Below are 55,311 nucleotides of genomic sequence, written 5' to 3'. Positions count from 1 at the left end.
TACCGGCGTCTGGCCGCGGCGCTCGCGCTGTCGGTGCTCGCCGAGGGGCTCTGGACGCTGTCGGTCGTCTGGCAGGTGATCGAGCTCGGCGGCGGGCCGGGCGCGCTCTCGCTGGTCTCGGGCGCGCTCGCGCTGGGCGTGATCGTCACGGCGCTGCTCGGCGGCGTGCTCGCCGACCGGATCCCGCAGAAGCGGATCCTCGTCGGCGTCATGTCGGTGCTCGCGGTGTCGATCGGCCTCGTCGCCGCGCTCTCGGCCACCGGCGCGCTGTCGATCCCGCTGCTCGTGGTCGTCGCCGCGGCGATCGGCCTGTCGATGGGTCTGTTCTTCCCCGCGTACTCGGCGCTCGTGCCGGCGATGGTCGACGACGACGAGCTGCTCGCCGTCAACGGCCTCGAGGGCGTGGTGCGCCCGGTGCTCCTGCAGGGCGCGGGCCCGGCGCTCGCCGGCGCGCTGGTCGCGGCGTACTCGCCGGCGGCGGCGCTCGCGGCCACGGCCGTCGCGTGCGTGGCGGGGCTCGTCGCGGCGCTGGCGCTGCCCCGGCGGGCGCTGCGCCGCGACCTCGACGAGGGGAGCAGCGGCGTGGGCGCCGTCGTGCGCGACCTGGTCGAGGGCTTCCGCTACATGGTCGCGACGCGCTGGCTGCTCGTGACGCTGGTGTTCGCGTCGGCGATGGTGCTGCTGGTGCTCGGGCCGCTCGAGGTGCTCGTGCCGTTCGCGATCATCGAGAACGCGGGCGGCGGGCCGGGCGGGCACTCCCTCGTGCTCCTCGCGCACGGGGCCGGCGGGGCGATCGCGTCGATCCTCGTCGCCTCGCTGCGCCTCCCGCGGCGGTACCTCACGGTCATGATCGCCATGTGGACGGCGGGCTGCGTCCCGATGGTCGTGTTCGGCCTCGTCGACACGCTCTGGCCGATGATCGTCGCCGGGTTCGTCGTCGGCGGTCTGTTCAGCGCCCCGCAGGTCATCTGGGGGACGCTGCTGCAGCGCCGCGTCCCGCCGGCCCTGCTCGGGCGCGTGACGAGCCTCGACTTCTTCGTCTCGCTCGCCTTCATGCCCGTGTCGATGACGCTCGCGGGGCCGGTCAGCGAGGTCGTCGGGCTGACGCCGGTGTTCCTCGCCGCAGGCCTCGCGCCGCTCGTGTTCGGAGTGCTGGCGCTGGTGCTGGGGCGCCTGGGTCCCGACGAGATCGCCCACCCCCTCGACGTCGCCGTACCGGACGACGACACCACGAGCGGGGAGCCGCGCGCGGCGTGATCGGGAGCGCGTGGTGCACGTCGCCCGGCCTCTGAGGGCGCCTACTGGCTGGTATGTCTCGCTGAGCGAGACATACCAGCCAGTAACCGTCGTGACGGTGCCTAGCTCGCGGGCTGGGTGAGGTCGTAGACCGTGGTGCCGCCGACCGTCGTCGCCGTGTAGTGCGCCGCGACCCAGTTGCTGATCTGCGTGCCGACGCTGTCCTCGCCGCCGCCCGGGCCATCGCCCTGGCCGCCCGACGCCACGAACCAACCGATGTCGCCGGCGGCGACGTAGGCCTGGAACTGGGCGAGGCTCGGGGCGGCGTCGGAGCCGGTGAACCCGCCGATGGCCATCACCGCGGTGCCGCTGGAGAGCTCGAGGCCCGAGGCGCCCTGCGCGGACACGGTGGCCGCCGACCAGCGCGTCCCGGCCGACGTGAGCAGCGCGGTGAGCTCGGCCGAGGTGCTCGCCTCACCGGGGCCGCCACTCTGGCCACCACCGCCACCACGCTGACCCCCGTCCGGCGGCGCCTGCCCCGCCGGCCTCTGACCGCCGCCGGGAGGACCGCCCTGACCCCCGCCCTGTCCACCACCGGGACCGCCGCCCATCTCGGACCCGGTCGACGGGCCGGCGCTGACGATCGAGCCCTGGTGCGCGGTGGCGGCGGTCTGCACCGCGTAGGCCGTTGCGCCACCGGCACCGGCGAGCAGCGCCCCGAGCAGCACGACCGGGAGGACCCGGCCCCCGAGGCGTCGCCATGCCGACCGCGGCACCACGAGACCGACCGCGGCCACGATCCCGGCGATCGCGACGACCCAGCGCAGCCAGGGCAGGAACTCCGGCGTGCGGCGCAGGAGCACGACGCTCCAGCCGGCGGTCAGCGTGACCGTGAGGCCGAGCGTCAGGTCGGCGGCGAGGTGCCCGCGTCGTCGCCACACCTCGCGGCCGCCGACCACCAGCGTGCCGACGAGACCGGGCGCCAGCGCGACGGCGTAGTAGGCGTGGATGGTGCCGCTCATGAAGCTGAACACCAGGCCGGTGACCAGCAGCCAGCCGCCCCAGAGCACGAGCGCGGCGCGGGTGCGGTCGGTGCGCGGAGCCCGGCGGGTCAGCCAGAGCCCGGCGACGAGCGCGACGAGCGCGGCCGGGAGCAGCCAGCTGATCTGGCCACCGAAGGCCTCGTTGAACATCCGCGTGATGCCGGTGGACCCGCCGAACCCGGTGCCACCGCCGCCACCTCCGCCGGCGCCCCCGTTGCCCTCGCCGCCGAGGAGGCGGCCGAGGCCGTTGTAGCCGAGCACGAGGTCGAGCAGCGTGTTGTCGGTCGAGCCGCCGATGTAGGGGCGCGCGTCCGTGGGCCACAGGTCGACGAGCAGCACGTACCAGCCCACCGACACGACGAGCGCCAGCGCGCCCGCCCCGAGCTGGACCAGCCGCCGACGCAGCGGCGCCGCCGAGGCGAGCAGGAGCACCGCGGCGAACGCGGGCAGCACCAGGAACGCCTGCATCATCTTGGTGAGGAAGCCGAACCCGATCAGCGCGCCCGCCGCGACCGTCCACCACGTGCCGGCCCGGGTCGCGGCGGCGTCCACCGCCCGCACGACCTCGTACGCGGCGGCCACCAGGCACAGCACGAGCAGCGCGTCGGGGTTGTTGAACCGGAACATCAGCACCGCCACCGGCGTCAGCGCGAGCGCCGCCCCGGCGAGCAGCCCCGCGCCGGGCCCCGACCACCGCCGCACGGCGAGGTAGAGCAGCCCGACCGCCGCGACGCCCATCAGTGCCTGCGGCGCGAGCATCGACCAGCTCGAGAACCCGAAGAGTCGCCCGGAGAGCCCCATCACCCAGAGCGAGGCCGGCGGCTTGTCGACGGTGATGAAGTTCGACGAGTCCATCGACCCGAAGAGCCACGCCTTCCACGACTGCGTGCCGGCCTGCACCGCCGCCGCGTAGTACGTGTTCGCGAAGCCCGAGGCGCCGAGGTTTTCCAGGTAGAGCACCGCGGTGCCGACCAGCAGGACGATCAGCGACGGGCGCACCCAGCGGGGGTCGTCCGGCCGTCCGACCAGCAGGGCCGGGGACCGGCGCGCCGGGGCGCGGTGAGCAGGAGGGGCGGGGGCGCGCCGGGGCACCCGCAGCTCGGTCGTCAGACCGTCGTGGACCGTCATGGAAGCGAGGGTGCGGGCGGTTCGTGTCCGGACGGTGGGGCGGTGTTGTGCGTCCGCTGTGAACGGCTCCCGAGATCTCACGCACGCCGCACGGCCGACTGCGGAGACGGCACGGAAAGCCCCGGACGGGTAACGATCACTGAGATGCCCTGCACGTGGAGGTGACGCGGGCCGGAGAACCGGGAACGCTGTGAGGGTGATCGGTCCCGTGCTGCGCTCGCGGCGTCTGCGCTTCGTGGCGCGCCTCGCCGTGAGCGTGGTGTCGGTGGGGATCCTGGCGCTCTCCGCGGTGGGCTGGACCCAGCTGCGCGCACTGGATCGATCCACGCCCGCGGCGGCCGTCATCGACAGCCCGGAGCCCGCCCCGACCGGTGAGCAGAACATCCTGCTGGTCGGGCTCGACAACCGCACCGACGCGCAGGGCAACCCGCTGCCCGAGAACGTCCTCGCCGCGCTCAACGCCGGCGACGGCGAGTCCGGCGGCGGAACGGCCGACTCGCTGACCGTCGTGCACGTCCCCGCCGGCGGCGGCCGCGCGACCGCGATCTCGGTGCCGCGCGACTCCTACGTCGACCTGGGGCAGGGCCTGGGCCGTCACAAGATCAATTCGGCGTGGTCGCGGGCGGCGGCCCAGGCCACCGACGCCATGACCGGTTCCGGGCCCACGGGCACCACGAGCCTCTTCGCCGCCGAGTCGCCCGGCGCGCCGTCGCCGAACGATCCCGCCGTCGTGCGCGCCGCCGGCGCCGCGGGGGCCCGGGCCACGATCGGCGCGGTCCAGCAGCTCACCGGGCTGCCGATCTCGCACTTCGCCGCGGTCAACCTCGCCGGCTTCGCCGACCTGAGCACCGCGATCGGCGGGGTGCCGGTGTGCCTGCGCGGGCCGGTGCAGGACTCGTACTCCGGCCTCGCGCTCCCCGCGGGCCCGCAGCAGGTCAGCGGCGCCCAGGCGCTCGCCTTCGTGCGACAGCGCCACGGCCTGCCCAACGGCGACCTCGACCGGATCGCGCGCCAGCAGGTGTTCCTCGCCGGCGCGACCGAGACGCTGCTCTCGGCGAACACGCTCACCGACCCGTTCGCGGTCGGCCGCATCACCCAGGCCGTGTCGCGGTCGGTGACGCTCGACGCCGGCTGGGACGTCCTCGGCTTCGCGCGCCAGATGCAGGGCCTCTCGGCCGGCGCGGTCACCTTCCGCACGATCCCCACCGGCTCCACCGAGCTCAGCACCCCGTACGACGGGACGGCCGTCGAGGTCGAGCCCGACGACGTGCGCTCCTTCGTCGCCACGGCCATCGCGGCCGACGCCGGCAACCCCGCCGCCCAGGCCGCGCTGGCCCCCGCGCCGCCCGTCGGGGCCACCGACGCCTCGGTGAGCGCGGGCCTCGACCGCCTCTCGACCGACGAGGACGACGCGAGCTCCTCGGACGACGAGGACGGCTACGGCGAGGACGGCTACTCGGAGCGTGGCGACCGCTCCTCGCGGGACGGCTCGACGCGCAACGCGTCCTCGTCCCGTGACGACGAACGGACGGGCGCGCCGGCCGCACCGCCGGTGTCGCCGAACCCGCCGATCACGGCCGCGGCGCCCGGCTGCGTCAACTGACGCCGACCCCGGCGACGCGCCGACCCCGGCGACCCCGCCGATCCCGGCCGACCCGCCGACCCGCCGACCGTCGTACCGCAGTGGCCCGGACGCCATCGCCCCGAACGAACGAACGGCGCTTTCGCTGCCTCGGTAGCAGCGAAAGCGCCGTTCGTTCGTTCCCGCAGGGCGCACCCGGCCGAGCGCGTACCCCCGAGCGGGGTCAGCTCGAGCGCTCCGACCCCAGGGTCACCGGGACCGGGCGGGGCTGGCCGCCGTTGGAGGTGACGGTCAGGGTCACCTGCGCGCCGGGCTGCTGCGAGCGGATCGCGGCGACGAGGCTGTCGGCGTCGGGGATGACGCGGTCGTTGACGCGGGTGACGACGTCGCCCTGGACCAGGCCGGCGGCCGCGGCGGGCCCGCCGGGCGTGATCTGGCCGAGCACCGCGCCGTCGGGGCCCTCGGAGACGCCGACGCCGAGCACGGCGCGGGTGGCGTAGCCCTGGGTGACCAGCTCGTTGCCGATGCGGGCGGCCTGGTCGATCGGGATCGCGAAGCCCAGGCCGATCGAGCCGGACTGGGACTGCTGGCCGCCCTGGGACTGGCCGCCGAGGGACGCGATCGCCGAGGTGATGCCGACGACGCGGCCCTGCATGTCGACGAGCGCGCCGCCGGAGTTGCCGGGGTTGATCGCGGCGTCGGTCTGGATGGCGTCGAGGACCGTCGCCTGGCCGCTCTGGGCGCCGCCGCTCGCGACGGGGCGCTGGAGGGCGCTGACGATGCCGGTGGTCACCGTGCCGGAGAGGCCGAGCGGCGACCCGACGGCGACGACGTCCTGGCCGACCTGCAGCTGCGACGAGTCGCCGAGCGTCGCCGGCTGGAGCCCGGAGACGCCCTGGGCGCGGACGACGGCGAGGTCGGCGCTCGGGTCGGTGCCGACGACCTGGACGGGCGCGCGGTTGCCGTTCTGGAAGACGGCGGTCAGCCCCTGGGCCTGTGCCGGCGCGCCGCCCTCGGGCGACTGCTCGAGCCCGCCGAGCGGCGACTGCTGCTGCGGGGCCTGGCCGGCCTCGAGCACGTGGGCGTTGGTGAGGATGAGGCCGTCGGCGGAGATGACCACGCCGGAGCCCTCGCCGGACTGGCCCTCGAGCTGGACGACGCTCGGGAGCACCGTGTTGGCGACCTGCTCGACCGACCCGGCCGGCGCGGCCGCGGCGGGTGCGCCGCCCGAGCCGCTCGGCGCCGACGAGAGCACCGAGGTGCCGCCGCCGCCCGACGAGGCGGCCTCGTAGCCGACCGCGCCGCCGACACCGCCGGCGACGAGCACCGCGGCGAGCGCCCCGGCGACCAGGGCGACCGGACGTCGCCGGCGCGGCGGGCCGGGCGGCGGGGCGTCGTGCCCGAGTCCCGTGGGCGGGGGACCGGGCGGCGCGCCCGGACCGTCGTGGTGGGCCCAGGGGTCGTTGGAGCCGCCGGGGTAACCGCCGGAGTAGCCGCCGGCCGGGAGACCCGAGCCGTACGGCGCGGTGGGGTAGCCGCCGGGACGCTCCCCGGTGGCACCGGGCAGCGTGCCGGTGCCACCCGCGGAGCGCGCCGTCGGGTCCGCGGCGTGGGAGGGGGAGGTGGGGCTGTTGTCGGTCACGGATTCAGGGTCGGCCTGCCCCCTGTGCCGAGGCTGGTGTGATTCTGCGCGGTTGCTGAGAGTCGACCCTCAACTCTGCCCGGAAACGGGCAAACGCGTCAGAGTGAGCATCGCGTCGACGAGCTCGTCCCACGTGTCGCGCGGCGGCAGCTGGTGGCCCATCGCGGGGAGCTCGAGCAGTCGGGCACCCGGGATCGCGGCGGCGAGCGCGCGCCCGTGCGCGGGCGGGAAGAGCGGGTCGGCGCCGCCGTGGACGACGAGCGCCGGTAGGCCGGCCAGGGCGCCGAGGTCGGTCGGTCCCACCGGCCCGGAGTCCATGACGAAGTGGTTGCCGGCGGCCGCGACCTCCCGGCTGCGCTCGACCACCCGCGTGGCGATCGTGCGCACGCGCGCCTCGTCGAACGCGTCCGGCCCGGCGAAGGGTCGCTCGCCCTCGACGAGCGCCTCGACGGGGTCGACCGGTGCGGGCGGGCCCTCGCCGGCGAACAGCGCCTCCATCGCCGGGGTCGGGCCCGGCAGGTCGTCGCCGGGGGCGAGCGGGCTGGTCGCGAGGAGGGTGAGGGCGGCGACCCGGTCGCGGTGCCCGAGCGCCAGCCGCTGCGCGACGCCGCCGCCCATCGAGAGCCCGGCGACGTGGGCGCGCTCGACGCCGAGGTGGTCGAGCACGGCGACCGCGTCGGTGACGAGGTCCTGGCCCGTGTAGCCCGGCGAGCCCGCGGGCCACGTCGTCGAGGCGCCGGTGTCGCGCTGGTCGTACCGGATCACCCGCAGCCCACGGTCGACGAGGCGCGCGCACAGGTCGTCGTCCCACCAGTCCATCGACCACCCGCCGCCGGCGATCAGCAGCAGCGCCGGGTCATCGGGGTCGCCGAGCGCCTCCACGCAGAGCTGTACGTCATCGTCCACGTCGATCAGCACGGCGACCCCCTTCTGGTTGCGTTTCGCTATCGGTAGGGAACCGGACGAATCAGGTGGTTGTCAAGTGCAACCGGTCGCCCCGCACGGCCCGCGCACAGGTTCTCTCCAGCCCCGGGACAGCCCGGCGGACGAGCGTGCTCGATCATGGCGTCCCCGCTCCTCGCCGCGCTCCGCTCCCCGCTGCGCCCGTCCGCCCCCGCCGCCCCGGTCACGACCGCCCGCGCGCGGGCCCGCGCCGACCACGACCCGGGGTGGGCGCGCTGGGGCCTGCTCGCGCTGCTCGCCGGGACCGCGGTGCTCTACCTCTGGGGTCTCGGGGCGTCGGGCTGGGCCAACGCGTACTACTCGGCGGCCGCCCAGGCGGGGGCGACGAGCTGGCGGGCGTGGTTCTTCGGGGCGTCGGACGCCCCGGGCCTGATCATGATCGACAAGCCGCCGGTCTCGGTATGGGTCATGGGCCTCTCGGCGCGGCTGTTCGGCGTGAACGCGTGGGCGATCCTCGTCCCGCAGGCGCTCATGGGCGTCGCGTCGGTCGGCCTGCTCCACGCGACCGTGCGGCGGTGGGCCGGACCCGCGGCCGGGCTGCTGGCCGGTCTCGTGCTGGCGCTGACGCCGGTGGCGACGCTGATGTTCCGGTTCAACAACCCGGACGCGCTGCTCGTGCTGCTGCTGGTCGCGGCGGCCTGGGCGCTCGCCCGGGCCGTCGACGCCGCGACCCCGCGCGGGGCGTGGCGGTGGCTCGCGCTCACCGCGGCGCTCGTCGGGACCGGTTTCCTGACCAAGTCGCTGCAGGCCTTCCTGGTACTGCCGGCGTTCACCGCGGTCTGGCTGCTCGCCGGCCCGGGACGGGCGCGCGGGCGGCTGCTGGCGCTGCTGCCGACGGCGGCGGTGCTCGCGCTCGCGTCCGGGTGGTGGGTGGCGGTCGTCGAGCTGTGGCCCGCGTCGTCACGGCCCTTCGTCGGCGGCTCGCAGACGAACTCCGCGCTCGAGCTGGTCCTCGGCTACAACGGCCTCGGTCGCCTCACGGGCACCGAGGTCGGCAGTGTCGGCGGCGGAGGCGGCGGGGGAGGAGGCGGCGGGGGACGGTCGAGCGGCTCGGTGCTGCAGCTGGTGACCGGCGAGATGGCGACCCAGGTCAGCTGGCTGCTCCCGGCCGCCCTGCTGCTGCTCGTCGTGCTGCTCGTGCTCACCGCGCGGGCGCCGCGCACCGACCGCACCCGCGCCGCCGCGATCCTCTGGGGCGGCACGCTGCTCGTCACGGCCGCGGTGTTCACGCTCTCGCGCGGGATCATCCACAGCTACTACGCCGTCGCGCTCGCCCCGCCGATCGCCGCGCTCGTCGGCATCGGCGCGGTCGTCCTGGCCCGCCGCCGCGCCCCCGTGCTCTTGGCGGTGACCGTCGCCGTCACGGCCGCGTGGTCGTGGGTGCTGCTGCGGGAGACGCCGACGTTCGTGCCGTGGCTGCGGGCCGTCGTGCTCGTCGGCGGCGTGGTCGTCGCGGCCGGGCTGCTCGTGCGTCCGTCGCGACGGCTCCTCGTCGGGGTGCTGCTCGCCGGCGCGGTGCTGGTGGGTGTCGCCGGGCCGGCCGCGTCGTCGGTGGTCACGGCGGCCACGGCCCACGAGGGCGCGCTGCCGACGGCCGGCCCGGAGAGCGGGCGCGGGCCGGGAGGCGGTCCGGGGGGTGGTCCGGGTCGCGGCGCGGGCGGCCCGGGCTCCCCGGACGGCGGCGCGCGCCCGCCCGGCGGTGTACGGGACGGGGGTGGTCGCGGTGGCGGGATGATGACGTTGCTGCAGGCCAGCCGCCCGTCGGCCGAGCTCGCGGCCCTGCTGCGCGACGGCGCGGCAGGACACACGTGGACGGCGGCGGCGGTCGGGTCGAACGCGGCCGCGGGCTACCAGCTCGCGTCGGGTGCGCCGGTGATGGCGCTCGGCGGGTTCAACGGCACCGACCCGTCGCCGACGCTCGCGCAGTTCCAGGCCTACGTCGCCGCCGGCGCCGTGCACTTCTTCGTCGGCGACCAGAGCTCGGCGTCGATCTCGACGACCGAGAGCGGCGGCAGCGACGACGCCGCGCGGATCGCCGCCTGGGTGGCGGCGACCTACACGCCCACGACCGTCGGGGGCACGACCGTCTACGACCTCACGACGCCGGCGGCGGTGTGACGTGGAGGCCCACAGCGCAGCCACAGGTTCGGCACACGACCCGTCCACGGACGGCTCCGACGCTGCGATCATGACCGCAGCGACCCCGCTCCGCGCCCCCTTCGCCGCTCCCGTCGAGGCGACCGGAGGCGCCGTGCTCGACGTCGTCGTCCCCGTCCACAACGAGGAGCGCGACCTCGGCCCGTGCGTCCGGCGGCTGCACCGCCACCTCACCGAGAACTTCCCCTACGCCTTCCGGATCACGGTCGCGGACAACGCCAGCACCGACACCACGCTGGCCGTCGCCGACGCGCTGGCCGACGAGTTCGCCGAGGTCGCCGTCGTGCACCTCGACGAGAAGGGCCGCGGGCGCGCCCTGCGCACGGTGTGGTCGGCGTCGGACGCGCCGGTGCTCGCCTACATGGACGTCGACCTCTCGACCGACCTCAACGCCCTGTTCCCGCTGGTCGCCCCGCTGATCTCCGGGCACTCCGACCTCGCGATCGGCTCCCGGCTCGCGCCGACCTCGCGGGTGGTGCGCGGCGTGAAGCGGGAGGTGATCTCGCGCTGCTACAACGTGCTGCTGCGCGGGACGCTGCGGGCGCGGTTCTCCGACGCGCAGTGCGGGTTCAAGGCGATCCGCGCCGACGTCGCCCGCCGGCTGCTGCCGCTGGTCGAGGACACCGGGTGGTTCTTCGACACCGAGCTCCTGGTGCTCGCCGAGCGCTCGGGCCTGCGGATCCACGAGGTCCCCGTCGACTGGGTCGACGACCCGGACTCGCGCGTCGACGTCGTCTCCACCGCGATCGCCGACCTCAAGGGCGTCGCCCGCGTCGGGCACGCGCTCGCGACCGGCGCGCTGCCGGTGGCCCGGCTGCGCGAGGAGTTCGGCCGCGAGCCCCTGGCCGCGGAGCCGTCGCCGGACGAGATGGCCGGCGTGACCCCGGGCCTGACCGGCCAGATGGTGCGCTTCGCCGCGATCGGCGTGATCTCGACGCTCGCGTTCCTGCTGCTCTACACGCTCTTCCGGGGCGTGCTCGGGCCGCAGCCGTCGAACCTGCTGGCGCTCGTGATCACGGCCGTCGCGAACACCGCGGCCAACCGCCGCCTGACCTTCGGCATCCGCGGGCGCCGCCACGCCGGCCGCAGCCAGGTCGAGGGCCTCGTGGTGTTCGGTCTCGGACTGGTGCTGACGTCCGGCTCGCTGGCCCTGCTCGGCGTCCTCGCCCCGGCGGCCTCGCACGCCGTCGAGCTCGCCGTGCTGATCGTCGCCAACCTCGTCGCGACCCTCCTGCGCTTCGTCGCCTACCGCGCCTGGGTCTTCCACCCGCGCCGCCAGCGCGCGTGACCGGGGCCAGCAGGCGGCACGCAGCGAAGCGGAGCTGCCGCGCCGGAGGCGCCAGCACCGTGGCCACGCTCACGTCCAACGTCAGGATTTCCCCCACGATCATGAACCCGGAGATCCGATGAGCACCGCGACCGCCCCCGACGTCGCCGCGTCCCCGGCCCCGCCGCCCGCCGCGACCGGGGACCCGCGCTGGGTGCGCCCGGCGCTGCTCGCCCTGCTCGGCGCCACCGCCGTCACGTACCTGTGGAACCTCGGCGCCTCGGGCTGGGCGAACTCCTTCTACGCGGCCGCCGTGCAGGCCGGGACGCAGTCGCCGAAGGCGTGGTTGTTCGGCGCGCTCGACGCGCCGGGCCTGATCACCGTCGACAAGCCGCCGGCCTCGCTGTGGGTCATGGCGCTGTCCGGGCGGATCTTCGGGTTCTCGAGCTGGTCGATGCTCGTCCCGCAGGCGCTCATGGGCGTCGCGTCGGTCGGCCTGCTCTACCTCGTGGTGCGGCGCTGGTCGGGCCCGCGCACGGCCCTCGCGGCCGGCGCGCTGCTCGCGGCGACGCCCGTCGCCGTGCTGATGTTCCGGTTCAACAACCCGGACGCGATGCTCGTGCTGACGATGGTCGCCGCGACGTACACGACGACCCGCGCGATCGACGCCGCCGGCCGGCGCGCCGGCACGTGGTGGCTGGTCGCGACCGGCGCGCTCGTCGGCCTGGGCTTCCTCACCAAGCAGCTGCAGGTGCTGCTCGTCGTGCCGGCGCTGGCGCTCGCCGTGCTCGTCGGCGCGCCGTCGCGGCTGCGCCGCCGGATCGGCGACCTCCTCGCCGGCGGCGCCGCGATGATCGTCTCGGCGGGCTGGTACGTCGCGCTCGTCGAGCTCTGGCCGGCCTCGTCGCGGCCCTACATCGGCGGGTCCACGACCAACTCGCTGCTCGAGCTCGCGCTCGGCTACAACGGGCTGGGCCGCATCCTGGGCGACGAGGGCGGCGGCCGCGGCGGACCCGGCGGCGGTGGCACGCCCGGGGGAATGCCCGCCGGCGGCCCTCCCGGCGGCATGGCCGGCCCGGGCGGTATGGGCGGCGGCCCCGGCGGCGGTGGCTTCGGCGGCTCGCCGGGCGTGCAGCGCCTGTTCACGTCCGAGTTCTCGGGCCAGGCGTCGTGGCTGCTCCCGGCCGCGCTGGTCCTGCTCGTGGCCGCGCTCTGGCTCCTGCGCCGCGCTCCGCGCACCGACCGCACCCGCGCGCTGCTGATCCTCGGCGGCACCTGGACGCTCGTGCACGCGGTGGTCTTCAGCGCGATGAGCGGGATCATCCACCCCTACTACGCCGTCGCGCTGGCGCCGGGGATCGCGCTGACCACGGCGGTCGGCGCCTCGGTCCTGTGGCGGCGCCGCGACGCGCTCGGCGCGCGGATCGTGCTCGCCGTGGTCGTCGCGGGCACGGCCGCCTGGAGCGCGGTGATCCTCACGCAGCACGACTGGCTGCCCTGGGCGCGCTGGGTGCTGCTGGTCGCCGGGATCGTCGGGACGGTCGCGGTGCTCGCCCCGGCGGTCCGGTGGGGCCGGGCCGCGACGGTGGCCGGCGTCGTCGCCGCGCTGGTCGCGGTGCTCGGCGGCTCGACAGCGTTCGCCGCTCAGACCGCGGCGACCCCGCACCAGGGCTCGATCGTCGGCGCCGGCCCCGGCGGAGGCATGGGCGGCCCCGGGGGGATGCCCGGCGACCGACGCGACGGCGGCGACCGGGCACGGGCCGGCGGGATGGGTGGTCCGGAAGGAGAGACCCCGTCGCCGCAGGTCGTGGCCCTGCTCCAGAGCGCCGGGACGCGATGGGCGGCGGCCACGACGGGCGCGCAGAGCGCCGCGTCGCTCCAGCTCGCGAGCGGCGTGCCGGTGATGGCGATGGGCGGCTTCATGGGCAGCGATCCGGCGCCGACCCTCGCCGAGTTCCAGGCCGCGATCGCGTCGGGCCAGGTGCGCTACTACGTCGAGGGCGGTGGCCCCGGCGGGGGGACGACCCGTGACGATCTCCCCCGGAACGGCGGTCCCGGCGCACGGGGGACGAGCGGTGAGATCCGTACCTGGATCGAGGGGAACTTCACGCCGATCGACGTCGGAGGGCGCACCGTGTACGACCTGAGCGCCTCTCGTCCCTGAGCGCTGCTGCACGACCGGCTCCGCCGGTGCGCGCGAGGGCCGCGCGGACCCTCCCCCCGGGTTCGCGCGGCCTTCGCCTACGTCGCCTAGTCGGCCTTCCCCTCGCGGTAGGCGCTGGTCAGGTGGCCGTAGACGACGATGTTGTCCTCGTAGCTGATCGCGCGGTGGTCGAACGCGCCGCCGCAGGTGATCAGCCGGATCTGGCTGTCCGGGGTGGGCGCGTAGACGGCCTGCGTGGGGAAGGCGTCCTTCGCGACCTGGTCGACGCGATCGACGGTGAACACCGCGGTGGTGTCGTCGTCGCGGTGCACCTCGACGGTCTGACCGGGCGCCATCAGCCCGATACGGGCGAACGCTCCGTGGTCGCCGCGGAGGTTGACGTGCGCCGCGAGGACCGCGGGGCCGACCGCGCCGGGGCTGGCGCTCTCCTCGTACCAGCCGACCGTGGACGCGCGGCGCGGGACGTCGAGGGAGTTGTCGGCACGCAGGCCGAGGTCGGTCGTGTCGTCGGTCGACAGCCCGATCGCGGGGATGTCGATGGCGGCGATGTCGGCCGGCGCCATCGGCATCGGCACCGACTCCCGCTGGCCGGGCGCCAGGGTCGGGGGCGGCGGGGTCTGGTCACCGCTGCCGCTGAACACCGCGACGAGCACACCGATCGCCAGCAGGGCGAGGACGAAGGCGGTGAGACGTCCGGTCACCCGATCGAGGATGCCCCTCCGGGTCGGTCGAGTTCACGTCGCCGCGCGGGTGGCGGTGAGGTTCGTTCGGACGATCAGAGCGGGCGGTAGGCCTCGGTGAGGTGACCGAAGACGACGATGTTGTCCTCGTAGCTGCGCGTGCGCTCGTCGAACACCCCGCCGCAGGTGATCAGCCGGATCTCGCTGTCCGCGGTGGGCGCGTAGACGGCCTCGGTGGGGAACGCGTCCTTCGCGACCCGCTCGACGCGGTCGACGCTGAACACCGCGGTCGTGTCATCGTCCCGGTGGACCTCGACGGTCGCGCCCGGCGCCAGCTCCCCGAGCCGCGCGAAGGCGCCCGCCTCGCCGCGGAAGTTGACGTGCGCGGCGAGCACCGCGGGGCCGACCGTGCCGGGGCTGGCGCCGTTCGCGTACCAGCCGACCGTGGACGCGCTCCGCGGGACGTCGAGCGAGTTGTCGTCCCGCAGGCCGAGGCTCGTCGTGTCCTCGGAGGCGAGCCCGATCGACGGGGCGTCGATGCCGGTCATCTGCGCCGCGGCGAGCGGGATGGTGACGGCCGCCCGTTCCGCGGGCGGCAGCGAGACGGCGCGCGGGCCCTCGTCACCGCTGTCCCCGGTGAACAGCGCGACGAGCACGCCGACGGCCAGGACGGCGAGGATCAGGGCCGTCAGCTTGCCGGTCGCCCGCTCGAGGACGCCCTTCTCGCCCGACTCGACGGGCGGTGCCTCCTGAGCCGCCACGTCAGGCGTTCTCCCGGCGGGCGGCCACGAGCTGCCCGCCCCGCACGACCCCGGCGCCCGCGCCGATCCCCAGGAAGCCCAGGGCGATCAGCTGGCCGATCGTCGGGCCGCTGTCGGACCCGTCGCCGGCCGCGATGCCGCCGACCGGGTAGCCGCGGTAGTCCCGCGGCCCACCGACGCCCCACTCGCAGGCCCGGCCGTCGTTGTCGCCGTCGAGGTTGTTCGGGTCCGACGGGTCGGCGATGAGCACGGCCTGCGCGTCGGCCGGGTCGGCGAAGTCGTAGCAGTTCAGCAGGTGCGCGGGGCGTGCCGGCGCCACGTAGGTGTAGTACGTGCTCCCCGGGCCGTAGACGACCGGCGGGACCCACGGGTGGTAGTGCTCGTGGTGGTCGTAGGAGTGCGACGGCGGCGCCGAGGAGCTCGACGTCGGGGTGCTCGTCGACGTTCCGGTCGGGAGCGGCACCTCGGGGATCTCGGGCAGGTCGTCCGTGCCCGGGATGATCCCGGTGACGGTGTCGACGAGTCCGCCGATGAGGTCGCCGAGGCTGCCCCCGCCACCGGAGTCACCGTCGTCCGCCACGGCGACCCCGGCCGTGCCGATCATCCCCGCCGCCACCAGCCCGATCAGCGCGCCTGCGACGCGTCGACGTCCGTGCACCATGTCCCGACCCGATCCGTGCTCGCCCGATGTGTCGGGGTCGTCGCCCGGCGGCGCCCCCGATCGTCCTAACGCCGCGGACTACCGATGGGTACGCGCTGGTCAAGACCGCGTGAGCGATGTCGATGGCTCGGCGACGGACCGTGATCGCCGCGTCCCGATCGTGCACGGGAGTGCCGGGACGGGCGTGCTGTCGTGGAGAGAGTGGGCGAGACCCCACGACGGCTGGGGTGGAGATCCCGCGGCGTTCGCATCTGCAGTGGTCACGGCCGGGTCACGGCCTGGGAGCCCTGCGTTCCCGGAGCGAGGACCGCGACGCGTCAACCATTCGAGTGGTCTCTCCGCCATCGGGCATGAGATCCGCAAGGGCTGGTAACAGCGGTGACTCTCCGTGCGAAGCGTCAAGCGAACGGCCGAACGTACTCGGCCAACAGCGCTCGAAGGGGAGTAGCGATGAGGGGTCGACGGAGCAGCCGCAGCGCCGCGGTCGTGCTGGCCGGCTGTGTGGGACTTGCGGTGATCGCCCCGGGGCTCGCCCTCGCGGCGCCCGTCGCCGGCATCGACGACAAGGACACCTGCGAGGCGCAGGATTACACCTGGATCGCGGGCGTCTGCGACGACGGCGAGTCCTCGGGCTCGACCGCGATCACCGACGGCTCCGGCTCCGGGAGCGCGGGCGGCGCCTCCGACGCCGCGTCGGACACCACCACGACGACGGCCCCCACGACGACGACTCCGTCGACGTCGGGCGGCTCGACCTCCGTCGTCCCCGAGACCGGCAGCGTCGACAACGGCAGCGCCGACACCGGCTCGACCACCGGCGGCGCGAACGACAGCAACGTCGCCGACCGTGCCCCGGCCGTCGCCCCGAGCCCGGTCGTCCCGAACGCCGGCCAGGAGAACGCGGACCAGGAGAACTCGGACCAGGAGAACTCGGACCAGGAGAACGCGGACCAGGAGTCGACCGACGCCACCACGGCGCCGACCACGCCGTCCGCCGCGATCGTCGAGAACGGCGTCAAGCCGATCCAGGACGTCATCAGCGACCTGCTCCCGGACGCCGGCGCCAACCCGATCAAGCTCCCGGGCCTGCCGACGAACATCCCGAAGCCCGATGCGGACGGGAACTTCGACAACGTCAACGACGCCTGCCTGAACGCGATCTCGCAGCTGCAGTTCCCCACCGGCACGTCCGGTCTCGACAAGCTCAGCACCCAGCTGCAGGGCTTCTGCCGCGGTCTGGACACGACCGACGTGCACGTCTGCCTCGACCACCTGCGTGACGTCGTCAAGCACCTCTGCCCGACCGTGATCGAGCACAACACCACGATCAACTTCAACACCACGTACGTCTCGAACGAGTGGTGGGGCGCCTACTGGACCCACCGCTACGACGTCGATTGCGACGAGCTGACCTACGACGAGGCCAACGCCATCCTCGACTGGGACCGCTCGGACCCGTTCCGTCTCGACCGTGACGACGACGGCGAGGCCTGCGAGTGGAACAGCGACAACGACGAGGTCGACTACGCCAGCTACCCCGAGGGCGGTGTCTCGACCGGCGACGGCAGCACCTCCTCCGGCGCCTCGCCCGTCGAGATCGCCCTCGCGGCGAGCGCGGTCGGCGGCCTCGGCGCCACCGGCCTGGTCCTCGTCCGTCGCTACGCGCGGCAGGGCTGATCACCATGGCTGCCACGACGGAGAAGAAGCCCGGTGCCCGCGGCACCACCCGCGTCACGATCGGCATCGTCATCGTCATCGCGCTGCTCGCGGTGGCGGCCTACCTCTCGGGTGACCTCGTCCAGCGCACCGGCCCGGCCAGCGTCGAGCTGCCGGCCCAGCGCACGGAGGTCACGCTGCCCCTCGACGCCGCCGGCACCGCGAACCTGCGGATCCCGTCGATCGGCGTCGACACCCGGCAGCTCTCCGAGCTGGGGCAGACCGAGGACCGTCGCCTGGAGGTTCCCGGGGACGCCACGACCGTCGGCCACTACCGCGGCGGGGCGGCCCCCGGCGAGGCCGGTCCGGCGATCTACGCCTCGCACGTCAACTACCACGGCGTCGACGGCGGGTTCGCCCGTCTCGCCGACGTCGCGGCCGGCGACCAGGTGCTCATCGAGCGCACCGACGGCGTCACGGTCGTCTACGCGGTGGACCGCGTCGACGAGGTGTCGAAGAACGCCTTCCCGACCGTGCAGGTCTACGGCCCGACCACGGGCCCGGAGCTGCGGCTGATCACCTGCGGCGGCGAGTTCGACAGCGACGTCCGCAGCTACGAGGACAACATCGTGGTCTTCGGCCACGCCGTGGAGGCCTACCGCGCCTAGCCTTCCCGGCACTCGACGACGGCCGGGCCCCGCACCTCGCGGGGCCCGGCCGTCGGCGTTCTCAGCCTCCCCACAGGCCGCCGTCAGCCCGGCCACACCGCCCGCCCGGAACGTGGAGCGCATGATCCCGCTCGCCGCCGCACCCACGGTGCCCCTGCTCGACGCGCCGCCCCGGCGCACCGGGTCGACACCACGGGTCGCCGCGGTGCTCGCGGTGCTCCTCGGGGCCGCCACCGTGATCGGCGCCTACGTCCTCGCCGTCCTCGACCCGACCGGGCGGGCCCTCGACGACGCCGTCCTCGAGGCGGCCACCGGCGTCGGGCTGCGCAGCGAAGGGCTCGGCGTCCTCGAGCTCGTCGGGGTGCCGACGGTCGCGCTCGCCGTGGTCGCGCTGGCCGGCGTGGCCCTCGCCCGCGGGCGGGGTGACCGCGCGGTGGGGGTCGTGGCGCTGGTGCTCGGCGCGCAGCTGGTGACCCAGGCGCTCAAGGCCGGCCTCGTCCGGCCCGACTCGCTCGAGGGCAACTCGCTGCCCAGCGGGCACGTCACGCTCGTGGCGTCGCTCGGCCTGGCGCTGGTGCTCGTCGTGCCCCGGGCGCTCCGCCCGCTCGCCGCCCTGGCCGCCGTGGCGGTCACCGGGGTCGCGGGCGTGGCCACGATGGTCGCCGGCTGGCACCGGCCCAGCGACGTCCTCGCCGCGGTCGGCGTCGTGGTCGCGACGGGCGGCGTCGTCACCCTCGCGGGGGCGATGCTCCCGGGGCGACGGCGTCCACGATCTGCATGACCGACTCCCAGCGCGTCCCGACCCGCACGAAGCCGTGCCGCACGAGGGCGTCGGCGAGCTCGCCGCGACCGAACAGCCGCGCCTGACCGCCCCGCGCCAGCGCCTCGGTGAGCACCCGGAACGGCCCGCGCCCGTGCGCGGGGACGGCGGCGGCGAGCCGCCCGCCCGGACGCAGGACCCGCCGGACCTCGGCGAGCGCGGTGTCGAGATCGGGGACCAGCTGCAGGAGCAGCGAGCAGCACACCGCGTCGACGGAGGCGTCGCGCAGCGGCAGCGCCATCGCGTCGGCGCGCACGAACACCGTGTTCGGCGTCGTGATCGCCCGCGCGGCCCGGGTGAGCATCGCGGGGGAGAGGTCCGCACCGATCACCAGGCCGTCCGGCCCGACGGCGTCGGCGAGGTGGCGGGTCAGGGTCCCGGGCCCGCACGCGAGGTCGAGGACGGTCTCGCCGCCGACGAGGTCGAGGCGCGGCACGACGCCGTAGAAGTCGCGGAACAGCCGGCCGAGCGCGGCGTCGGGGACCCGGTCGCGGACGCGGTCGCCCGCCCCGACCAGCCGGTCGTAGAACCCGGCGCCGCCCCCGGACTCCCACAGGTCCTGGATGCGCCCGCGCGACCCGGGCCGGCCCTCGACGAGGTCGACGAAGGGCGCCCCCGGGTCGTCGGGCAGCGGGACGTCGAGCAGCGGGGCGAGGCGCGCGGCCGCCGTCACGCGCCGTCCCCGGACGCCTCGGCCACCGCCGACCGCAGCGCCCCGAACTCGGCGATGATCGCGTCGGCCAGGTCGTCGAGGTCCGGCATCAGCTCGGCGCAGGCCAGCAGGCCGAAGTCCAGCTGGTCGACGTAGCTCTGCACGGTGACGTTGAGCCCGACGCCGTCGGCCACGGCCGAGACGGGCACGTAGTGCCGCATCGGGGCGGGCCCGACGTAGAGCGGCTCGCTCGGGCCCGGGACGTTGGAGACGATGAGGTTGAACGGCGCCGGCCCCACCGTCGACCACCGCGTCACCGCGCGGCTGATCGCCGTGGTCATCAGCGGTGCGCCGAGCCCCGCGGCCTCCGGGGTGAGCTCCCCGGGCAGCGCCTTGAACACCTGTTTGGCCAGGTCCAGCGCCTCGTGCGCCGCGCGCACCCGCTCCAGCGGGCCGTCGACGTCGGTCGGCAGCGCCGCGATCGTCCCGGAGACGCGGTTGGTCCACCGCTCCTCCTCGTCGCCGCTGCGCAGCGACACCGGGACCATCGCCGTGAGCGGGGAGTCGGGCAGCTCGCCACGGTCGAGCAGCCAGCGCCGCAGCCCGCCGCCGCACAGGGCGACGACGACGTCGTTGATCGTCGCGCCGACCTCCTTGCCCACCGACTTGACGTCCGCCAGCGGCAGCGAGCGGTGGGCGAAGCGCCGGTACCGGCTGATCGGGTGGTTGAACGGCGTCGGCGGCGACGTCAGCGGGGGCAGTCGCGGCAGCCGGTCGTCCTCCTCGCGGCTGCGCCCGGCGTTGAGCAGCGAGCCCAACGGCCCGCGCAGCGTGCCCCGCACGGTGTCGGCGAGGTCGATCACCGCCGGGTTGCGGGTGGCGCGGGCGAGCTTCTGGCCGGCGCGCGCCGCGAGGAGCAGGCCGCGACCGGGTCGCCGGACGCCGTTGACCGCGGCGCGGGCGAGCACCTCCGTGGTCGACGGCGGGCTCTCGCCGCGCCACCGCCCGGCCTCGGCGGGGCGCCCGGCGTCCGGGGTGTCCTCGAGCATCAGCTCGAGCAGCTCCGCGCCCGCGGCCCCGTCGACGGCGCTGTGGTGGATCATCGTGAGGATCGCGAAACGGTCGTCGTCGAGGCCCTCGATGACGTGCGAGACCCACAGCGGGTGGTCGCGGTCCATCGGCGCCGCGACGAGCCGGCCGATCAGTTCGTCGAGCTCGGCGTCCCCGCCGGGTGGCGGCACCGCGCTGTGGCGGACGTGGAAGTCGAGGTCGAAGTCGGGGTCGGCGATCCAGTACGGGTGGTCCAGACCGAACGGCACCGGCACCAGGCGCCGCCGTAGCGGCTCGAGCTGGTGGATGCGGTCGGCGAGCTGGCGGCGCCAGGCCGGGTAGGGCTCGAAGTCGGCGCTCGGCCGTTCGAGGATCAGCAGCTGGCTGACGTGGGTGAACTGGTGGTCGTCCTCGGCGTCCAGGAACACCGAGTCCAGGCCCGACAGCTGCTTCACGGTGGGTGACCTCCTCGTCGGACCGCGCTGGCGGCATCAGTCTGTGGGCGGACGGCCGTCGCGGCCAACCGACCGGGCCGCGCCCGGACGCATCGACGTTCACCTCATCGATGGACTCAAGCCCGGACGGCCAGTGTCCGTAACCTCCTGCCGTCACGTCCGTTGAGCGTTCCGGAGGAGCACTCACTCGATCGGTGGTGTGCTCCGGGGTCGGACTCACGGACCGGACGGACGGAGAGCCAGGCATGGGCAGGCACCAGATGGGCGCGTCGTCCTCGGCGCGCGCACGGGTCGCTCTCGGTGCGCTCCCGCTGGTCGCGACGGTCGGCGCCATCGGCATCGGCTCCGTCGTGATGAGCCCCGTCAGCTCCGAGGCCCCGCTGGAGCCGCCGGTCGGCGCCGGCGGCCTCGCCCCCGCGCCGTCCGTGCCGATCGGCCCGGGCGTCGCGCCCGCGCCGGTCCAGGTGCTCGACCTCGCCGCCACCGACGGCTCCGTCTCCTCGCTCCCGGTCACCCCCGGCAGCACGATCGGCAGCGTCCGGCCCGCCGCCGGGGGTGGCGACGCCACGCCGGCCCGCCGCGGGGACACCCGCGTGGTCGCCGCCGACGACGCGCCCGCGCGGGGAACGGCTGCCAGCGCCGCGTCCACGCCCGCCCGGGGTGGCGGCGGTGGTGGTGGCGGGAACGCCGACACCGGTGGCGGCGGCGGGGGCACCGGAGGCGGTGGCGGCTCGACCGGCTCCGGGAACGCGGGCGACGCCGGCGGGTCCGGGGGCTCGGGGGGTGCGGAGAGCTCCGGTGGCTCGGGCGGTTCCGGGGGCGGGTCGAACGGTGGTCTGCTCGGCGGCGTGGGCGGTGCCGTGGGCGGCGTCGTCGGCGGCCTGAAGACCACCGTCTCCGGCACGACGTCCCTGCTCTCGTTCGGGGAGCCGTCGGAGTCCGTGCTGTCGTTCGACTGACGCTGCCGTCACATCGACCAAGAATATAGTTAGGTGATACAACGGTCTGGTGACCGCACCGACCGACGCGCGCCTGGCCACCGCGGCCGCGCTGGACGCCTTCGCCGCCTGGGCGATCCGCTCCACCGCCGACCGTGAGCTCAGCCTGACCACGGCGGCGACGCTCGCCACGCTCGACCGCGACGGACCGCAGCGGCTCTCCGACCTCGCGGTGCGCGAGGGCGTGACGCAGCCGAGCATGACCGCGCTGGTCACGCGTCTCGAGCGCGACGGCCTCGCCACCCGGGGCAGCGACCCCACCGACCGGCGTGCCGTGATCGTCACGCCGACCGACGCGGGGCGCGAGGTCCTGCACGCCCGGCGGGCCCGGCGCGCGTCACGGCTCGCCGCGCTGCTCGACCAGCTCGGCGACGAGGACCGTGCCGCCGTCGAGGCCGCGGCCGGTGCCCTGTCACGCCTGACCCAGAACCGTGTCGACCCCTCTCGAGGAGAGTCGTGAGTACCGCACCCGCGGGGACGTCCCCGTTCCGCCAGCCGAAGGCCGTCTGGGCGGTGGCCTTCGCCTGCGTCATCAGTTTCATGGGCATCGGCCTCGTCGACCCGATCCTGCCCGCGCTCGCGACGCAGCTGCAGGCGTCGCCCGCGCAGGTCTCCCTGCTGTTCACCAGCTACCTGCTGATCACCGCGGTGATGATGCTCGTGACCGGCTGGGTCTCCAGCCGCATCGGCGCCAAGGCCACGCTGGTCACCGGCCTGACGATCATCGTGGTGTTCGCGGCCCTCGCCGGCGCGTCCGGGTCGATCGGCGAGATCGTCGGCTTCCGGGCCGGCTGGGGTCTCGGGAACGCCCTGTTCATCGCGACCTCGCTCGCGGTGATCGTCGCGTCGGCCAGCGGCGGGTTCGCGGGCGCGATCATCCTCTACGAGACCGCGCTCGGCGTCGGCATCGCGCTCGGCCCGCTCGTCGGCGGGCTGCTCGGGTCGGTGAGCTGGCGCGCCCCGTTCTTCGGCGTCGCCGTGCTGATGGCGATCGCGCTCGTCGCGACGCTGGTGCTGCTCGACAAGACACCGAAGCCCGCGAAGAAGATCAGCCTGCTCGACCCGATCAAGGCGCTGCGCCACCGCAGCCTCGCGACGATCGCGCTGACCGCCTTCGCCTACAACTGGGGCTTCTTCACGCTGCTCGCGTACTCGCCGTACTCCATGGGCGGGCTCGACGAGCTCCAGCTCGGCGCGGTCTTCACCGCGTGGGGCGTGCTCGTCGCGATCTTCGCGGTGTTCGTGGCGCCCGCGCTCGAGCGGCGCTTCGGCACGGTCCGGGTCCTGTACTTCGTGCTGGGGCTGCTCGCCGTCGACCTCGCGGTCATCGCCTTTTGGAACGACACCCCGGGCGTCGTCATCGGCGCGGTGATCGTCGCCGGCGCGATGATCGGGCTGAACAACACCCTGGTCACGCAGGCCGTCATGTCGGTGGCGCCGGTGGAGCGCCCCGTCGCGTCGGCGTCCTACAGCTTCGTGCGCTTCCTCGGCGGCGGGCTCGCCCCGTGGATCGCCGGCATCCTCGCCGAGGCGTTCCTGCCGGACACGCCGTTCTGGGTGGGTGCGGTCGTCGTCGCCGTCGGCATCCTGGTCCTCGCCACCGCCCACCGGCTGCTGCGCCGTGTGGAGACCGGCGAGGTGGAGGTCGCGGCGGAGCCGGCGTCGTCGGAGCCCGGTCCGCGTCCTGTGCTCGTGGCGGTCGACGGTGCGCCGCACGCCCCGGCGGTCGCGGCGGCCGGCGGTCGGCTCGCGAAGCTCCTGGACGCCCCGCTGGTCGTGGTGCACGTGCCCGAGAGCGCGGTGGTCGACGCGGCGGCCGCGTCCGACGCCGACGGCGGGCTCGGTCTCGACCGGTCCGTGGCGGCGGCGAGCGAGGCGGCCGGCGCGGACGTGACCACCGAGACCCTCGTGCCGATCGACAGCCACGACGGCGTCGGCGGCGAGCTCGTCGCGGTCGCCCGGCGTCTCGACGCCCGTGCGGTCGTCGTGGGCCGTCCGCGGGGCGGCGCGCTCGCCGCGCTGACCTCGCCGAGCGCCGACCGCGCGCTCTGGACCGACGGCCCGTGCCCGATCATCGTCGTGCCGGACGGGGCGGAGCCCGACCGGGACGCGCGACCGACGCAGCGCCCCGCCGCGGGGACACCGTCGGTGCGGGGGCAGGTGCGCGACGGCGAGGGCCGGCCGCGGCGGGCCGTCGTCACCCTCATCGACCCCGACGGCCACCAGCTCGGCCGCGCCGAGGCCGGTGCGGACGGCACCTACCGGCTCGACGTGGGGCCGGCGCGCCCGGGGACGGGGTTGCTGCTCGCGCGGGGTCGCGACGACGCCGGCGGGCACGCGGAGCCGACCGTCGTCCCGGTGGCCCTCGACGGCGAGGTCGTGCACGACGTCGTGCTGACCACGGGGACGCCGGTGCCCGCCGGACACTGAGGGGCACCGACCCCGCACACAGCAACGGGCCCGGTCCACCGCTTGGTGGACCGGGCCCGTCGTCGTCGTGGCGACCTCAGATCTGGATCGGCACGTTCGAGAGGTCGGGGAGCTCGCCGAGGATCTCGCCCAGGTTCGGCAGCGCGGGCAGCTCCGGCGCGTCCGGCACGGGCAGCTCGACGCCGTTGAGGGCGTTGCCCTGGCCGTTGCCCTGGCCGACGGTGCTGCAGCGCTCGACGCCGTAGTCGCCGTGCTCGGACGAGAGGTTGCAGTCGTCGTCGCCGTGCGACTGCGACTCGTGGGCGGAGGCGAGGGGGGCGGCGGACACGAGGACGGCGGAGACGCCGACCGTGACCAGGCCCAGCTTCTTCAGCACGAGGAACTCCAGAGGATGTCGGGGGATGTCTGGCGTGGTGCCGCCGGGAGTACGAGGAGCGCGGCACGACGCCTCGGATGGCCCAACGAGCTGGTGATGTCTTTGTGACCGGGTGCGGGTGGATCGGCCCCGATCGGGCGACCTACCTGCGGAAACACAACGGCCCGGCCACCGATCGGATGGCCGGGCCGTCATGGGTGGAGCGATGCTCAGAGAGCGAGGTCCTGCCCGGCGAGCGCACCGTCGGCGTCCTGGCCGGCAGCGGCGGCGTCGGCGCCGGGGGCGTCGGCGTCGGCGTCGTCGGCCGCCGGGGCGGCGGCCTCCTCCTCGTCGTCAGCACCCAGGATGCTGACCGAGAGGTTGTTGCCGCTCAGGTTGTCGTTGAGGATGTCGCTGCAGACGACGTTGCCGATGTTGCTGGCGACGGGGGCCTGCGCCAGGGCGCCGGCGAGGGCGTCGCCGCCGACCTTGCCGTTGGCCTGGGCGTTGCCGCCGTTGATGTTGCAGTCGTCGCCGCCGTGCTTCTTCTTGCCGTGGTGGTCACCGTGGTGGTCACCGTGGCTGTGGCCGTGACCGTCGTGCGGGGCCTCGCCGGCCGACGCGAGCGGCGCCGCCGCGAGCAGACCTGCCGTGATGCCCACGGTGACCATGCCGACCTTCTTGAACACGCGCTTCTCCCAGAGGGTGAGTCGGTACTGCTGTGTCAGTGCGAGGCGGTCCCGTCAGGACGGGTGACCGCCGACGGCGGGCCACCTCGGTGGCCCGCCGCGGTCAGGACTGCTCAGGTGGGCAGGCCCGGGAGCTCGATCGGCACCTCGGGAAGGAGGCCACCCGCGACGTCGACGTCGATGGTGTTGCCGCTGATGTTGTCGTTCAGGACCTGGCTGCAGACCAGGTTGAGCGCGTTCGCGCCCACCGGGGCCTGGGCCAGGGCGTCGGCCAGGGCGTCGCCCTCGACCTCGCCGTTGGCCTGCGCGTTGCCGCCGTTGATGTTGCAGGAGCCGGAGCTCTTGTGGTCGCCGTCGTGGCCGTGCCCGTGGCCGCCCTCGGTGGCGGAGGCGAACGGCGCGGCAACCATGAGGCCGGCAGCAACGCCGACGGTCACGACACCCAGCTTCTTGATCACGTGGACTCCTTGAAGAACTTGTCGGGGGAGCGGGACCACCGGATGGGTCCGCCCGCTGCGGCGGGCAGGGACTGCGGACGGTGTGTCCCCGAGCGGCCACCGGCCCCGGGCTTGATCGGCCCTGGGGGTGACGTCGCAGGTCTCAACGAGGCGGTCACGGGGCGGTTACGCAGAGAATCGAAACCCCGGGATTCGGTGACTCTCGGTGGTTACGGAGACAAGAGCGAGCCGCGCGGCCGTGCCCCGAAAGGGGTGCGCGCCGGCCTCGGACGGCCCAGCAGGTCATCCCGGTGTCGAGCAGGGATCCGGTCTCGACCCTCGATCGGGGGGCGCGAAGTGGCGACGGTCATGCACGCACGGGGTGACCGTCTGCCGCTGCACGCACTGGGCCGACCGTGCGCGACGATGACCCGGTTACCCGTCGGAGAGGAGGGCCACGTGGGCCAGGCGCTGCGGGAGCTCGTCGACGACGTGCTCGACCTCGAGCGCATCGAGCGCGACATCTTCCGAGGTCGGAGCCCTCGCGAGTCGCTGCTGCGGGTCTTCGGGGGCCAGGTGGCCGGGCAGGCGATGGTGGCCGCGGGCCGCACCGTCGACGAGGACCGCGACGTGCACTCGCTCCACGGGTACTTCCTGCGGCCCGGCGACCCGTTCGCCCCGATCGTGTACGAGGTCGACCGCACCCGCGACGGGCGCTCCTTCACCACGCGCCGGGTCACGGCCGTCCAGCACGGCGAAACGATCTTCACGATGTCGGCGTCGTTCCAGCGGCACGAGGAGGGCGTGGAGCACCAGGCGCCGATGCCCGAGACGCCGGGCCCGGACGGGTTCCCCCGCCGCGACATGCCCCCGGTCCCGCGCGACGAGCCGGCCTTCACCACCACCGGGCGCGCGCTGACCTGGCCGCTCGACGTGCGCTACGTCGACCACTCGCCCTGGGACGAGACGGCCGACCGCGACCCGTCCAACCGCGTCTGGGTGCGCGCCGACGGCGAGCTGCCCGACCCCGAGTCGGCGGCCGGGCGGCTGCTGCACGTCTGCGTCCTCACCTACGCCAGCGACCTGACCCTGCTCGAGGCGGCGGTGTTCCCCCACGTCCTCGGGGGCGCGGCGTCCGGCGAGGTGAGCCTGGCGAGCCTCGACCACGCCGTCTGGTTCCACCGCCCCTTCCGTGCCGACGAGTGGCTGCTCTACGTCCAGGAGTCGCCGAGCGCGGGCGGCGGGCGGGGTCTCGCGAGCGGGCGCTTCTACACGCGCGAAGGCGTGCTCGTGGCCTCCGTCGTCCAGGAAGGGCTCATCCGGCGCCGTCAGGGGTGACCGGGAGCCCGTGCTCCAGGTACGGCCCCGCCGCCCGCGCCCGTAGTCCCAGGGTGTTCCAGCCTGGCGGCCACGCTGTCGTTGAACGTCAGGAAAGCCGCCACGATCTTCGCCGCCGCGAGCTGGCGGAAAAACTGACATTGAGCGTCAGCGTGGCCGCCACGCTGACGCACGCCGGCCTCGATCCTCGGTCGACTCAGCCGACGGGGACCGGGGGCGGGGTGACGGCGGGGGCGTCCGGGACCTCGGTGGTGTCCGAGGCGTCGGTCGCGCGGCCGAAGAACTCGAAGTCGGTGGGGTCGAACTGCCGCGTCTCCCACCAGTACCGCACGGTGAAGCCCGGCCAGATCGTCCGGTTCACGCCCGCCGCGTCGAGGTACCAGCTCGTGCACCCGCCGCGCGTCCAGATGCCCTTGTCCAGGCGGCGCTGCACGGCGGCGTTGGAGCGCTGCTGCACCTCGGCGCGCACGTCCAGCCCGCCCATGCCGCTGGCGTGCACCGTCGAGATCGCCTGCGCGACGTACCGGGTCTGGCACTCGATCATGAACACGACCGAGTTGTGCCCGAGCCCAGTGTTGGGACCGAGAAGGAAGAAGAGGTTGGGGAAGTCGGTGACCGTCATCCCCAGGTGCGTCGCCATGCCCCCGGCCGCCCAGACCTCGCGCAGCGTCCGCCCGCCCCGCCCGGTGATCTGCAGGCCGTCGAAGGCGTCGGTGACGTGGAAGCCGGTGCCGTAGATGATCACGTCGACGTCGCGCTCCACCCCGTCCCCGTCGACGATCGACGAGCCCCGCACCTCGCGCACGCCGCCCGTGATCACGTCGACGTCGGGGCGCGCGAGCGTGGGGTAGTAGTCGTTGGAGACGAGGATCCGCTTGCAGCCGATCGAGTAGTCGGGCGTCAGCTTCGCGACCAGCTCGGGGTCCTTCACCGACGCCTTGATGTGCTGGGTCGCGAGCCACTCGACGGGCTTGAGGAACGCCGGGTTCGTGTTGAAGCCGACCGCCCGCGACTCGAGCGCGGCGTACACCGCGGCCCGGTAGGCGCGGTGCGCCCGCGGGTGCCGGGCGAGGAACGCGCGGCGTCGCGACGACAGCGGCTTGTCGCCCTTGGTTAGCACCCACGCCGGCGTGCGCTGGTAGAGCTGCACCTCCGCGGCGTCGTCGGCGATCTGCGGGACGAACTGGATCGCGCTCGCCCCGGTGCCGATCACCGCGACCTTCTTGCCGCGCAGGTCGACGTCGTGGTCCCACTGCGCCGAGTGGAACGACGGCCCCGCGAACGAGGCGGCGCCGGGCAGGGACGGCGTCTTCGGCAGGTGCAGGGCGCCGAGGGCCGACACCAGGAACCGCGCCGTCCACGCGCGCCCGCCGCGGGTGTGCACGGTCCAGGTGCGGCGCTCCTCGTCCCACGTCGCGCCGGTCATCTCCTGGCCGAAGTGGACGTGGCGGCGCAGGTCGTGCTCGTCGGCGACCCGCTCGAGATACGCGCGGATCTCCGGCTGCGGTGAGTACGACCGCGACCAGTCCGGGTTCGGGACGCTCGAGAGCGAGTACATGTGCGACGGGATGTCGCAGGCGCAACCGGGATAGGTGTTGTCGCGCCACGTGCCGCCGAGCGAGTCGGCCTTCTCGAGCAGCACGACGTCGGTGATCCCGGCCCGGCGCAGGGCGAGGAGCTGTCCGAGACCCGCGAAGCCGGACCCGACGACGAGGACCTCGTGGACCTGCTCAGACGCCGACACGCGCGCCCTCCTCCTGGGTGATCACGTCCGTGACGGGCGCGGGCACGTCGAGTAGGCCCGCGACGTGCGCGGCGACCTCGTCGGCGCGCTCCAGGTTGATCATGTGCCCGGCGCCCGGGAGCAGCACGATCCGCGCGTCCGGCAGCGACGACGCGATCGCGCGGGCGTGGCGCTGGGGGCAGAGCCGGTCGTGGTCGCCGACGAGGACGACGGTCGGCGTGCCCTGCAGCGCGGCGAGGCTGTCGCGCCGGTGGTGCTCGCCGATCGAGAGGCGGAACGCCGCGACGCTCGGCGGGTGCGCGGCGAGCGCCTGCTCGGCGACCGACAGGACGTCGGCGCGGCGGGCGTGGCGGCCGAAGACGAGCGCGCGCACCACGCCGGAGATCGCCGTGGCGCGCCCGCGCGGGCGGGCGCTCCCGGCGCGTCCGACGTCGCCGATCTCGCCGGCCGGCGCGCGGTGGCCGAGCCGGGCGGTCAGCGGGATGAGCACGTGCTCGCCGCGGGCGACGAGCTTGCCGCGGCGTCCCGGCAGCCCGAGGTCGAGCCGGTCCATGTCGTCGCTCGCGGTGGCCACGAAGGCGACGCCGACGACCCGCTCGGCGACCAGCTCGGAGTGGCGCTCGGCCAGCGCCATGATCGTCATGCCGCCCATGGAGTGCCCGGCGAGCACGATCGGGCCGTCCGGGACGCGGTCGTGCAGGAGCGCGGCGAGGTCGTCGGCGGCGGTGGCGATGGTCGCCGTGCCCTCGGGGGCGTTGTCCGAGCCCCCGTGGCCGCGGTGGTCGTAGCGCAGGACACGCGACGTCACGCCGGTGCGGCGCAGGTCGTCGACGACCCGGTCCCACGTCCGGAGGTCCTGCGACCACCCGTGCACCAGCACGAGCGTGGGCCCCGGACCGTCACCCGAGTCCCCGACGCGCAGCCGCGTGCCGTCGGGCGTCGTGAACCGATCGACCTGCTCCGCCACGGCGGACCTCCTCAGCTCTCCCCCAGGAGGAACGACTTGCGCCACCAGGTCATGCCCGGACGGCCGACGAGACCGGCCTCGTCGAGGAACGGCATGATCTTCTCGCCGGCCCAGCGGATCATCTCCCGGTGGTGGGGGTTGCCCAGCGCGGCGCGGCGGCCCACGGCGGGGTCGATGCCGACCGCCGCGTAGACCTTCGGGTTGATCAGGCTGCGCACGACCATCATCGAGACGTAGGCGATGACGAAGCGCTGGTAGGCCTTCTCCGCCGGCCCGAGCTGCGCCATCCCGCGGGTGACCTCGTCGCGGGCGAAGGAGACGTGGCGCGCCTCCTCCATGATGTGGATCTTGTTGACCTGCCGCATCAGCGGCTGGATGGCCTCGTCGCCCGCCTGCTCGCGCTGCAGCCGGTCGAGCACCTCCTCGGCCACGAGGATGGAGCCGTAGGCCGCGGGGCCCCAGCTGATCACCGAGAAGAGCTTGCCGAGCTGGCGGATCCTCTCCTGCGGGCCGTAGGGCTCGACGCCCGCGGTGTGGACCATGCGCGCGAACATCTGCGAGTGGCGGCACTCGTCGGCGACCTCGGTGAGCGCGTACTGCGCCCGCGGCGTCGTCGGGTCCTCGGCGTAGAAGTCCTTGAGCAGGCGCTGCATGAGCAGGACCTCGAACCACAGGCCGACCGAGGCGACGCTGCACGCCTCGTGCTTGCCGAGCTCGACGCGCTGCTCGGGCGTCATCCGGTCCCACAGCTCGGTGCCGTAGAGCGACACCCGGTGCTCCGGCACCCAGATCTTGTCCGCGGGCAGCGGGGCGTCCCAGTCGATGTCGACGGACGGGGCGTAGGACTTCTTCGCGGAGGACTTGAGGAGGCGTTCGGCCGTCGCGTGACGGTCCGGAATCCTCTGCTCCGCCGTGGGCGCGCTCATCGCTGGGGTGTCCTCCCGGTCGCGGCGGTCTGACCCGAACATCTGGTAACCCGCACCTGGTGTACGTCTTACCGCTGGTAACTGTAACCAGTGGTAGCGTGCTGACCCGTGCCGGACGATGTCAAGCCGAACCGCCCCGGAGGTGCCCCTTCGCGTGACGGGCGTCGCACCCGCTGGGAGAAGCACCGCACGCAGCGGCGCGCGGAGTTCGTCGAGGCCGCGATGCGGGTGCTCGCCGACGTCGGACCCGACTTCGGCATCGAGCAGGTCGCGGTCGAGGCGGGGGTCACCAAGCCGGTGCTCTACCGGCACTTCTCCGACAAGGCCGACCTCGTCGAGGCGATGGGCGAGCGGGCGACGGAGATCCTCCTCGACCGCCTGATCCCGGCGCTGAACAGCGAGGAGGCGCCGCTCCCGCGCATCCGCAAGTCGATCGACGCCTTCTTCGGGACGCTCGACGACTACCCGAACCTGTACTGGGTGCTGGCGCGGCACACGCCGATCGACGGCCGCGGCTCCGACGTCGTCCGCGAGGACAAGGAGATCATCGCGACCGCGCTGTCGGCGATGCTCGGCGACTACCTGCGCGCCTTCGGGCTCGACTCCGGGCCCGCCGAGCCGTGGGCGTACGGCGTCGTCGGCTTCGTCCAGAACACCGCGGAGTGGTGGCTCGACCGGCAGTCGATGAGCCGGGAGTCCGTCGTCGAGTACCTGACGACGCTCGTGTGGGCGGCCATCGACGGCTTCGCCCGCCAGCACGGCGTCACGATCGACCCCAACGTCCCGCTCGAGATCAACAAAGTGGTCCAGCTCCGAGCGGGGAGCGACCGGGGCCCGGCGGCCGGTGCGGCCAAGCCGGGCGACGGTCGTGTCGGTGGCCGCACGGCCGCCGGCGGCACCAGCGATCGAGCAGTGAGGAGCCCGGAGCGATGACGCCAGCGGCAGCACCCGAGCACGATCACGATCACGACGAGGACGGCTACCGCGGGCCGGCGACCCTCGAGGTCGACGGCACCGAGTACGCCGCCGAGGTCACCCTCGTCGGGCATTTCGAACCCTACGACGGCCGGTACCGCTGGTACGGCCGCGTCGCCGCCCACGCCGAGCTGGACGCGGCGCTGGGCGGGAAGAAGCGCCCGGCGCGCGTGACCACCCCGGTGGGCGCGGCCGACGGCGAGCTCTCCGACGTCGACCCGTGGGGCCGCTACCGGCTCGCGGGCACCTCGACGCCGCCGTTCGCGGTGGAGTCGGCGCGCGAGCTCGAGGCCCCCGCCCTGGTCGAGGCCGGCTGATGGCGGCCCTCGGCGAGGAGGGTCGTGCGGTCGCGGAGCGTGAGGCGGCGGCGCACGGGCTCGACCTCGACACGGTCCTGTCCGTGGCGTCGCCGCAGCGCGCGGTCGACGTCATCGCCGGGCTGATCGGCCCGACGGTCTCGTTCGGCCCGGTGCCCGCGGGCCCGCACGACATGGCCACGGCCTCCGCGAGCGGCACGGTCGGTCGCCTCACGGCGTGGCGCGACGGCGTCACCCGGGTCACCGTGTGCGTGCCGGTGGAGCTCGACCTCACCGTCGTCATCGGGTCGCGGAGCATCCCGGCCGAGGTCGACCTCGTGGTGCGCGTCGGCCTCGAGGGCCGTGCGTCCGCGGGCGCGGTCGAGATCGACGTCGACCCCGTGCAGCCCGAGGACATCGACGCCGACATCCGCACGCGCGGCGTCGGCGGGGTGTTCCTGCGCCGCCTCGGCGATCTCGACGCCGAGATCCGCCACCACGTGGGCGTCTACGTGTCCGCCGTGCTCGCGACGCCCGAAGCCGTCGCCGAGTGCCGCATCGCGGTGGCCTGACCGGTCGTATGTGAGCGAAATTCCCGGCTATGGCCGGGAATTTCGCTCACATACGGGTCAAGCGGCGGAGGACGCCGGTGCGCCGGGGGCGGGCGCCGATGACGTGGTTCTTCCCGTCCTCGATCAGCGACGCCACGGTCTCGGCGGCGTCGCGGCGGTTGCGGCCGATGCCGCCGCCGGGGCCGCGCTTGATCCAGCCCACGACGTAGGCCCCGGTCCGCCCGTCCACGCGCCCGGCGTGGTTCGGGATGGTCCCGGTCTCCTCGTCGAAGGGCAGGCCGGGCGTCGGGCGGCCGCGGTGGCCGATGGCGCGCACGACGAGCCCGGCCGGCAGGTCGGTGCCGCCGACGCGCACCGCCGTGACGCGGTCGTCGCCGACCAGCGCCTCGATCGGCGCGTGGAAGCGCAGCACGACGCGGCGCCGCTCGCCGCCCGGCGGGACCGCGGAGAGCCGGGGCACGCCCTGCAGCAGCGCGGCCTGCTCGCCGGGGGCCGCCGCGTCGATGGCCTCGCCGACGCGCGGTTCGTGGTCGTCGACGACCACCTCGAGGTCGTCGCGGCGCAGCATCGCCAGCAGCTCGCCGCGCGTGTACGCGGCGTGTTCCGGGCCGCGCCGACCGAGCAGCACGACCTCGCGCACCCGGCTCGCGCGCAGCCGCTCCAGGACACCGGGGGCGACGGCGGACCCGGTCAGCGTCGACGGGTCGCCGGCGAGGATCCGGGCGACGTCGAGGGCGACGTTGCCGGTGCCGACGACCGCCACCCGCTCGGCGTCGGTCGGCACCGCGTCGGCGTCGATCTCGGGGTGGCCGTTGTACCAACCGACGACCGTCGTCGACGGCAGGTGACCGGCCAGGTCCTCGCCGGGCACGCCGAGGGGGCGCGAGGTCGGCGCACCCACCGCGTAGACCACGGCGTCGTGCCGGCGCGCCAGCTCGTCGGCGTCCACGTCGCGGCCGACCTCGGTGTCGAGACGCAGCCGCAGGCGGTGGTGGTCGAGGTAGCGGGCGAACGAGCCGCCGATGCGCTTGGTGTCGAGGTGGTCGGGCGCCACGCCGAACTTCACGAGGCCCCCGGTGACCGGGAGCCGGTCGTACAGCGTCACCCGCGCCGTCGTGTGCAGCAGCAGGTCCTGCACCGTGTACATCCCGGCCGGCCCGCTGCCGACCACCGCGACGTCGAGGCGCGGGAAGTCGGCGGGCAGCACCCGGTCGAACCGCACCGGGCCCCAGTCGTGGAACAGCGGCGAGCTCTCGTCCGGGCGAGCGGGCTCGGTGCCGGCGAAGTACTCGGCGTTGATCGCCGGGTAGTCGGCGAGCGCCCCGGTCAGCGTCTCGACCGGGAGCACCGCGTCGACCGGGCACGCCTCCGCGCACGCCCCGCAGTCGATGCACGTCCGCGGGTCGACGTAGAGCATGTCCGTCGTCCCGAAGTCGGGCTCGTCGGGCGTCGGGTGGATGCAGTTGACCGGGCAGGCCGCCACGCACGAGGCGTCGGTGCAGCACAGCTGGGTGATCGCGTACGGCACGGCGCGCGCTCCTACAGGACGTGCGCGGCGCGGTAGAGCGCCTTGGCCGGGCGGGTGAGCAGCCCGGCGGAGTCGAGGAACTCCATCAGCCCGGCGCAGCTCGACCGCAGCAGCGCGCGGTGGTTCTGGTTGCGCCGCGCCTCGCGGCGGGCGCGCTTCGGGTCGAGGCCCGCGTTCTCGTAGACCTTGCCGTTCCACATGCTCGTGACGATGAAGTAGCCGGCGAAGGCGACGACGAGCGCGTTGAACTGACGCCGCGCGGTGCTCGCGCCCTGCAGCCGCTCGAGGGTCTCCTCGCGGGCGAAGCGCATGTGCCGCGCCTCCTCGACCACGTGGATGTTGTTGATCGTGCGCGCGAACGGGGCCACGCGCTCGTCACGCATCCAGTCGCGCTGCATGACGTCGAGGACCTCCTCGGCGACGAGGATCGCGGCGTACGCGGCCTCGCCCTTCGCGAGGGTCTTGAAGACCCGCCCGCCCTCGATGACGTGGCGCGGCGGCCGGTACGCCGGCGCCCCGAGCTTCTTCGCGCCGCGCGCGAACATGATCGAGTGCCGGCACTCGTCGGCGATCTCGGTGAGCGCCCACTGGAACGCCGGGTCGGTCGGGTCCTTCGCGTAGAAGTCCCGGATGATCATCTGCTGCAGGATCATCTCGAACCAGATGCCGGTGCTGGCGACCGACGCCGCCTCCTGGCGGGTCAGCGCCGCGCGCTGCTCCTCGGTCATCTCGTCCCAGTAGGCGGTGCCGAAGAGGGTGCTCCACTCCGGCGACGCCCCGTGGTGGCGCGGGTCGAGCTCGCCGTCCCAGTCGACCTCCTCGAGGGGGTCGTACGAGAGCTGGTCGGACGAGTCGAGCAGCCGCGTCGCGACGTCCGCTCGGTGCGTGGTGCTCTGCTCCGCGGTCGTCATGGTTCCTCCAGGCCGGACTTCGGGTCACCGTTACTTGCGGTAGGTGATACCCAAGGTAGCAGTAACACCATGTCCGGCCGGGAGGTCTTGTGGTTGCGGTCACCCGCTCGTGGGGCGGCTCAGTTTCAGCAGCTCCTCGCGGTCGACGACCTTGATCCGCGGGCGTCCGTCGGGCTCGCCGCGGCCGCGTTCGTGGGCGTCGATGGCCGCCCAGCCCTCCTGGTCGACGAGGTCGGGGCAGCGGTCGCGCAGCCAGGTCTCGATGGCGTCGTGGTGGTCGGGCTCGGTGGCCAGCGGGGTGCGCTCGGCGAGGTCGGCGAGCAGGTGGCGGACGGTCTCGTTGGCGTCCTTCTTGTTGGTGCCGATGATCCCGCTGGGTCCCCGCTTGATCCATCCGACGACGTACTCGTGGGCGTGCTCGTCACCGTCGATGCGGCCCTCGGTGTGCGGCACGGTGCCGGTGTCGTCGTCGAACGGGACGCCGGGCAGGGCGAGGCCGCGGTAGCCGACGGCGCGCAGGACCAGGCCGGTGGTGAGGGTCTCGCGCTCGCCGGTGTCGACGGCGCGGGTGCGGCCGTCGTCGCCGGTCTCGAGGCGGTTGATCCCGAGGACGATCTCCTCGACGCGCCCGTCGCCGCGGATCTCGACCGGGGAGCGGTAGAAGCGGAACTCCATGCGGTGTTTCGCCTGGCCGCTGTCGTCGTTCTCGGCGAACCCGCGCAGGAGCTCGAGGTTGCGGCGGGTGGCCTTGGGCAGGGTGTCGTCGTCGGCGATGTCGGCGGGGACCTGGTCGGGGTCGGCGACGACGGCGAGGCCCTCGATGTCGTTCAGCTCGCGCAGCTCGGTGGTGGTGAACGCGGCCTCGCGGGGGCCGCGGCGCCCGCAGATCACGGTCTCGCGCACCCCGGAGTCGACGAGGGCGTCGAGGGCGTGGTCGGCGGTGTCGGTGGCGCGCAGGTCGGCCTCGGGCAGCAGCAGCATGCGGGCGACGTCGAGGGCGACGTTGCCAGCGCCGATGACGACGGCGCGCTCGGTGTCCAGCGGCGGGGCGAGGTCGACGTAGTCGGGATGGCCGTTGTACCAGCCGACGAAGTCGACCGAGGCGATGCTGCCGGGCAGGTCCTCGCCGGGGATGCCCAGGCGGCGCTCGGTCTGGGAGCCGACGGCGTAGATGATCGCGTCGTAGCGTTCCAGGAGCTCGTCGCGGGTGACGTCGGTGGGGCCCTCGCCGAGGCAGACGTGCCCGAAGAACCGGAAGCCCTCGCGGGCGGCGGTCTTGTCGTACTGGGACGACACGGACTTGATCTTCGGGTGGTCGGGGGCCACCCCGGCGCGGACCAGCCCCCACGGGGTCGCCAGCCGGTCGTACATGTCCACCCGCACGTCAGGCCCGGAGTCGGAGTCCGAGGCGTCGAGCAGGGCCGCGGCGGCGTAGAAGCCCGACGGTCCTGAACCGACGACGGCGACGTGGTGGGGTCGCGTCGTGTGATTCTCCACCGGATCATCGTGGCCCACCTGGACGCGGGCCGCACCCGTCCGTTACACGCAGCGGAACCGCCACGCCGGGACGCGACACGCCGCCGACAGGTGATCCCGAGGTAGGGCGTGGCTGCTTTCCGCCTCGGTCGAGTGGTCACTCCATGGGCTCATCGAGCGCGAGATCGCGGCGCCACCAGGGCTAACGTCCCTGGCGATGATCAGCGACGAGCACGGCGCGCTTGACGACGCTCCGGCCGGTGGCGTGCCCTGGCGCCGTGGGCTGGACGTGCTCGACGACTACTCCGGAGGCGGGATGCTCTCCGAGGAGCTCGCCGACGACCTCGTCAACGAGCTCGTCGGCCTCGGCGCGCGGACCCGCCGTCCCCGCCGCAGCCCGCACCCCGCGACGCGGCCGGGCCCGCAGCCCAGCCGCCCGCCGGTCCGGCCCCGTCTGGTGCTGGTCCGGGGCGGGCTGTCGTAGCTAGCCCTTCCGCGCCGGAGGTCGCAGCACAGCCCGACGGAGGAGGGCTGGGGTGCGCATCTCCTTGGCGCGAGTGACTAGTCCTTGACGGCGACGAGGACCAGGTAGGTCAGTTCGTTCCCGGCCATGCTCACGCGGTGCCGGAAGCTGCGCCGGATGAGGGTGCGGGTCCGGTGGGCGGACGCGCTGGTGGCCTCGAGCATCGCCTCGACGTCGGTGATGTCGTGGTCGCTCTCGCCGCCGGCCAGGGTCAGCGCGAGGAACGACCCGGGCGGGAACGCGTCCCACAGGTGCGCGAGCGAGTCGACCGGCACGTGTCCCTCGCCGACCGCGCCCGCCGCGACCAGCGCGGTCAGCTCGTCGTCGCGGACCATGGCCGTGACCTGCTCGACGTCGAGGCGCTCGCCGACGAGGTAGTGCCGGTAGAGGCCGGGCCGGTCGCGGTGGGCGGCGTCGCGGGCCTCCGGGATGCCGTCGGCGCCCGCGACGACGGTGACGCCCCGCGTGCGCAGCTCCTCGCCGACCACGCCGTTGCCGGCGCCGAGGTCGAAGGTCCGCAGCTCGGCGGGGTCGCGTCCCTCGGAGGCGGCGGCCTCCACGAGGGCGGCGGCCACGGTCGCCGGCGACGCGCACTCGAGCCGGCGCTGTACGACCTCCTCGTACAGCCCGGGCACCGCGTACACCCGGGCGTAGTCGTGCAGGGTGATCCGCTCGTCGGTGCCGTCGGCGTGGTGGAGCACGAACTCCTCCTGCGCCTGGCGGCGTCCCGGGGTCGTGTCGAGGTCCACGGTCCACCCGGCCGTCGGCTGCTCTGCTGTGGCCATGCCGAGCATCATGCCGGTACCGGCGGTCCCGACGCTGTGGCGAACGTCCCCGCCACCGGGCTGTGGCCTGGGTCGCCCGGCTGTTTCCTGCTCGTCCCCCGGCGGTCACTCTCGGTGGGGTCAGGTCACGCGTCGAGGTCGCCGCCGTGCACGACCCGGGTCGGCCGGAGCCCTCCGGCCGCCGCAGGGGAGGTCCGTCATGAGTGTCGTACCCGCTCACTCGCCCGTCGCCCAGCTGATGCGCCCCGGTGCCCGTCCGCGCCAGGCCGACGTCCCGGTCGACGACCGGGAGCACGCGATCACCGTCGTCTGCCACCTCCTGCACGCCGAGTGCGAGCAGTGGAGCTGGACCGCCCACCGGGCCGAGAACCACCGGCGGGAGGCCGTGCGCATCGTCGGCGCCCTCACCCGAGAGGGGTGGGCTCCCCGCACGGCGGCCTAGCGGACGTGTCCGCCACGCCGGACGGCCGGTAGATTCCTGCTCCGATCGGCTCACCGGGGCCGGAAGGGGTGGGCATGGCGATCGAGGTGGACGGCGTCGAGCTGCACGAGACGTCGCGGGGGTCGGGCGCCGCGTGGCGCTGGAGCTCCGCCGGGGAGCAACCCATCGACTACGAGGTCCAGTGGGTCGAGAACAAGGACACGTTCCTCTACGGCACCCGCGTGCGCCCGGGCGGCTGGAACCTGTCGCAGCTCGACCCGAACACGTGGGTCGGCGACGGCACCCTCGAGGGTGCGCGGGACATGGTCAAGCGGGGTCTGCCGACGCTGCCGCACTGACGGCGGCGGACCCCGGGAACACGAACGGCGCCGTCACTGCTCCGGGAGCAGCGACGGCGCCGTGCGTTCGTGCGGGGTGCCTCAGCTGTTGCTGCCGCCGAGGATCCCGGCCTCGCCGAGCTTCGACATGACCGCGTTCGGGCCGTCGAACTGCTCCTTGTCGAGCCCCTTGATGGTGTCGACCAGCTGCTGGTCGGCCCCGTTCGAGCTCGCGTGGTCGGCCAGCTCCTGCGGGCCGCCCGGGTAGTCGAAACCGGCGAGCGACTTCTGCACCTGCGTGACGTCGTAACCCATGATCGTCGGGTCCCCGACGCCCCGTCCCTCGAACCGCGACACTCGCCGACGTGACGACGCCCCCGTTCCCCGCCGTCGTGTTCGACCTCGACGGCACGCTCACGGTGTCCGGCACGACGCGGCCGGCGCCCGGGGTCGTCGCGCTGGTCGAGGCGCTGCACGCCCGCGGCGTGGACCTCGCGGTCGCGACGTCGGCGAGCACGGCGGTGGCGCGGCGGGTGCTCGACGACCTCGGCGTCCGGGGGTGCTTCGCGAGCGTGGCCGGGCGCGGGATCGACGGCCGGTACGACGGCAAGGACGCGGTCGTCGGCGAGGCGCTGCTCGGGCTCGGCGTCACGGAAGCGGCGCCCGGCACGCCGATGCTCGGCGACGGCCCCGGCGACATGGCGGCCGCGGTCGCCCGCGGTCTCGTGCCGGTCGGCGTGGGCTGGGGCGGCGCGTCCGAGGAGGCGCTGCGGGCGGCGGGCGCGGTCGTGGTGCTGCGTCGCCCGGACGAGCTGTGGTCGCTCGGGGCATCCTGAAGCCGTGCCCCGCTGGGTCCTGCACCTCGACCTCGACTCGTTCTTCGCGTCCGCGGAGCAGCTGACCCGTCCCACCCTGCGCGGGCGCCCGGTGCTCGTCGGCGGCCTCGGTCCGCGCGGGATCGTGGCGGGCGCGAGCGGCGAGGCGAAGGTGTCCGGGGCGCGCTCGGCGATGCCGATGGGCCAGGCGCGGCGGCTGTGCCCGCACGCCACGGCGCTGCCTCCGCGCACCGCGCTCTACCGGGTGCTCTCCGAGCAGTTCTTCGGCGTCGTGCGGGCGTGGGCGCCGGTGCTCGAGCAGATCGCCTACGACGAGACGTTCGCCGAGCCCGAGGCGCTGGCCGACGCGGACGCCGACGACGTGCGCGCCTTCGCGGAGAAGCTGCGGGCGGAGGTCCGCGCGGTCACGGGTCTCGCGGTGTCGGTGGGCGCGGGGTCGGGCAAGCAGGTCGCCAAGATCGCCTCAGGACTCGCGAAGCCGGACGGCGTGCACGTCGTGGCCCAGGGCGGCGAGCGGGCGCTGCTCGACCCGCTGCCGGTGCGCGCGCTGTGGGGGATCGGGCCGGTCGCCGAGGCCACGCTGCACCGCAGCGGCGTCGAGACGGTCGCCGCGCTCGCCGCCATGGACGCGACGGACGTGACCGCGCTGCTCGGGTCGGCCGTCGGCACCGGGCTGCACCGGCTCGCCCGCGGCCTCGACGACCGCCCGCTGGTCGAGCGGGGCGAGGCGAAGCAGGTCAGCGCCGAGACCACCTTCGACGAGGACCTCTCGAACCTCACCGCCGTCCGCGCCGCCGTCGCCGAGCTGGCCGAGGGCGCGCACCGCCGCCTCGTGGCCTCGCACCGCGCCGCCCGCACGGTCAGCGTGAAGATCCGCAGCGCGTCGTTCGGGACGACCAGCCGCGCCGAGACCCACCCCGACGCCACCACCGACCTCGCGACCCTCACCGACACCGCCCAGCGCCTCGCGGTCGCGGCGCTGCCCGACGCCGGCGTGCGGCTCGTCGGCGTCTCGTTCTCCGGGCTCACGACGGCCGTGCAGGAGGCGCTGTTCCCGGGGACGCCGGCGCCGGAGCCCGTCGCGGCGCCGGTGGCGGAACCGCCGGAGGAGCCCGAGCCCGAACCCGACCGCGCCTGGCGCACCGGCGACGACGTCGCCCACCCCGGGCACGGCCACGGCTGGGTGCAGGGCAGCGGGCACGGGCGCGTCACCGTGCGCTTCGAGACCGCGAGCACCGGGCCCGGCCGCGCGCACACCTTCCGCGCCGACGACCCGGACCTCTCCCGCGCCGACCCCGTGGCCAGCCTAGGTGCCCCCGGCAGGTGAGCAGTATGGACGGTTATCGCCGTCCATACTGCTCACCTGCGCGGAGCGCACCAGTGCACGTGCCGCCGCCCCCGCCGCCGCGGCGGCCCCCGGCTCGGCGGCGACCGCGTGGGTCACGAGCGCGCCCTCGTGCAGCAGGAACAGCTGCAGGGCCAGGCCGTCCGGGTCGGGCACGGCGGCCGCGGTCAGCTCGGCGGCGAACAGCTCCCGCAGCCACCGCTTCTCCTCGTCGATGACGGCGCGGCCGGGGTGGTCGGCGTCGTCGAGCTCGGCGAACGCGTTGACGAACGCGCACCCCCGGCTCCCCTCGGCGACCCAGTCCGCCAGCACCGCGAAGGGGGCCAGCGCGCGGCGGACCGGTTCGGTCTCCGCCTCGACGGCGGCCGTGACCCGCGCGCGCCAGCGCTCGTCGCGCGCCCGCAGGTAGGCCGCGACCAGCGCGTCCTTGGAGCCGAAGCGGTCGTAGAGCGTGCGCTTGGTGACGCCGGACTCCGCCGCGATCGTGTCCACCCCGACGGCGTGGATCCCGTGTGCGTAGAAGAGCTCCGAGGCGACGTCGAGGATGCGCCGGGCCCCGGGGGTGAGCGTCGTCATCGGGCCTCCCTTGCCTTCACAGGTCTGTGAACATACTCTGCGGGTCCAGAAGTTCACAGACCTGTGAAGTCGGAGGAATCATGGTGGCGATCCCGGACGCGATGCAGGCCGCGGTGCTCACGCGGCACGGCGGGCCGGAGGCGCTGGAGCTGCGGACCGTCCCGGTGCCCCGTCCCGGGCGGGGCGAGGTGCTGGTGCGGGTCACGGCGGCGGCGCTGAACAACACCGACCTCTGGACCCGGCGCGGCGCCTACGGGCTGCCCGGCGACCCCGACGCCCTGGCCGGCTGGCGCGGCCCGATCACGTTCCCGCGCATCCAGGGCGGCGACATGGCCGGCGAGATCGCCGTGGTGGGCGAGGGCGTCGACGCGGACCGCGTGGGCCGCCGCGTCGTCGTCGACAACGCGTTCTACGAGGGCGACGGCCCCGACGACGGCCCGATCGGGCTGCTCGGCAGCGAGGCCGACGGCGGCTTCGCGCAGTACGTCGTCTGCCTCGACGAGCGCGCCCACGACGTCGGCGCCTCCCCGCTGACCGACGAGGAGCTCGCCTGCCTCCCCGTCGCCTACGGCACCGCGGCCGGGATGCTCGCGCGCGGGCGGGTCACGGCGGGCGAGACGGTGCTGGTCACCGGGGCCTCGGGCGGCGTGGGCCTCGCGGCCGTGCAGCTCGCGGCGGCCCGGGGTGCCCGGGTGGTGGCGCTGACCGCGCCGGGCAAGGAGGAGGCGCTGCGGGAGGCCGGCGCGGCCGGGGTGGTGCTGCGCGGGTCGGAGCCGGGCGCGGTGGCCGACGCCGTCGCGCAGGAGGCCGGCGGTCCGCTCGACGCCGTCGTCGACGTCGTCGGCGGGCCGCTGCTGCCGGCCCTGCTCGACCGCATCCGCGACGGCGGCCGCTGGGTGATCGCCGGCGCGATCGGCGGCCACACCGTGGACCTCGACCTGCGCAGGCTCTACCTGCACAACGTCAGCCTCGTCGGCTCGTCGATGCACACCCGGACGCACTTCGCCGAGCTCGTCGCCGACGCCGTCGCGGGACGCATCCGCCCGCGGATCGCGGCGCGCTACGCCCTCGCCGACATCCACGCCGCGCAGGAGGAGTTCGCCGGCTCCGCCTACGTCGGCAAGATCGTGGTCATCCCGTGAGCGCGAACGCCGCCCGCAGCTCGTCGACGAAGTCGCGCGGGACCTCGAGCGACGCGAAGTGCCCGCCGCTGGGCAGGGCGTTCCAGTACCGCAGGTCGGTGTAGCGGGCCTCGACCCACGCGCGGGGCAGCTTGACCATCTCGGCCGGGAAGTACGACACCGCGCTCGGCACGGTGACCGGCGAGCTGGTGTCGACACCGCCGAAGCTCTCCCAGTACAGGCGCGCCGAGGACGCCCCGGAGCCGGTCAGCCAGTAGATCGTCGCGTTGTCCAGCACGCGGTCGCGGGGCACGCCGCCGAAGCCGTCGCCGTCGGTCCAGACGACGAACTTCTCGGCGATCCACGCGAGCTGACCGGCCGGGGAGTCGACGAGCCCGTAGCCAAGCGTCTGGGGGCGGGTGCGCTGCTGACCCGAGTAGCCCGATCCCACGCGCACGAACTCCCGGCCCTCGGCGAGCCAGCGCTGCTCGGTCTCGTCGAGCTCGCCGTCGTCGAACCCGTCCGGGCGCGGGGCGCGCGGCATGGTCGTGTGCATCATGACGACGCGGTCGGGGTGACGGACCGCGAGCTGCGTCGTCACCATCGCGCCCCAGTCGCCGCCCTGGGCGAGGAAGCGGTCGTAGCCGAGGCGGGTCATCAGCCCGGCCCAGGCGTCGGCGATGCGGTCGACGCCCCAGCCGGCCTCGGTCGGCTTGTCGCTGAACCCGTAGCCCGGCAGCGACGGCGCGACCACGTGGAAGGCGGGCAGGGCGTCGTCCCCGGGGTCGGTCAGGGCGTCCAGGACGTCGAGGATCTCGACGACCGAGCCGGGCCACCCGTGGGTGACGATCAGTGGCTGTGCGTCACTGCGCGGTGACCGAACGTGCAAGAAGTGGATGCCGAGACCATCGATCGCGGTGCGGAACTGGCCGCGCCGGTTGAGCTCGTCCTCGACCCGGCGCCAGTCGTGCTCCTCGAGCCACGCGCGGCACAGCTCGGTGACCGCGTCCAGGCCGATCCCCTGACCGGGATCGGTCGCGGGCTCCGGCAGACGGACGCGGCGGAGGCGTTCTCGCAGGTCAGTGAGCTGCTCCTCGGGGACGTCGAGGACGAACGGCACGACCTCGTTCGACGGATTCCCGGCGGGAACGGGTGCGTCAGCGGCCACGACACCGCACCGTATCCATCCGCGGACGGGTCCGCCGGTCGATCCCGATCAACAGGTCCGAACGCGTGGCGACTCGACACGCCGTCGGCTGGTGTTCGTGACCCGAACGAGCCAACTTCGCGTCGAGGTGTCACACGCGGCCCCATGGTGGCGATGCACGAGGTGGAGGTGATCAGCGTGCTGAACGATCGATCGGCGGCTCTGCTCGCGGCGGCGGCGGACCTGGACGAGTGCGACGGGTACGTCGTGCTGGTGTTCGACCCGGAGACCAGCGAGCTCGACGCGCACGGGCCGTACGAGGGTGTCGAGGCGACCATCCGTGCGGAGGAGATGCGGCGCGAGTTCGACGGCGACGGCCTGCCGGACGTGGTCATTCGCATCTCGCGGCTCCACAGTCCCCGCTGAGGGGTACACGTCCGTCGGACAGCGGCGTCGACGGACGGGAGAGCGCACGGATGGCGAGCGGACGCACGGTGCGGGAGGCCTCGCTCGAGGTGTTCCGGGCCCACGGCATGACGACCGTCTTCGGCAACCCGGGCTCCACCGAGCTCCCCATGCTCTCCGAGCTCCCCGACGACTTCCGCTACGTGCTCGGCCTGCAGGAGGCCGCCGTGGTGGGCATGGCCGACGGCTACGCCCAGGCCACCGGGCGTCCCGCGCTGGCCAACCTGCACACCGCGCCCGGCGTCGGCAACGCGGTCGGGGCGCTGGTGAACGCGGCCGCCAACGGGGCGCCGCTCGTGGTCACCGCCGGACAGCAGGTCCGGCCCATGCTCAACCTCGAGGCGCTGCTCACCAACCCGGACGCGACGACGCTGCCGCGCCCCGCGGTGAAGCTCTCCCTCGAGCCGGCCCGCCCGCAGGACGTCCCGGCCGTGCTCGCCCGGGCGATCCATGCGGCGACCACCCCGCCCTGGGGCCCGGTGTTCGTGTCGATCCCGATGGACGACTGGTACGCCGAGCTCGACCCGACCACCGAGGCGACCGACCTCGTCGCCGCCCGCCGCGTCCACCAGCGCGCGGCGCCGGACCCGGCCGGGCTCGACGCGATCGCCGAGGCCCTGGACGCCGCGACGGCGCCGGCCCTGGTCGTCGGCGGTGACGTCGACGCCACCGGCGGCTTCCACGACGCGGTCGCGCTCGCCGAGCGCACGGGCGCGGCGGTGTTCGCCCCGCCCGTCGAGGGCCGCGTCGGTTTCCCGACCGACCACCCGCAGTTCCAGGGCGCGCTGCCGATGGCGATCGCCCCGCTCGCGCAGGCGCTCGAGCCGTTCGACGTCGTCCTCGTGGTCGGGGCGGCGGTGTTCCGCTACTACCCCTACGTGCCCGGCCCGTTCCTGCCCGAGGGCACGCGGCTGCTGCACGTCACCGCCGACGCCGACCAGGCCGCCCGCGCCCCGATGGGCGACGCGGTCGTCGCCGACCCGACGCTGACCCTGCGGGCGCTGCTCGGGCGCGTCGGCCCCGGCCCGTCCGACCGGGCGGCGGCGCCGCGACGGGCGGCGCTCGACGCGCCCCGCACCGCCGGCGAGGGACTGCTCACGGCGGAGGAGGTCTTCGCGACGCTCGCTCAGGAGTGGCCGGACGACGCGGTGCTGGTCACCGAGGCGCCCTCGCACCGCGGCACCCAGCAGGCGCGGCTGCCGATCACGCGGCCGGGCAGCTCGTACTTCACGGCCTCCGGCGGGCTCGGGTTCGGGCTCCCCGCGGCCGTCGGGGTGGGGCTCGCGGAACCCGAGCGCCCGGTGCTCGCCGTGATCGGCGACGGCTCGCTGCAGTACTCCGTGCAGGCGCTCGCGACGGCGGCGTCGCTGCAGGTCCCGGTCACCGTGCTGGTCCTGGACAACCGCGAGTACGCGATCCTCAAGTGGTTCGCGTCGCGCGAGCAGACGCCGAAGGTGCCCGGGCTCGACCTGCCCGCGATCGACCACCTCGCGCTCGCCCAGGCCTACGGCGTGCCGGCCGAGAGCGTCGGCGGCGTCGAGGAGCTGCGCGAGGCCGTGCGGCGCGGGTTCGCCGGGCCGGGGCCGCGGCTGGTGCACGTGCCCGTGCCGTCGGCTTGACCTTGACCTATCTCGAGGTCTGATCGTGGTGTTCGTGACCACCAGCCTCGGAAATCGACAAGAGGACCGTCGGACCCCCGGCGTAGCGTCGCGATGGCGTCCGCCGAAGGGTTCGGCGCGCGGGGGAGGACCACCGGTGACGCAGACCACCACCCTTCCCTCGACCGCCGGGGCCGACGAGGCCGTGCCGGCGGTCGAGGTGACCGATCTGGTCAAGCGCTACGGGCGCAGCACCACCAACGCGGTCGACGGGCTGAGCTTCGCGGTCCGGCGCGGCGAGGTGTTCGGGCTGCTCGGCCCCAACGGCGCGGGCAAGACGACGACGGTCGGCGTCCTCACCACGCGCGTGCGGAAGACGTCGGGGTTGGCGACGGTCGCGGGCATCGACGTCGCCGCCGACCCGGTCGGTGCGCGGGCGGTGCTCGGCGTCGTCCCCCAGCGGCCCAACCTCGACCGCTCGCTCGACGCGCGGGGCAACCTGATCTGGCACGCCGCGTACCACGGGGTGCCGCGCGCGCGGCGCCGCGCGCTCGCCGACGAGCTGCTCGAGCGCATGGGGCTGCTGGAGAAGGCGACGACCAACCCCGACGAGCTCTCCGGGGGCCAGGCCCAGCGCCTGATCATCGCGCGGGGTCTCATGCACGCCCCGCAGGTGCTCTTCCTCGACGAGCCGTCCACGGGGCTCGACCCGCAGGCGCGGCTGTTCGTGCACGACCGGGTCGTCGAGCTCGCGGCCTCGGGCGTCACCGTCGTGCTCACCACCCACGACATGGACGAGGCGGCCAAGCTCGCCGACCGGGTCGGCATCGTCGACCACGGGAAGCTGCTCGCGCTCGACTCGCCGTCCGGGCTGGTCGCGGGCCTGCCGGGGGAGGCCACCATCGACCTCGTGCTCAGCGGGGCGGACGTCGCCGCGGTGCAGGGGCGCATCAAGGAGGTCCGCGGCGTCGCCGGGGTGGAGGACCGCTCCGACGACACGAGCTCCCTGCTGCGGGTGCGCGCCGACGGCGAGGCCGGCGCCGCGCTCGCGCCGGTGCTGGGCGCCGTGGCCGACGCCGGCGCCACGGTGTCCCAGGTCGAGCTCGGCGAGCCGACGCTGGAGGACGTGTTCATCGACCTGACGGGGAGGGGGCTGCGGTGAGCGCACCGACCACCGCCGGTCCGGGCCAGGCCCGCGCGTTCCTCGGCGTGCTCGGCCGCGACATCGCGGTCACCGGCAAGGAGTTCGGCAGCTTCATCAGCCAGGTGCTGATGCAGCCGTTCTTCCTGCTGTTCGTGTTCGGGGTGGTGCTCGGGCAGCTCGGTTACGTGACGCCGGGCTACGCGCAGCTGCTGCTGCCCGGGCTGCTCGCGCTCAACGCGTTCTTCGTCGCCGTGCAGGCCACCGCGATCCCCCTGGTGATCGACTTCTCGTACACCAAGGAGATCGAGGACCGCCTGCTCGCGCCGCTGTCCACGCGTCTGGTCGCCGTCGAGAAGATCGTGTTCGGGGCGTCGCGGGGTCTGTTCGGCTCGCTGGTCATGATCCCGGTCGGCTACATCGTGCTCGACGAGGTCAACTGGGTGCTGTCGGGGCTGCCGTTCGCGGCGCTGCTGCTCGTGCTCGGCTCGCTGTCCGGCGGGGCCGCCGGGCTGGTCCTCGGCACGCTGGTGTCGCCACGGAAGATCAACGTGGTGTTCGCCCTGGTGGTCACGCCGCTGCTGTTCACCGGCTCGACGCAGTTCCCGTTCCTGCAGCTGGAGAACCTGCGCTGGTTCCAGGTGATCTGCGCGCTCAACCCGATCACCTACGTCTCCGAGGGGCTGCGCGGCGCGCTGACGCCCGCCGTGCCCCACCTGGCGGGCTGGGTCTGCCTGCTCGCGCTCGTCGCCTCGTGCCTGATCTTCGGCGCGATCGGCATCCAAGGCTTCCTGCGGCGGGCGCTGGATTGAGCCTCGCGGCGCTGCGGGACCGGCTGGTCGCCGCCGGGGTCCCGGACGTCCTCGAGGGGCTGCCCGACGGTGCCGAGACCGGCCCGCCCGGGTCGCTGCCCGTGCTCGCCCACCTCGACGACGCGCTCGCGCGCGCCGGCGAGGAGGTGGACGCGGAGCTCGCCGACGTGCTGCGTCCGCTGGCGACCGGTGTCCCGTGGGTGCAGACCGCCGCGTACGTCGCCGACCCGCCGGACGCGACGTTCCTCGACCGCTACGCGCACGCGACGCTCGCGCAGGCGCCGGGCGTGGCGCTCGGGCTCCTGCTGCTCGGCCCGGACGTGGGCTACCCGCCGCACCACCACCCCGCCGAGGAGTTCTACCTGCCGACCGCGGCGATCCGGTGGGTGCACGGGCTCGGCGAGGAGCCGGCCCCCGAGCCGGCCGGGACGCTCGTCCACCACGCGCCGTGGCAGCCGCACGGGATGTGGACCGGCGACCGCGCGGCGCTGCTGGTCTACGTCTGGACCGGTGCGGTCGGGACCCCGTCCGCGTTCTGCTGAGGTACGGGGAACGGCGTGTCGGGTAGGCCCCGATCATGCGACACCAGGAGTTCCTCGCGGGCGTGGCCACTCGAGGTGGCTTCACCGACACCGACGACGCCCGCCGCGCCGCCGACGCCGTGCTGGCCACCGTGGCCGCGTACCTGCCCGCCGACGACCGCGACGCGCTCGCCGACGCGCTGCCGAACCTGCTCGAGCAGGAGGCCGGCCTCGACCGCCAGGACGGCGGCAACGGGGCGCCGACCGAGGCCGGGCTCGTCGACGACGTGGCGCGCCGCACCGGGTGGCCCGCCGAGCGCGCCCGCTACGCGCTGACCGCCGTCACCGGGCAGCTGGCGATCTCCGACGGGGACATCGGCGACCGGATCACCCGGGTCCTGCCGCCCTCGCTGCTCGGCGCCGGCCCGACGCTGCCGCCCGACGCCGCGTCCGAGGGCGCGCAGGGCCGTCCGCAGCCGGTCGAGGCCGACGAGCTGGACCGCACGCTGCAGCAGGACCTCACCGCCTGGTCGGGCGACCGCGCCGGCATCCAGCGCACCGTCGAGCTGCCGTCCGAGCACCTCGACCTGCTGCTCGAGCGTCTGCGCGGCGTCGAGCAGGAGACCGGCCGGCGCCTGCGGATCGTCGACCGCACGCCGACCTCGCTGACCGTGCGCGCCCGGACCGAGCGCCAGGAGGTCGTCACGATCGGCGACCTCGACCTCGCCGCCCGCTTCGACGACCTCGTCGCCACCGTCGGCTCGGCCTGACCCCTACGTGCGTGATCTTCTGAGCTATAGCTCAGAAGATCACGCACGTGGCTCAGACCACCGAGAAGCCCGGGGGGAGCGGGGCGCGGCCGGTGAGCGCGTCGAGCAGCGCCCGGCCCCGGCCGATCCGCACCCCGGTGCGCGCGAGCACCGTCGCCACCTGCGTGACCGTGTGCTCGGTGAACGTGACGTCCAGGCCCGTGGCGGCCGAGATGTCGTGGCCGTGCACCACGAGCTCGACGGTGCGCGTCGGCACGTACGACGCGACCCGCAGGCCCCCGGCGATCGAGGAGATCAGCGCGTCCGGGTCGGCGGCGTTCGCGGCCGCCACGGCACGCTCGGCCAGCGCCGCGAACGCCGCAGCCGGGTCGTCGCCCAGCGCCACCCCGGCGTCGCGCCCGCGCTGGGCGACCGCCGCCTGGTCGAGGCCCTCGCCGGTCATCGACGGCAGGAGCGCGTAGTAGCTCTCCGGCGAGTCGATGTCCTCGGTGTCGGCCGGGCGCTCGAGGTAGGTGAGCACGGTGACGAACGCCCGGCTCGTGTGCCCGACGAGCGAGCGCAGGTCCCACTCCCCGAGCCCGGGACCGTCCCACGCGTCGTCCGGTATCCGCCCGACCAGCCCGCTGACCGCCTGCGCCGCCTCGGCGTACCCCTCCAGCATGTGAGCGATCTTCCCGGCTATCGCCGGGAAAATCACTCACGTAGGCAGGGTCAGGCGATCAGCTTGGCGGCCACCTGGGCGAGGCGGGTGCCCTGGACGCGGGCGGCCTGTAGCGCCGCGTCGTCCGGCGCCGCGGACTTCCGCGACACCCACGACGCGCCGTACGGGTTGCCCGAGGACATCAGCGACGGGTCGGCGGCGTAGCCGAGCGGCATCACCAGCGCGCCCCAGTGGTAGAGCACGTTGTTCATCGACAGGATCGTCGCCTCGAGCCCGCCGTGGCCCGTCGAGGCGCTGGTGAACGAGGTCCCGACGAGACCCGCGAGCTTGCCCTGCGCCCACAGGCCGCCCGTGGTGTCGAGGAACGCCTTGAGCTGCTCGGCGCTGTTGCCGAAGCGGGTCGGGCTCCCGAGCGCCAGCCCGTCGGCCCACTCGAGGTCGTCGAGCGAGGCGAGCGTGTCGTACGGGTTGTCCTCGACCCACGCCTTCCAGCGCCGGTTCGCCTCGATCGCCTCCGCCGGGGCGCGCTCGGCGACCGGCCGCACGCGGGTCTCGGCGCCCGCCTCACGAGCGCCCTCGGCCAGCGCCTCGGCGAGCGCGGCCACGTTGCCGGTCGCGGAGTAGAAGACGACGGCGATGCGGGGAGCGCGGTCGCTCACGGGTCCTCCCGGGTCGGTGTGGAGCCCCGATCATGACCCGTCCGGAGGACGCGGGCCGCGCGGGGTGTCGGTGCCGAGTCGGTTCTGATCGCGCGGAACGGCCCGCGAACGCGTCTGACAGGGGAGAATGCGGCCGTGACGACCGGCGAGGTGCGGACGCGACCGGGGACGGCACCCGCCGACGCCCCGGGCTCGCGCGGGCTCGTCGCCCTCTACCGCCGGCTCTCGGGGCTGGTCGCCGCGCCGTCGGTCGACGCCCAGGCCGTCGCGTCGGTGATGGCCGGCGAGCTCGGGGTCCTCGCCGCCGTCGTCGGGCCGGGGCGCGAGGTGCTCGCCGCCGCGGCGCCCGGCATGGGCATCGCCGAGGCGTCGGCCCTCGTGCGCGCCGACGCCCGCAGCGCCGTGTGGCCCCGCACCCTGGAGGTGGCCGCGCTCGCCGGCCGCGCCCTGCGCGTGCCGGGCACCGGGCGCCGGGTGCAGGTCGTCGCGCCCGTGCTGTTCGGCCGCGAGGTGCCCGCGTTCCTGCTCGCCGAGGAGGACACCGGGGCGCGCGACCGCCCCGAGGCCCTCGCCGGCGACGACGTCCTGCTGCTGGTCGCCGAGCACGCCGCGACGGTCGTCGGCGTCATCTCCGGACGCGACCGGGTGCTCGCCACCGCCGCGGGCCAGGTGCGCGGCGACCTCGTCTCCGGGCTGCTGCTCGACCGCGCCCGCGACGCCGACCAGGCCGCCCAGTGGGCCGAGCACGTCGGCTACGACCAGGGCGTCGCCCACCGGGTGGTCGTCGTGTCCCCGGACGACGACGGCGCCTACGGCGCGGGGCCGGCGAGCCTGCTCGGCGAGGCCGAGGAGCACCTGCTCGCCGCCGCCCCGTCGGCGCTGACCGTCGTGCGCGACACCGAGACGGTCGCCGTCGTCCCCGAGACCGACGACCCGGCCACCGTCGGCGCCGCCTGTGCCCGCCGCCTCGCCCGCGGCCGCGTGCCCGACCCGGACGCGCAGTGGCCGGTCACCGTCGCCGTCGGCGGCACCGTCCACGACCCCGGCGAGATCGCCACCTCCTACGACCAGGCCCGCCGCACCCTCGCCGCCGCTCGCCGCCTCCGGCGCAGCGGGCGGGTGCTGCGCTTCGACGACCTCGGCGTGCACCGCCTGCTGCTCCAGATCCCCGACCCCGAGGCCGCCCGCGTCTTCGCCCGCGAGGTGCTCGGCAAGCTCGCGACCGACCGCTCCGAGCGCACCGTCGAGCTGCTGCGCACCCTCGCCCGCTACTTCCGCGAGGACGGCAGCCCGCAGCGCGTCGCCCGCGTGCTCAACGTCCACCCCAACACCGTCGGCTACCGGCTGCGGCGCGCCGAGGAGCTGTCCGGGCTCGACCTCGACGCCTACCGCGACCGGCTCGCCGCCCAGATGGCGCTGGAGATCCTCGGGGAGATGGAGGGGTGAGCGAGTCGTTCACCGAGGCGCTCGGGCGCCGCGTGCTGCTCGGCGACGGCGCGATGGGCACCCTCGCCCGCGCCAGCGGCGGGCTCGTCGAGGGCCACGGCGCCGAGCTGTGCGTGATCGCCCCCGAGCTGGTCTCGGCGCTGCACGAGCGCTACCTCGCGGCCGGCGCCGACGTGCTCCAGACCCACACGTTCGCCGCCTCGCGCCCCCGCCTCGAGCGCCACGGGCTCGCCCGCCGCGTCCGCGAGATCAACCTCGCCGGCGCCCGCCTCGCCGCCGCCGTCCGCGACGCCGCCGGGCGCCCGGCCTGGGTCGCCGGCTCCGTGTCGCCCGCGACGCCCCCGGGGCTCGCCGTCCCGGTCGAGGAGGCGCGCGCGGCGATCGCGATCCGCGAGCAGGTCGAGGCGCTCGTCGAGGGCGGCGTCGACCTCGTCGTGCTCGAGACCTTCAGCCGCGCCGCCGAGCTGCTCGCCGCGATCCGCGCCGTGCAGGACGTCACCGACCTGCCCGTCGTCGCCCAGGCCACCTTCGTCGACGAGGACGGCGAGCTGCTGACCGCCGCGGGGGAATCGCCCGCCGACGTCGTCGCCCGCCTCGTCGACGCGGGTGCCGTCGCCGTCGGCACCAACTGCACGCTCGGCCCGCAGGGGCTGCTCGACGTCGTGCGCCGCATGGGCCCGACCGGCGGGCCGTTCCTGTCCGCGCAGCCGAACGCCGGTCTGCCCCACGTCGTCGCCGACCGCAGCGTGCGCTTCGCCGGCGACGCCGAGCACTTCGCGCGCTACGTGCTGCGCTACGTCGAGGCCGGCGCCCGGCTCGTCGGCGGCTGCTGCGGCACGACGCCCGAGCACACGGCGGCCGCGGCCCGCGCGCTGACCACCCACGACGCCTGGTCCCCGCCCGCCACACCCCGCGACGCCCGCGTCGTCCCCGCGCCGCGCGCGGTCCCCGACCCCACGCCCGCCCCCGACGAGGAGATCGACCAACCGGGTCCGGGGCGCGGGGCCGTGGAGCGCTGGCTGCGCGGCCGCCCGGCGTCGCGGGAGTTCCTCGTCGCCGCCGAGGTCGCGGGCGCCGGGGGTCCCGACGAGCACCTGTCCCGCGCCCGGCGCGCGGTGTCCGGCGGGGCGTCGGTGCTGTGGGTCTCGAGGTCCCGCGCCCGCCGCGCCACCACGAGCACCACCGGCCTCGCGGTGCACCTGCACGACCGCATCGACGTCGACACCGCGCTCACGGTCACCAGCTGGCAGACGAGCCTTCTCGCCCTGCAGGCCGACCTGCTCGGGCTGCACGCGCTCGGCGTCCGGACGCTCGTGTGCGAGACGGGCAACCCGCCGGTGCACGCCGAGCAGGCCGTCGGGGACGGCGTGTGGGAGGTCGACGGGCTCGAGCTGCTGCGCCTGGCCGCCGACCTGAACCGCGGTGTCGACGCCGACGGCGCGGAGCTCGGCACGGCGACCGTGTTCCGGCTCGGCGCCCGTGTCACGCCCGGCGCCGACGACCTCGACCGCGAGGCCGAGCGGGCGGTGGCGAAGGTCGAGGCGGGGGCGGAATTCCTCGTCTCACGGCCGGTGTTCGAGCTCGAGCGGCTGCGGACGGTCCTCGACGCCCTGGACGCGGCGGGCCGGCGGGTGCCGGTGCTCGCGTCGGTGGGGGCGCTGACCGGCTACGCCCAGGCCGAGCACCTGCGCCACGAGGTGCCCGACGTCGTGGTGCCCGACGCCGTGGTCGAGCCGATGCGCCGGGCCGGCGACGGTCCCGACGCGGCGCGCACGGGCCTGTCGCTGGCGGCCGAGCTGGTCGCCGAGGCCGCCGCGCTCGTCGAGGGCGTGGTCGTGCGCTGGCCGGGGTCGGCGGTGCCGGGCCTCGACCCGGCGACCGCCGTGACCCGGCTGCGCGCCGCCGCCAACGGCGTCGACGGCTCGCGCGTCAGGCGCTGACGGCCTCGACCGCGCGCTCGACCGGCTTCGGGGCGGTGTGCAGGACGGGAGCGTGCGACGCGGCGCGCAGGCGGGCGACGGTGGCCCGCAGGTAGGCGACCTCACGCGTCAGCGAGGCGACGGTCTCGCCGTCGAAGTCGTAGGACATCTCGCGGGGCATGACCACGACACCGCAGCAGGGGCACGTCGTCGGGCTCATATCCGGTCACCTCGGGGATCGGTCGGCGCTGGCGGGGGTGGCCCGCTCGCCGTCCAGTCTTCGGGGAGGGACCCCGGACGGGCACTGTGCCCGCCCACAGAGATCACGACGACGCCGTTGTGTCCCGGCACAGCGTCGGCCGCCGGTTCGCCCGGATGGCCGTCCGTCGTGTGTCTCAGGCGCCCTCGACCAGGCGAGCGCGCCACGCGTCGACGTCGGCGTCGGGGACGCCGGCGGCGCGCAGCGGGGCCCGCGGGTCGTCGTCGAGGAGGTCGAGGACCGGCTCGATGTGCTCCGGGGTGACGCCGATGCGGCTCGCCTCGACCGACGGGTCGATCGCCCCCTGGGCGACGAGGCGGTCGCGCAGCGCGGCGCGGTGGGAGTTGGTGGCGGCGAAGTCGGCGGCCACGGTGGCGCGGTCGACGCCGGCCGCCCGGAGCAGGAGCGCGACGGCGACGCCGGTGCGGTCCTTGCCGGCCGCGCAGTGCACGAACAGCGGGCCCGGCCCGTACGCCGCGACGCCGACGAGCTGGGGCAGCCAGACCTCGCCGATCGTCTGGACCAGCAGGAGGTAGAGCTCGCCGGCGTCGAGCTCGCCGGCGCGGCCGCGGGCCTGCTCGGCGGGGGCCAGCGACGAGATCAGCGGCAGGGAGGTGAGCTCCGCGCCGAGCGCGGGCAGCGGGTGCACCGCGGGCAGCTCGGTGGGGTTGCGCAGGTCGATGACGCTGCCGGGCGGCCACGCCAGCCCACCGGGCCCCTGGGTCTCGTCGCCCTCGAGCGGGGCGTCTCCGCGCCAGAGCACGCCCGGGCGCGTGCGGCCGCCGTCGATCGTCGGCATCCCGCCGACGTCGCGCAGGTTGGCCAGGGAGGGGTGGTGGGGGACGACCAGGTCGGGGGTGGACTGATCCGTGCTCGTGGCCGGCACCGCGGGCTCCTTCGTCTGGGACCTCCATGGTCGCCGAACCCGTTCTGCTTCTCCCCCGGTCGTAGCGGATGTCACCTGGACCGCAGGGCAGAGTGGATCCCGTGGCCGACGCCGACAGCCTGGTCCTCCGCGCGCCCCTGCCCTCCGACGAGGCGGTGGCCCGGGCGGCGCAGGCCGCGCTGGTGGCGGACGGGTTCGACTTCGGGCTCCGGCCGGACGGCGAACCGTGGCTCGCCTACCTCGACCGGCTCGACCGCGAGCACCGTGGCGAGGACCTGCCGCCGGGCCGGGTGCCGAGCACGTTCCTCTACGCCGACGTCGGCGGCCGGGTCGTCGGCCGCGCGTCGATCCGGCACACGCTGACCGACACGCTCTGCGTCGAGGGCGGTCACGTCGGCTACGCCGTCCTGCCCGGCGAGCGCCGGCGCGGGTACGGGACGGCGATCCTGCGGCGCAGCCTCGAGGTGCTGCGCGCCCGCGGCGTCGGCCCGGTCCTCGTCACCGTGCGCGAGGACAACCCCGGGTCGGTGGAGGTCGTGCGCCGGTGCGGCGGGGTCCTCGACGCGGGGTGGCCGTCGTCGCGGCCCTCCGGCGACCACGTCGCCGCGACGCTGCGGTTCTGGATCCCGCCGAGCTGAGGCCCGACCCGTGTCCCGCGGACACGGGTCGGCGCCAACTCGCTCGACACCCCCACGACGCTGGGGTCGTGGGCTGGACGGTCACCGACGACGTGGAGGTGTTCCGGCGCGCCACGGCGCCGTACCTGCGGGCGCACCGTGTCGCGTGCACGGTCGTCCTGTCGATCGTGCACACGCTGCGGGTGCGCGGCGCCGCGGCGGACGACGGGCCGCCGGA

General features: G+C 74.9%; 56 protein-coding genes (2 of these 56 cut by a window edge). 31 read left to right on the top strand and 25 right to left on the bottom strand.

Going from position 1 to position 55,311, the window contains the following annotated elements; all coding sequences use genetic code 11:
* Positions 1 to 1,257: the 3' portion of an MFS transporter gene (locus EV188_RS10170; RefSeq protein ID WP_133826085.1), read on the top strand. It extends 33 nt beyond the left edge of the window; 1,257 of the gene's 1,290 nt are visible here — the last part of the coding sequence; the start codon falls outside the window, past its left edge; its stop codon occupies positions 1,255 to 1,257.
* Positions 1,258 to 1,358: 101 nt separating this feature from the next.
* On the opposite strand, the gene EV188_RS10165 is transcribed toward EV188_RS10170, so the two are convergent.
* Positions 1,359 to 3,407: an ArnT family glycosyltransferase gene (locus tag EV188_RS10165; RefSeq protein ID WP_133826084.1), complete on the bottom strand. Its 2,049-nt coding sequence runs from the start codon at positions 3,405 to 3,407 to the stop codon at positions 1,359 to 1,361.
* Positions 3,408 to 3,603: 196 nt separating this feature from the next.
* On the opposite strand from EV188_RS10165, the gene EV188_RS10160 reads away from it, so the two are divergent.
* The gene (locus EV188_RS10160; RefSeq protein ID WP_243741588.1) at positions 3,604 to 5,010 is read left to right on the top strand and encodes an LCP family protein; all 1,407 of its coding nucleotides are present in this window, start codon (positions 3,604 to 3,606) and stop codon (positions 5,008 to 5,010) included.
* Between the two features lie 202 nt (positions 5,011 to 5,212).
* Here EV188_RS10160 and EV188_RS10155 read toward each other — a convergent pair whose 3' ends face one another.
* Positions 5,213 to 6,631: a S1C family serine protease gene (locus tag EV188_RS10155; RefSeq protein WP_243741587.1), complete on the bottom strand. Its 1,419-nt coding sequence runs from the start codon at positions 6,629 to 6,631 to the stop codon at positions 5,213 to 5,215.
* Between the two features lie 69 nt (positions 6,632 to 6,700).
* Positions 6,701 to 7,549, bottom strand: a complete 849-nt coding sequence (locus tag EV188_RS10150; protein ID WP_243741586.1) for an alpha/beta fold hydrolase — start codon at positions 7,547 to 7,549, stop codon at positions 6,701 to 6,703.
* A 144-nt stretch (positions 7,550 to 7,693) separates the two neighbouring features.
* Between EV188_RS10150 and EV188_RS10145 the strand changes: the two genes are divergently transcribed.
* From EV188_RS10145 to EV188_RS10135, 3 genes are all read left to right on the top strand, one after another.
* Complete coding sequence (locus EV188_RS10145) at positions 7,694 to 9,712, top strand: ArnT family glycosyltransferase (RefSeq protein ID WP_133826082.1); 2,019 nt, start codon at positions 7,694 to 7,696, stop codon at positions 9,710 to 9,712.
* Positions 9,713 to 9,782: 70 nt separating this feature from the next.
* A complete protein-coding gene (locus EV188_RS10140) occupies positions 9,783 to 11,039 on the top strand; it encodes a bifunctional glycosyltransferase family 2/GtrA family protein (RefSeq protein ID WP_133826081.1) in 1,257 nt (418 codons plus the stop codon).
* A 118-nt stretch (positions 11,040 to 11,157) separates the two neighbouring features.
* Entirely contained in the window at positions 11,158 to 13,182 is a 2,025-nt protein-coding gene (locus tag EV188_RS10135; protein WP_133826080.1) for an ArnT family glycosyltransferase, read from the top strand.
* 86 nt (positions 13,183 to 13,268) lie between these two features.
* Here EV188_RS10135 and EV188_RS10130 read toward each other — a convergent pair whose 3' ends face one another.
* From EV188_RS10130 to EV188_RS10120, 3 genes are all read right to left on the bottom strand, one after another.
* A complete protein-coding gene (locus EV188_RS10130) occupies positions 13,269 to 13,883 on the bottom strand; it encodes a class F sortase (protein ID WP_133826079.1) in 615 nt (204 codons plus the stop codon).
* A gap of 74 nt (positions 13,884 to 13,957) precedes the next feature.
* Positions 13,958 to 14,623, bottom strand: coding sequence for a class F sortase (locus EV188_RS10125; protein WP_133826078.1), 666 nt, complete (start codon positions 14,621 to 14,623; stop codon positions 13,958 to 13,960).
* A gap of 1 nt (position 14,624) precedes the next feature.
* Positions 14,625 to 15,284: a hypothetical protein gene (locus tag EV188_RS10120; RefSeq protein ID WP_133826077.1), complete on the bottom strand. Its 660-nt coding sequence runs from the start codon at positions 15,282 to 15,284 to the stop codon at positions 14,625 to 14,627.
* Positions 15,285 to 15,734: 450 nt separating this feature from the next.
* On the opposite strand from EV188_RS10120, the gene EV188_RS31495 reads away from it, so the two are divergent.
* From EV188_RS31495 to EV188_RS10105, 3 genes are all read left to right on the top strand, one after another.
* Complete coding sequence (locus EV188_RS31495; protein WP_166659806.1) at positions 15,735 to 16,961, top strand: excalibur calcium-binding domain-containing protein; 1,227 nt, start codon at positions 15,735 to 15,737, stop codon at positions 16,959 to 16,961.
* A gap of 5 nt (positions 16,962 to 16,966) precedes the next feature.
* Positions 16,967 to 17,608, top strand: coding sequence for a sortase domain-containing protein (locus EV188_RS10110; protein ID WP_133826076.1), 642 nt, complete (start codon positions 16,967 to 16,969; stop codon positions 17,606 to 17,608).
* A 121-nt stretch (positions 17,609 to 17,729) separates the two neighbouring features.
* Positions 17,730 to 18,389 (top strand): phosphatase PAP2 family protein, encoded by a 660-nt coding sequence (locus EV188_RS10105; protein ID WP_133826075.1) that lies wholly within the window; start codon positions 17,730 to 17,732, stop codon positions 18,387 to 18,389.
* On the opposite strand, the gene EV188_RS10100 is transcribed toward EV188_RS10105, so the two are convergent.
* Together EV188_RS10100 and EV188_RS10095 are read right to left on the bottom strand one after the other, a co-directional pair.
* Positions 18,337 to 19,101: a class I SAM-dependent methyltransferase gene (locus EV188_RS10100; RefSeq protein WP_166659805.1), complete on the bottom strand. Its 765-nt coding sequence runs from the start codon at positions 19,099 to 19,101 to the stop codon at positions 18,337 to 18,339. The genes EV188_RS10105 and EV188_RS10100 overlap by 53 nt on opposite strands.
* On the bottom strand, positions 19,098 to 20,585 hold the full coding sequence (locus EV188_RS10095; RefSeq protein WP_133826073.1) for a WS/DGAT/MGAT family O-acyltransferase: 1,488 nt from the start codon (positions 20,583 to 20,585) through the stop codon (positions 19,098 to 19,100). The genes EV188_RS10100 and EV188_RS10095 overlap by 4 nt, the downstream gene beginning before the upstream one ends.
* A gap of 245 nt (positions 20,586 to 20,830) precedes the next feature.
* Here EV188_RS10095 and EV188_RS10090 point away from each other — a divergent pair, with 245 nt between their 5' ends.
* The 3 genes from EV188_RS10090 to EV188_RS10080 are packed head-to-tail and all read left to right on the top strand — an operon-like array spanning position 20,831 to position 24,013.
* The gene (locus EV188_RS10090; protein WP_133826072.1) at positions 20,831 to 21,544 is read left to right on the top strand and encodes a hypothetical protein; all 714 of its coding nucleotides are present in this window, start codon (positions 20,831 to 20,833) and stop codon (positions 21,542 to 21,544) included.
* 49 nt (positions 21,545 to 21,593) lie between these two features.
* Positions 21,594 to 22,043, top strand: coding sequence for a MarR family winged helix-turn-helix transcriptional regulator (locus EV188_RS10085; protein ID WP_243741585.1), 450 nt, complete (start codon positions 21,594 to 21,596; stop codon positions 22,041 to 22,043).
* On the top strand, positions 22,040 to 24,013 hold the full coding sequence (locus EV188_RS10080; protein ID WP_208114094.1) for an MFS transporter: 1,974 nt from the start codon (positions 22,040 to 22,042) through the stop codon (positions 24,011 to 24,013). Before EV188_RS10085 ends, EV188_RS10080 begins: the two co-directional genes overlap by 4 nt.
* A gap of 76 nt (positions 24,014 to 24,089) precedes the next feature.
* On the opposite strand, the gene EV188_RS10075 is transcribed toward EV188_RS10080, so the two are convergent.
* The 3 genes from EV188_RS10075 to EV188_RS10065 form a co-directional block, all read right to left on the bottom strand.
* Entirely contained in the window at positions 24,090 to 24,389 is a 300-nt protein-coding gene (locus tag EV188_RS10075) for a hypothetical protein (RefSeq protein WP_133826071.1), read from the bottom strand.
* A gap of 209 nt (positions 24,390 to 24,598) precedes the next feature.
* The gene (locus tag EV188_RS10070) at positions 24,599 to 25,057 is read right to left on the bottom strand and encodes a hypothetical protein (protein WP_208114093.1); all 459 of its coding nucleotides are present in this window, start codon (positions 25,055 to 25,057) and stop codon (positions 24,599 to 24,601) included.
* A gap of 113 nt (positions 25,058 to 25,170) precedes the next feature.
* Positions 25,171 to 25,515: a hypothetical protein gene (locus EV188_RS10065; protein ID WP_133826070.1), complete on the bottom strand. Its 345-nt coding sequence runs from the start codon at positions 25,513 to 25,515 to the stop codon at positions 25,171 to 25,173.
* 405 nt (positions 25,516 to 25,920) lie between these two features.
* On the opposite strand from EV188_RS10065, the gene EV188_RS10060 reads away from it, so the two are divergent.
* Complete coding sequence (locus EV188_RS10060; protein WP_133826069.1) at positions 25,921 to 26,832, top strand: acyl-CoA thioesterase; 912 nt, start codon at positions 25,921 to 25,923, stop codon at positions 26,830 to 26,832.
* A gap of 196 nt (positions 26,833 to 27,028) precedes the next feature.
* Here the strand turns inward: EV188_RS10060 and EV188_RS10055 are convergent, their stop codons facing one another.
* From EV188_RS10055 to EV188_RS10045, 3 genes are read right to left on the bottom strand one after another with little or no spacing between them, the layout of a single operon-like run.
* Positions 27,029 to 28,576 (bottom strand): flavin-containing monooxygenase, encoded by a 1,548-nt coding sequence (locus EV188_RS10055; protein WP_133826068.1) that lies wholly within the window; start codon positions 28,574 to 28,576, stop codon positions 27,029 to 27,031.
* Complete coding sequence (locus EV188_RS10050) at positions 28,563 to 29,543, bottom strand: alpha/beta fold hydrolase (protein WP_243741584.1); 981 nt, start codon at positions 29,541 to 29,543, stop codon at positions 28,563 to 28,565. Before EV188_RS10050 ends, EV188_RS10055 begins: the two co-directional genes overlap by 14 nt.
* An 11-nt stretch (positions 29,544 to 29,554) precedes the next feature.
* On the bottom strand, positions 29,555 to 30,469 hold the full coding sequence (locus EV188_RS10045; RefSeq protein WP_133826067.1) for an AurF N-oxygenase family protein: 915 nt from the start codon (positions 30,467 to 30,469) through the stop codon (positions 29,555 to 29,557).
* Positions 30,470 to 30,577: 108 nt separating this feature from the next.
* On the opposite strand from EV188_RS10045, the gene EV188_RS10040 reads away from it, so the two are divergent.
* Genes EV188_RS10040 through EV188_RS10030 form a run of 3 tightly spaced genes read left to right on the top strand, consistent with a single transcriptional unit; the run spans position 30,578 to position 32,312 of the window.
* Positions 30,578 to 31,402, top strand: a complete 825-nt coding sequence (locus EV188_RS10040; protein WP_133826066.1) for a TetR/AcrR family transcriptional regulator — start codon at positions 30,578 to 30,580, stop codon at positions 31,400 to 31,402.
* Positions 31,399 to 31,761: a DUF4873 domain-containing protein gene (locus EV188_RS10035; protein ID WP_133826065.1), complete on the top strand. Its 363-nt coding sequence runs from the start codon at positions 31,399 to 31,401 to the stop codon at positions 31,759 to 31,761. The genes EV188_RS10040 and EV188_RS10035 overlap by 4 nt, the downstream gene beginning before the upstream one ends.
* Positions 31,761 to 32,312, top strand: coding sequence for a hypothetical protein (locus EV188_RS10030; RefSeq protein WP_133826064.1), 552 nt, complete (start codon positions 31,761 to 31,763; stop codon positions 32,310 to 32,312). The genes EV188_RS10035 and EV188_RS10030 overlap by 1 nt, the downstream gene beginning before the upstream one ends.
* 46 nt (positions 32,313 to 32,358) lie before the next feature.
* Here the strand turns inward: EV188_RS10030 and EV188_RS10025 are convergent, their stop codons facing one another.
* The 3 genes from EV188_RS10025 to EV188_RS10015 all read right to left on the bottom strand — a co-directional run bounded on the left by EV188_RS10025 (position 32,359) and on the right by EV188_RS10015 (position 36,248).
* The gene (locus EV188_RS10025) at positions 32,359 to 33,840 is read right to left on the bottom strand and encodes an FAD-dependent oxidoreductase (RefSeq protein WP_133826063.1); all 1,482 of its coding nucleotides are present in this window, start codon (positions 33,838 to 33,840) and stop codon (positions 32,359 to 32,361) included.
* Positions 33,841 to 33,851: 11 nt separating this feature from the next.
* On the bottom strand, positions 33,852 to 34,751 hold the full coding sequence (locus tag EV188_RS10020; RefSeq protein WP_133826062.1) for an AurF N-oxygenase family protein: 900 nt from the start codon (positions 34,749 to 34,751) through the stop codon (positions 33,852 to 33,854).
* Between the two features lie 99 nt (positions 34,752 to 34,850).
* Entirely contained in the window at positions 34,851 to 36,248 is a 1,398-nt protein-coding gene (locus EV188_RS10015; protein ID WP_133826061.1) for an FAD-dependent oxidoreductase, read from the bottom strand.
* A 196-nt stretch (positions 36,249 to 36,444) separates the two neighbouring features.
* Between EV188_RS10015 and EV188_RS10010 the strand changes: the two genes are divergently transcribed.
* Complete coding sequence (locus tag EV188_RS10010; protein ID WP_133826060.1) at positions 36,445 to 36,711, top strand: hypothetical protein; 267 nt, start codon at positions 36,445 to 36,447, stop codon at positions 36,709 to 36,711.
* 77 nt (positions 36,712 to 36,788) lie between these two features.
* Here the strand turns inward: EV188_RS10010 and EV188_RS10005 are convergent, their stop codons facing one another.
* A complete protein-coding gene (locus EV188_RS10005) occupies positions 36,789 to 37,535 on the bottom strand; it encodes a class I SAM-dependent methyltransferase (protein ID WP_133826059.1) in 747 nt (248 codons plus the stop codon).
* Between the two features lie 199 nt (positions 37,536 to 37,734).
* Between EV188_RS10005 and EV188_RS10000 the strand changes: the two genes are divergently transcribed.
* Together EV188_RS10000 and EV188_RS09995 are read left to right on the top strand one after the other, a co-directional pair.
* Positions 37,735 to 37,977, top strand: coding sequence for a hypothetical protein (locus EV188_RS10000; protein WP_133826058.1), 243 nt, complete (start codon positions 37,735 to 37,737; stop codon positions 37,975 to 37,977).
* Between the two features lie 74 nt (positions 37,978 to 38,051).
* Complete coding sequence (locus tag EV188_RS09995) at positions 38,052 to 38,315, top strand: hypothetical protein (RefSeq protein ID WP_133826057.1); 264 nt, start codon at positions 38,052 to 38,054, stop codon at positions 38,313 to 38,315.
* A gap of 81 nt (positions 38,316 to 38,396) precedes the next feature.
* Here the strand turns inward: EV188_RS09995 and EV188_RS09990 are convergent, their stop codons facing one another.
* Positions 38,397 to 38,609, bottom strand: coding sequence for a DUF2795 domain-containing protein (locus EV188_RS09990; RefSeq protein ID WP_133826056.1), 213 nt, complete (start codon positions 38,607 to 38,609; stop codon positions 38,397 to 38,399).
* A 50-nt stretch (positions 38,610 to 38,659) separates the two neighbouring features.
* On the opposite strand from EV188_RS09990, the gene EV188_RS09985 reads away from it, so the two are divergent.
* Both EV188_RS09985 and EV188_RS09980 read left to right on the top strand, forming a co-directional pair.
* Positions 38,660 to 39,130, top strand: coding sequence for an HAD family hydrolase (locus EV188_RS09985; protein WP_133826055.1), 471 nt, complete (start codon positions 38,660 to 38,662; stop codon positions 39,128 to 39,130).
* Between the two features lie 4 nt (positions 39,131 to 39,134).
* Positions 39,135 to 40,457: a DNA polymerase IV gene (locus EV188_RS09980; RefSeq protein ID WP_133826054.1), complete on the top strand. Its 1,323-nt coding sequence runs from the start codon at positions 39,135 to 39,137 to the stop codon at positions 40,455 to 40,457.
* Here EV188_RS09980 and EV188_RS09975 read toward each other — a convergent pair.
* Positions 40,437 to 41,051 carry a TetR/AcrR family transcriptional regulator gene (locus EV188_RS09975; RefSeq protein WP_133826053.1) on the bottom strand — a complete coding sequence of 205 codons (615 nt, stop codon included), beginning with the start codon at positions 41,049 to 41,051 and terminating at the stop codon, positions 40,437 to 40,439. The two genes, EV188_RS09980 and EV188_RS09975, sit on opposite strands and share 21 nt — an antisense overlap.
* A gap of 80 nt (positions 41,052 to 41,131) precedes the next feature.
* On the opposite strand from EV188_RS09975, the gene EV188_RS09970 reads away from it, so the two are divergent.
* On the top strand, positions 41,132 to 42,193 hold the full coding sequence (locus EV188_RS09970) for a zinc-binding dehydrogenase (protein WP_243741583.1): 1,062 nt from the start codon (positions 41,132 to 41,134) through the stop codon (positions 42,191 to 42,193).
* On the opposite strand, the gene EV188_RS09965 is transcribed toward EV188_RS09970, so the two are convergent.
* The gene (locus tag EV188_RS09965; protein WP_133826052.1) at positions 42,183 to 43,340 is read right to left on the bottom strand and encodes an epoxide hydrolase family protein; all 1,158 of its coding nucleotides are present in this window, start codon (positions 43,338 to 43,340) and stop codon (positions 42,183 to 42,185) included. The two genes, EV188_RS09970 and EV188_RS09965, sit on opposite strands and share 11 nt — an antisense overlap.
* A 177-nt stretch (positions 43,341 to 43,517) precedes the next feature.
* Here EV188_RS09965 and EV188_RS09960 point away from each other — a divergent pair, with 177 nt between their 5' ends.
* From EV188_RS09960 to EV188_RS09935, 6 genes are all read left to right on the top strand, one after another.
* Positions 43,518 to 43,745, top strand: a complete 228-nt coding sequence (locus EV188_RS09960) for a hypothetical protein (protein WP_243741582.1) — start codon at positions 43,518 to 43,520, stop codon at positions 43,743 to 43,745.
* A 50-nt stretch (positions 43,746 to 43,795) separates the two neighbouring features.
* Complete coding sequence (gene mdlC / locus EV188_RS09955) at positions 43,796 to 45,403, top strand: benzoylformate decarboxylase (protein WP_133826050.1); 1,608 nt, start codon at positions 43,796 to 43,798, stop codon at positions 45,401 to 45,403.
* 136 nt (positions 45,404 to 45,539) lie between these two features.
* Positions 45,540 to 46,544 carry an ABC transporter ATP-binding protein gene (locus EV188_RS09950; RefSeq protein WP_243741581.1) on the top strand — a complete coding sequence of 335 codons (1,005 nt, stop codon included), beginning with the start codon at positions 45,540 to 45,542 and terminating at the stop codon, positions 46,542 to 46,544.
* Positions 46,541 to 47,335: an ABC transporter permease gene (locus EV188_RS09945; protein WP_133826049.1), complete on the top strand. Its 795-nt coding sequence runs from the start codon at positions 46,541 to 46,543 to the stop codon at positions 47,333 to 47,335. The genes EV188_RS09950 and EV188_RS09945 overlap by 4 nt, the downstream gene beginning before the upstream one ends.
* Positions 47,332 to 47,877 (top strand): dimethylsulfonioproprionate lyase family protein, encoded by a 546-nt coding sequence (locus EV188_RS09940; RefSeq protein ID WP_166659804.1) that lies wholly within the window; start codon positions 47,332 to 47,334, stop codon positions 47,875 to 47,877. Before EV188_RS09945 ends, EV188_RS09940 begins: the two co-directional genes overlap by 4 nt.
* A 35-nt stretch (positions 47,878 to 47,912) precedes the next feature.
* A complete protein-coding gene (locus tag EV188_RS09935; protein WP_133826047.1) occupies positions 47,913 to 48,626 on the top strand; it encodes a DUF2267 domain-containing protein in 714 nt (237 codons plus the stop codon).
* 52 nt (positions 48,627 to 48,678) lie between these two features.
* On the opposite strand, the gene EV188_RS09930 is transcribed toward EV188_RS09935, so the two are convergent.
* Together EV188_RS09930 and wrbA are read right to left on the bottom strand one after the other, a co-directional pair.
* Complete coding sequence (locus EV188_RS09930; RefSeq protein WP_133826046.1) at positions 48,679 to 49,287, bottom strand: maleylpyruvate isomerase N-terminal domain-containing protein; 609 nt, start codon at positions 49,285 to 49,287, stop codon at positions 48,679 to 48,681.
* Between the two features lie 50 nt (positions 49,288 to 49,337).
* Entirely contained in the window at positions 49,338 to 49,946 is a 609-nt protein-coding gene (gene wrbA, locus EV188_RS09925) for an NAD(P)H:quinone oxidoreductase (RefSeq protein WP_133826045.1), read from the bottom strand.
* Between the two features lie 135 nt (positions 49,947 to 50,081).
* On the opposite strand from wrbA, the gene EV188_RS09920 reads away from it, so the two are divergent.
* A complete protein-coding gene (locus EV188_RS09920) occupies positions 50,082 to 51,392 on the top strand; it encodes a PucR family transcriptional regulator (protein ID WP_133826044.1) in 1,311 nt (436 codons plus the stop codon).
* Entirely contained in the window at positions 51,389 to 53,332 is a 1,944-nt protein-coding gene (locus EV188_RS09915; protein WP_133826043.1) for a homocysteine S-methyltransferase family protein, read from the top strand. The genes EV188_RS09920 and EV188_RS09915 overlap by 4 nt, the downstream gene beginning before the upstream one ends.
* Here the strand turns inward: EV188_RS09915 and EV188_RS09910 are convergent.
* Both EV188_RS09910 and EV188_RS09905 read right to left on the bottom strand, forming a co-directional pair.
* Positions 53,322 to 53,531 (bottom strand): hypothetical protein, encoded by a 210-nt coding sequence (locus EV188_RS09910; RefSeq protein ID WP_133826042.1) that lies wholly within the window; start codon positions 53,529 to 53,531, stop codon positions 53,322 to 53,324. The genes EV188_RS09915 and EV188_RS09910 overlap by 11 nt on opposite strands.
* Before the next feature lie 175 nt (positions 53,532 to 53,706).
* Positions 53,707 to 54,456: a tyrosine-protein phosphatase gene (locus EV188_RS09905; RefSeq protein ID WP_133826041.1), complete on the bottom strand. Its 750-nt coding sequence runs from the start codon at positions 54,454 to 54,456 to the stop codon at positions 53,707 to 53,709.
* Between the two features lie 101 nt (positions 54,457 to 54,557).
* On the opposite strand from EV188_RS09905, the gene EV188_RS09900 reads away from it, so the two are divergent.
* Both EV188_RS09900 and EV188_RS09895 read left to right on the top strand, forming a co-directional pair.
* Positions 54,558 to 55,094 (top strand): GNAT family N-acetyltransferase, encoded by a 537-nt coding sequence (locus tag EV188_RS09900; protein ID WP_243741580.1) that lies wholly within the window; start codon positions 54,558 to 54,560, stop codon positions 55,092 to 55,094.
* 68 nt (positions 55,095 to 55,162) lie between these two features.
* Positions 55,163 to 55,311, top strand: partial view of a GNAT family N-acetyltransferase gene (locus EV188_RS09895; RefSeq protein WP_133826039.1) — the 5' portion only. It continues 688 nt past the right edge of the window; only the first 149 of its 837 coding nucleotides appear in the window; the start codon lies at positions 55,163 to 55,165; its stop codon lies beyond the right edge, outside the window.

Origin of the sequence: Actinomycetospora succinea (assembly GCF_004363095.1) — a bacterium.
Classification (GTDB): Bacteria; Actinomycetota; Actinomycetes; order Mycobacteriales; family Pseudonocardiaceae; genus Actinomycetospora; species Actinomycetospora succinea.
The sequence above is the reverse complement of the archived record's forward strand: the minus strand, read 5'-3'. Positions and strand labels throughout refer to the sequence as shown.

Excerpts from the sequence above, each read along its gene's own strand:
- EV188_RS10165 (WP_133826084.1), bottom strand. The coding sequence starts at position 3,407 with ATGACGGTCCACGACGGTCTGACGACCGAGCTGCGGGTGCCCCGGCGC.
- EV188_RS10145 (WP_133826082.1), top strand. The coding sequence starts at position 7,694 with ATGGCGTCCCCGCTCCTCGCCGCGCTCCGCTCCCCGCTGCGCCCGTCC.
- EV188_RS10140 (WP_133826081.1), top strand. The coding sequence starts at position 9,783 with ATGACCGCAGCGACCCCGCTCCGCGCCCCCTTCGCCGCTCCCGTCGAG.
- EV188_RS10135 (WP_133826080.1), top strand. The coding sequence starts at position 11,158 with ATGAGCACCGCGACCGCCCCCGACGTCGCCGCGTCCCCGGCCCCGCCG.
- EV188_RS10120 (WP_133826077.1), bottom strand. The coding sequence starts at position 15,284 with ATGGTGCACGGACGTCGACGCGTCGCAGGCGCGCTGATCGGGCTGGTG.
- EV188_RS31495 (WP_166659806.1), top strand. The coding sequence starts at position 15,735 with ATGAGGGGTCGACGGAGCAGCCGCAGCGCCGCGGTCGTGCTGGCCGGC.
- EV188_RS10110 (WP_133826076.1), top strand. The coding sequence starts at position 16,967 with ATGGCTGCCACGACGGAGAAGAAGCCCGGTGCCCGCGGCACCACCCGC.
- EV188_RS10105 (WP_133826075.1), top strand. The coding sequence starts at position 17,730 with ATGATCCCGCTCGCCGCCGCACCCACGGTGCCCCTGCTCGACGCGCCG.
- EV188_RS10090 (WP_133826072.1), top strand. The coding sequence starts at position 20,831 with ATGGGCAGGCACCAGATGGGCGCGTCGTCCTCGGCGCGCGCACGGGTC.
- EV188_RS10060 (WP_133826069.1), top strand. The coding sequence starts at position 25,921 with ATGACCCGGTTACCCGTCGGAGAGGAGGGCCACGTGGGCCAGGCGCTG.
- EV188_RS10045 (WP_133826067.1), bottom strand. The coding sequence starts at position 30,469 with ATGAGCGCGCCCACGGCGGAGCAGAGGATTCCGGACCGTCACGCGACG.
- EV188_RS10035 (WP_133826065.1), top strand. The coding sequence starts at position 31,399 with ATGACGCCAGCGGCAGCACCCGAGCACGATCACGATCACGACGAGGAC.
- EV188_RS10030 (WP_133826064.1), top strand. The coding sequence starts at position 31,761 with ATGGCGGCCCTCGGCGAGGAGGGTCGTGCGGTCGCGGAGCGTGAGGCG.
- EV188_RS10020 (WP_133826062.1), bottom strand. The coding sequence starts at position 34,751 with ATGACGACCGCGGAGCAGAGCACCACGCACCGAGCGGACGTCGCGACG.
- EV188_RS10010 (WP_133826060.1), top strand. The coding sequence starts at position 36,445 with ATGATCAGCGACGAGCACGGCGCGCTTGACGACGCTCCGGCCGGTGGC.
- EV188_RS10005 (WP_133826059.1), bottom strand. The coding sequence starts at position 37,535 with ATGGCCACAGCAGAGCAGCCGACGGCCGGGTGGACCGTGGACCTCGAC.
- EV188_RS10000 (WP_133826058.1), top strand. The coding sequence starts at position 37,735 with ATGAGTGTCGTACCCGCTCACTCGCCCGTCGCCCAGCTGATGCGCCCC.
- EV188_RS09995 (WP_133826057.1), top strand. The coding sequence starts at position 38,052 with ATGGCGATCGAGGTGGACGGCGTCGAGCTGCACGAGACGTCGCGGGGG.
- EV188_RS09990 (WP_133826056.1), bottom strand. The coding sequence starts at position 38,609 with ATGGGTTACGACGTCACGCAGGTGCAGAAGTCGCTCGCCGGTTTCGAC.
- EV188_RS09975 (WP_133826053.1), bottom strand. The coding sequence starts at position 41,051 with ATGACGACGCTCACCCCCGGGGCCCGGCGCATCCTCGACGTCGCCTCG.
- EV188_RS09970 (WP_243741583.1), top strand. The coding sequence starts at position 41,132 with ATGGTGGCGATCCCGGACGCGATGCAGGCCGCGGTGCTCACGCGGCAC.
- mdlC (WP_133826050.1), top strand. The coding sequence starts at position 43,796 with ATGGCGAGCGGACGCACGGTGCGGGAGGCCTCGCTCGAGGTGTTCCGG.
- EV188_RS09935 (WP_133826047.1), top strand. The coding sequence starts at position 47,913 with ATGCGACACCAGGAGTTCCTCGCGGGCGTGGCCACTCGAGGTGGCTTC.
- EV188_RS09930 (WP_133826046.1), bottom strand. The coding sequence starts at position 49,287 with ATGCTGGAGGGGTACGCCGAGGCGGCGCAGGCGGTCAGCGGGCTGGTC.
- EV188_RS09910 (WP_133826042.1), bottom strand. The coding sequence starts at position 53,531 with ATGAGCCCGACGACGTGCCCCTGCTGCGGTGTCGTGGTCATGCCCCGC.